Source organism: Burkholderia dolosa (assembly GCF_902499135.1).
GTDB lineage: Bacteria > Pseudomonadota > Gammaproteobacteria > Burkholderiales > Burkholderiaceae > Burkholderia > Burkholderia dolosa.
Window position 1 is genome coordinate 1 of record NZ_CABVPR010000037.1, and the last position, 56,659, is coordinate 56,659.

General features: G+C 68.9%; 51 protein-coding genes and 1 pseudogene (1 of these 52 cut by a window edge). 18 read left to right on the plus strand and 34 right to left on the minus strand.

All coding sequences use genetic code 11. From position 1 onward, the window contains the following. From BUB20358_RS17295 to BUB20358_RS17315, 5 genes and pseudogenes are all read left to right on the plus strand, one after another. A pseudogene (locus tag BUB20358_RS17295) lies at positions 1–188 on the plus strand (LysR family transcriptional regulator); the annotation flags it as partial. 45 nt (positions 189–233) lie between these two features. Then, on the plus strand, positions 234–1,157 hold the full coding sequence (locus BUB20358_RS17300) for a DMT family transporter (RefSeq protein ID WP_006765471.1): 924 nt from the start codon (positions 234–236) through the stop codon (positions 1,155–1,157). A gap of 70 nt (positions 1,158–1,227) precedes the next feature. Next, a complete protein-coding gene (locus BUB20358_RS17305) occupies positions 1,228–2,007 on the plus strand; it encodes a sensor histidine kinase (protein WP_006765470.1) in 780 nt (259 codons plus the stop codon). An 80-nt stretch (positions 2,008–2,087) separates the two neighbouring features. After that, entirely contained in the window at positions 2,088–3,431 is a 1,344-nt protein-coding gene (locus BUB20358_RS17310; protein ID WP_035973634.1) for a hemolysin family protein, read from the plus strand. Positions 3,432–3,453: 22 nt separating this feature from the next. Beyond that, a complete protein-coding gene (locus tag BUB20358_RS17315; protein WP_035973632.1) occupies positions 3,454–4,038 on the plus strand; it encodes a thiamine phosphate synthase in 585 nt (194 codons plus the stop codon). A gap of 86 nt (positions 4,039–4,124) precedes the next feature. Here the strand turns inward: BUB20358_RS17315 and BUB20358_RS17320 are convergent, their stop codons facing one another. Then, positions 4,125–5,798: a DUF3459 domain-containing protein gene (locus BUB20358_RS17320; protein ID WP_006765468.1), complete on the minus strand. Its 1,674-nt coding sequence runs from the start codon at positions 5,796–5,798 to the stop codon at positions 4,125–4,127. Between the two features lie 486 nt (positions 5,799–6,284). Between BUB20358_RS17320 and BUB20358_RS17325 the strand changes: the two genes are divergently transcribed. Next, entirely contained in the window at positions 6,285–6,992 is a 708-nt protein-coding gene (locus BUB20358_RS17325) for an SAM-dependent methyltransferase (RefSeq protein ID WP_035973630.1), read from the plus strand. A gap of 55 nt (positions 6,993–7,047) precedes the next feature. Next, positions 7,048–7,716 carry a glutathione S-transferase gene (locus tag BUB20358_RS17330; RefSeq protein WP_035975112.1) on the plus strand — a complete coding sequence of 223 codons (669 nt, stop codon included), beginning with the start codon at positions 7,048–7,050 and terminating at the stop codon, positions 7,714–7,716. A gap of 34 nt (positions 7,717–7,750) precedes the next feature. Here the strand turns inward: BUB20358_RS17330 and BUB20358_RS17335 are convergent, their stop codons facing one another. Further along, the gene (locus BUB20358_RS17335; RefSeq protein ID WP_006765465.1) at positions 7,751–8,404 is read right to left on the minus strand and encodes a DUF1345 domain-containing protein; all 654 of its coding nucleotides are present in this window, start codon (positions 8,402–8,404) and stop codon (positions 7,751–7,753) included. 134 nt (positions 8,405–8,538) lie between these two features. Here BUB20358_RS17335 and BUB20358_RS17340 point away from each other — a divergent pair, with 134 nt between their 5' ends. Then, positions 8,539–9,270 (plus strand): metallophosphoesterase, encoded by a 732-nt coding sequence (locus BUB20358_RS17340; protein ID WP_006765464.1) that lies wholly within the window; start codon positions 8,539–8,541, stop codon positions 9,268–9,270. 51 nt (positions 9,271–9,321) lie between these two features. On the opposite strand, the gene BUB20358_RS17345 is transcribed toward BUB20358_RS17340, so the two are convergent. Further along, positions 9,322–10,020, minus strand: coding sequence for an RES family NAD+ phosphorylase (locus BUB20358_RS17345; RefSeq protein WP_094190637.1), 699 nt, complete (start codon positions 10,018–10,020; stop codon positions 9,322–9,324). Between the two features lie 2 nt (positions 10,021–10,022). Beyond that, positions 10,023–10,442, minus strand: coding sequence for an MbcA/ParS/Xre antitoxin family protein (locus tag BUB20358_RS17350; RefSeq protein WP_006765463.1), 420 nt, complete (start codon positions 10,440–10,442; stop codon positions 10,023–10,025). Positions 10,443–10,676: 234 nt separating this feature from the next. Here BUB20358_RS17350 and BUB20358_RS17355 point away from each other — a divergent pair, with 234 nt between their 5' ends. Continuing rightward, positions 10,677–11,459: an ABC transporter substrate-binding protein gene (locus BUB20358_RS17355; protein ID WP_035973625.1), complete on the plus strand. Its 783-nt coding sequence runs from the start codon at positions 10,677–10,679 to the stop codon at positions 11,457–11,459. Between the two features lie 811 nt (positions 11,460–12,270). Here the strand turns inward: BUB20358_RS17355 and BUB20358_RS17360 are convergent. Together BUB20358_RS17360 and BUB20358_RS17365 are read right to left on the minus strand one after the other, a co-directional pair. Beyond that, positions 12,271–13,743 carry a sigma-54 dependent transcriptional regulator gene (locus tag BUB20358_RS17360; protein ID WP_035973621.1) on the minus strand — a complete coding sequence of 491 codons (1,473 nt, stop codon included), beginning with the start codon at positions 13,741–13,743 and terminating at the stop codon, positions 12,271–12,273. A gap of 269 nt (positions 13,744–14,012) precedes the next feature. After that, positions 14,013–14,930: a metal-dependent hydrolase gene (locus BUB20358_RS17365; protein ID WP_006765460.1), complete on the minus strand. Its 918-nt coding sequence runs from the start codon at positions 14,928–14,930 to the stop codon at positions 14,013–14,015. A 565-nt stretch (positions 14,931–15,495) separates the two neighbouring features. On the opposite strand from BUB20358_RS17365, the gene BUB20358_RS17370 reads away from it, so the two are divergent. Both BUB20358_RS17370 and BUB20358_RS17375 read left to right on the plus strand, forming a co-directional pair. Continuing rightward, positions 15,496–15,837 (plus strand): FKBP-type peptidyl-prolyl cis-trans isomerase, encoded by a 342-nt coding sequence (locus BUB20358_RS17370; protein WP_006765459.1) that lies wholly within the window; start codon positions 15,496–15,498, stop codon positions 15,835–15,837. A 26-nt stretch (positions 15,838–15,863) separates the two neighbouring features. Beyond that, complete coding sequence (locus tag BUB20358_RS17375) at positions 15,864–16,631, plus strand: helix-turn-helix transcriptional regulator (RefSeq protein WP_006765458.1); 768 nt, start codon at positions 15,864–15,866, stop codon at positions 16,629–16,631. Between the two features lie 222 nt (positions 16,632–16,853). Here BUB20358_RS17375 and BUB20358_RS17380 read toward each other — a convergent pair whose 3' ends face one another. From BUB20358_RS17380 to BUB20358_RS17430, 11 genes are all read right to left on the minus strand, one after another. Continuing rightward, complete coding sequence (locus BUB20358_RS17380; RefSeq protein WP_035975110.1) at positions 16,854–18,020, minus strand: glycosyltransferase family 4 protein; 1,167 nt, start codon at positions 18,018–18,020, stop codon at positions 16,854–16,856. Next, positions 18,020–19,204: a glycosyltransferase family 4 protein gene (locus tag BUB20358_RS17385; RefSeq protein WP_006765457.1), complete on the minus strand. Its 1,185-nt coding sequence runs from the start codon at positions 19,202–19,204 to the stop codon at positions 18,020–18,022. The genes BUB20358_RS17380 and BUB20358_RS17385 overlap by 1 nt, the downstream gene beginning before the upstream one ends. Beyond that, positions 19,201–20,667, minus strand: coding sequence for an O-antigen ligase family protein (locus BUB20358_RS17390; RefSeq protein ID WP_006765456.1), 1,467 nt, complete (start codon positions 20,665–20,667; stop codon positions 19,201–19,203). Before BUB20358_RS17390 ends, BUB20358_RS17385 begins: the two co-directional genes overlap by 4 nt. Before the next feature lie 11 nt (positions 20,668–20,678). Continuing rightward, the gene (locus BUB20358_RS17395; RefSeq protein ID WP_035973617.1) at positions 20,679–21,815 is read right to left on the minus strand and encodes a glycosyltransferase family 4 protein; all 1,137 of its coding nucleotides are present in this window, start codon (positions 21,813–21,815) and stop codon (positions 20,679–20,681) included. Between the two features lie 44 nt (positions 21,816–21,859). After that, on the minus strand, positions 21,860–22,819 hold the full coding sequence (locus BUB20358_RS17400; protein WP_035973614.1) for a glycosyltransferase family 2 protein: 960 nt from the start codon (positions 22,817–22,819) through the stop codon (positions 21,860–21,862). 62 nt (positions 22,820–22,881) lie between these two features. Further along, positions 22,882–25,107: a polysaccharide biosynthesis tyrosine autokinase gene (locus tag BUB20358_RS17405; protein WP_006765453.1), complete on the minus strand. Its 2,226-nt coding sequence runs from the start codon at positions 25,105–25,107 to the stop codon at positions 22,882–22,884. A gap of 50 nt (positions 25,108–25,157) precedes the next feature. Continuing rightward, positions 25,158–26,336, minus strand: coding sequence for a polysaccharide biosynthesis/export family protein (locus BUB20358_RS17410; protein WP_035973612.1), 1,179 nt, complete (start codon positions 26,334–26,336; stop codon positions 25,158–25,160). Then, a complete protein-coding gene (locus BUB20358_RS17415; protein WP_006765451.1) occupies positions 26,330–26,773 on the minus strand; it encodes a low molecular weight protein-tyrosine-phosphatase in 444 nt (147 codons plus the stop codon). The genes BUB20358_RS17410 and BUB20358_RS17415 overlap by 7 nt, the downstream gene beginning before the upstream one ends. 37 nt (positions 26,774–26,810) lie before the next feature. Continuing rightward, on the minus strand, positions 26,811–28,223 hold the full coding sequence (locus BUB20358_RS17420; protein WP_006765450.1) for a UDP-glucose dehydrogenase family protein: 1,413 nt from the start codon (positions 28,221–28,223) through the stop codon (positions 26,811–26,813). Positions 28,224–28,293: 70 nt separating this feature from the next. After that, complete coding sequence (locus BUB20358_RS17425) at positions 28,294–29,667, minus strand: undecaprenyl-phosphate glucose phosphotransferase (protein ID WP_035975108.1); 1,374 nt, start codon at positions 29,665–29,667, stop codon at positions 28,294–28,296. A gap of 222 nt (positions 29,668–29,889) precedes the next feature. Continuing rightward, a complete protein-coding gene (locus BUB20358_RS17430; protein ID WP_158380445.1) occupies positions 29,890–30,093 on the minus strand; it encodes a hypothetical protein in 204 nt (67 codons plus the stop codon). On the opposite strand from BUB20358_RS17430, the gene BUB20358_RS17435 reads away from it, so the two are divergent. After that, positions 30,092–31,618 (plus strand): mannose-1-phosphate guanylyltransferase/mannose-6-phosphate isomerase, encoded by a 1,527-nt coding sequence (locus BUB20358_RS17435; protein ID WP_035973610.1) that lies wholly within the window; start codon positions 30,092–30,094, stop codon positions 31,616–31,618. The genes BUB20358_RS17430 and BUB20358_RS17435 overlap by 2 nt on opposite strands. Positions 31,619–31,746: 128 nt before the next feature. Here BUB20358_RS17435 and BUB20358_RS17445 read toward each other — a convergent pair whose 3' ends face one another. The 8 genes from BUB20358_RS17445 to BUB20358_RS17480 form a co-directional block, all read right to left on the minus strand. Further along, positions 31,747–32,712: a DUF6566 family protein gene (locus tag BUB20358_RS17445; protein WP_035973608.1), complete on the minus strand. Its 966-nt coding sequence runs from the start codon at positions 32,710–32,712 to the stop codon at positions 31,747–31,749. 653 nt (positions 32,713–33,365) lie between these two features. Next, positions 33,366–33,947, minus strand: coding sequence for a DUF3501 family protein (locus BUB20358_RS17450; RefSeq protein WP_006765446.1), 582 nt, complete (start codon positions 33,945–33,947; stop codon positions 33,366–33,368). A gap of 26 nt (positions 33,948–33,973) precedes the next feature. Continuing rightward, entirely contained in the window at positions 33,974–35,311 is a 1,338-nt protein-coding gene (locus BUB20358_RS17455; RefSeq protein WP_035973606.1) for a heterodisulfide reductase-related iron-sulfur binding cluster, read from the minus strand. Between the two features lie 187 nt (positions 35,312–35,498). After that, entirely contained in the window at positions 35,499–35,921 is a 423-nt protein-coding gene (locus tag BUB20358_RS17460; RefSeq protein WP_006765444.1) for a rubrerythrin family protein, read from the minus strand. Positions 35,922–36,152: 231 nt separating this feature from the next. Continuing rightward, positions 36,153–37,421, minus strand: coding sequence for an RNA polymerase sigma factor (locus BUB20358_RS17465; protein ID WP_035973603.1), 1,269 nt, complete (start codon positions 37,419–37,421; stop codon positions 36,153–36,155). Beyond that, positions 37,418–37,837, minus strand: a complete 420-nt coding sequence (locus BUB20358_RS17470; protein WP_006765442.1) for a VOC family protein — start codon at positions 37,835–37,837, stop codon at positions 37,418–37,420. Before BUB20358_RS17470 ends, BUB20358_RS17465 begins: the two co-directional genes overlap by 4 nt. An 18-nt stretch (positions 37,838–37,855) precedes the next feature. After that, on the minus strand, positions 37,856–38,275 hold the full coding sequence (locus BUB20358_RS17475; RefSeq protein WP_006765441.1) for a YciI family protein: 420 nt from the start codon (positions 38,273–38,275) through the stop codon (positions 37,856–37,858). Positions 38,276–38,437: 162 nt separating this feature from the next. Continuing rightward, a complete protein-coding gene (locus tag BUB20358_RS17480; RefSeq protein ID WP_035973601.1) occupies positions 38,438–38,791 on the minus strand; it encodes a YciI family protein in 354 nt (117 codons plus the stop codon). Positions 38,792–39,590: 799 nt separating this feature from the next. On the opposite strand from BUB20358_RS17480, the gene BUB20358_RS17485 reads away from it, so the two are divergent. The 3 genes from BUB20358_RS17485 to BUB20358_RS17495 all read left to right on the plus strand — a co-directional run bounded on the left by BUB20358_RS17485 (position 39,591) and on the right by BUB20358_RS17495 (position 41,922). Continuing rightward, a complete protein-coding gene (locus BUB20358_RS17485; protein ID WP_035973597.1) occupies positions 39,591–39,977 on the plus strand; it encodes an ElaB/YgaM/YqjD family protein in 387 nt (128 codons plus the stop codon). Positions 39,978–40,047: 70 nt separating this feature from the next. Then, positions 40,048–40,632, plus strand: coding sequence for a BPSL1445 family SYLF domain-containing lipoprotein (locus tag BUB20358_RS17490; RefSeq protein ID WP_006765438.1), 585 nt, complete (start codon positions 40,048–40,050; stop codon positions 40,630–40,632). Between the two features lie 237 nt (positions 40,633–40,869). Further along, positions 40,870–41,922, plus strand: a complete 1,053-nt coding sequence (locus tag BUB20358_RS17495) for an AI-2E family transporter (protein ID WP_006765437.1) — start codon at positions 40,870–40,872, stop codon at positions 41,920–41,922. 61 nt (positions 41,923–41,983) lie between these two features. Here BUB20358_RS17495 and BUB20358_RS17500 read toward each other — a convergent pair whose 3' ends face one another. The 5 genes from BUB20358_RS17500 to BUB20358_RS17520 all read right to left on the minus strand — a co-directional run bounded on the left by BUB20358_RS17500 (position 41,984) and on the right by BUB20358_RS17520 (position 47,197). Beyond that, positions 41,984–43,000, minus strand: a complete 1,017-nt coding sequence (locus BUB20358_RS17500; RefSeq protein ID WP_006765436.1) for an NADP-dependent oxidoreductase — start codon at positions 42,998–43,000, stop codon at positions 41,984–41,986. A gap of 45 nt (positions 43,001–43,045) precedes the next feature. Then, a complete protein-coding gene (locus tag BUB20358_RS17505) occupies positions 43,046–43,834 on the minus strand; it encodes an SDR family oxidoreductase (RefSeq protein ID WP_035973595.1) in 789 nt (262 codons plus the stop codon). 368 nt (positions 43,835–44,202) lie between these two features. After that, entirely contained in the window at positions 44,203–44,793 is a 591-nt protein-coding gene (locus tag BUB20358_RS17510; RefSeq protein WP_006765434.1) for a phosphatase PAP2 family protein, read from the minus strand. 80 nt (positions 44,794–44,873) lie between these two features. Next, positions 44,874–46,190, minus strand: coding sequence for an Nramp family divalent metal transporter (locus BUB20358_RS17515; protein ID WP_035973593.1), 1,317 nt, complete (start codon positions 46,188–46,190; stop codon positions 44,874–44,876). Then, a complete protein-coding gene (locus BUB20358_RS17520) occupies positions 46,139–47,197 on the minus strand; it encodes a helix-turn-helix domain-containing protein (RefSeq protein WP_035975098.1) in 1,059 nt (352 codons plus the stop codon). The genes BUB20358_RS17515 and BUB20358_RS17520 overlap by 52 nt, the downstream gene beginning before the upstream one ends. Before the next feature lie 580 nt (positions 47,198–47,777). On the opposite strand from BUB20358_RS17520, the gene BUB20358_RS17525 reads away from it, so the two are divergent. Further along, on the plus strand, positions 47,778–48,695 hold the full coding sequence (locus BUB20358_RS17525; RefSeq protein WP_035973590.1) for a LysR family transcriptional regulator: 918 nt from the start codon (positions 47,778–47,780) through the stop codon (positions 48,693–48,695). 106 nt (positions 48,696–48,801) lie between these two features. Next, positions 48,802–49,203, plus strand: a complete 402-nt coding sequence (locus BUB20358_RS17530; protein WP_006765430.1) for an OsmC family protein — start codon at positions 48,802–48,804, stop codon at positions 49,201–49,203. A gap of 137 nt (positions 49,204–49,340) precedes the next feature. Here the strand turns inward: BUB20358_RS17530 and BUB20358_RS17535 are convergent, their stop codons facing one another. Further along, complete coding sequence (locus tag BUB20358_RS17535; protein WP_035973588.1) at positions 49,341–50,222, minus strand: Dyp-type peroxidase; 882 nt, start codon at positions 50,220–50,222, stop codon at positions 49,341–49,343. A 448-nt stretch (positions 50,223–50,670) separates the two neighbouring features. Here BUB20358_RS17535 and BUB20358_RS17540 point away from each other — a divergent pair, with 448 nt between their 5' ends. Then, a complete protein-coding gene (locus tag BUB20358_RS17540; RefSeq protein WP_035973586.1) occupies positions 50,671–52,533 on the plus strand; it encodes an ABC transporter ATP-binding protein in 1,863 nt (620 codons plus the stop codon). 359 nt (positions 52,534–52,892) lie between these two features. On the opposite strand, the gene BUB20358_RS17545 is transcribed toward BUB20358_RS17540, so the two are convergent. The 3 genes from BUB20358_RS17545 to BUB20358_RS17555 form a co-directional block, all read right to left on the minus strand. Next, on the minus strand, positions 52,893–54,332 hold the full coding sequence (locus BUB20358_RS17545) for an MFS transporter (RefSeq protein ID WP_035973583.1): 1,440 nt from the start codon (positions 54,330–54,332) through the stop codon (positions 52,893–52,895). A gap of 235 nt (positions 54,333–54,567) precedes the next feature. After that, entirely contained in the window at positions 54,568–55,719 is a 1,152-nt protein-coding gene (locus BUB20358_RS17550; protein WP_035973581.1) for a CaiB/BaiF CoA transferase family protein, read from the minus strand. An 11-nt stretch (positions 55,720–55,730) separates the two neighbouring features. Then, positions 55,731–56,659 carry the 3' portion of a hydroxymethylglutaryl-CoA lyase gene (locus BUB20358_RS17555; RefSeq protein ID WP_035975095.1) on the minus strand. The gene runs 22 nt beyond the window's last position, so the window shows 929 of its 951 coding nt (coding positions 23–951); the start codon falls outside the window, past its right edge; its stop codon occupies positions 55,731–55,733.

A 56,659-nucleotide genomic window follows, 5' to 3' on the forward strand; every position in this document is an offset into this window, starting at 1 on the left:
CGGCCGCCGGGCTCGCGGTCTGCCCGCTGGCGCGCCGCGTCGCGCCGCGCACGCTGGTCGACGTCGGCGCGAAGTTCGGCCTGCCGCCGCTGCCGCGGTCGCAGGTCGTGCTGTACTCGCGCGTGCGCGACGCGCGCGCGGCCGCCGCGCTGCGCAGGTTCGCCGACAGTCTTGCAATCCCGGCGTAAACTGTCGGGTTTCGCCTGCCGCCCGCCCTCTCCCGACGCACTCCGATGAAGCCCGACACCCGCAAACATCTCCGCGCCAACCTGCTGATGCTCGCCGCCGCCGCGATCTGGGGGTCGGCGTTCGTCGCGCAGCGACTGAGCCTCGACGTGATCGGGCCGTTCCTGTTCACGGGGCTGCGCTTCCTGCTCGGCGCGCTCGTGCTGGTCCCGCTGCTGGCGATCAACGCGGCGTCGCGCGCGCAGCTCGCGGCGATCCGCCGCCGGCCGGCGCTGCTCGTGCCGGGCGTCGCGCTCGGCGCGCTGCTCGCGGTGTCGATCTCGCTGCAGCAGGTCGGCCTGCAGTACACGCGGATCGCGAACGCCGGCTTCATCAGCTCGCTGTACGTCGTGATCGTGCCGCTGATGGGCGCGTTCGCGCGTCACCGGATCGGCGCCGGCACATGGTTCGGCGCGCTGCTCGCCGCGATCGGCCTGTATTTCCTCAGCATCGACGAGCATTTCTCGGTGCTCTACGGCGACTGGTTCCAGCTCGCCGGCGCCGTGATCATCGCCGCGCACGTGATGGCCGTCGGCCACCTCGCCAGGCGCCACGATCCGCTCGTGCTCGCGTTCCTGCAGTTCGTCGTGTGCGGCGCGCTGTGCCTGGTCGCCGGCGTCGCCGTCGAGCCGATCGGCATCGCGATGCTGCGCGGCGCGCTGCCGACGCTGCTGTACGGCGGGCTGCTGTCGGTCGGCGTCGGCTATACGCTGCAGGTCGTCGCGCAGCGCGACGCGGCGCCCGCGCACGCGGCCGTGATCTTCAGCATGGAAGGCGTGTTCGCGGCGGTCGCCGGCTGGGCCGCGCTTGGCGAAACGCTGACGCTGCGCGCGCTCGTCGGCTGCGCGCTGATGCTCGCCGGCCTGCTCGCGTGCCAGCTGCTGCCGAACGGCGACGCACGGAAAAAGGACGAGGACGCACTGCCGGCCTGACGCGCGCCGTCCCTATAATGATGGCGATTCGCGTGTGTTCCACGCTCACCGCTTTCGACAGGCCCGTTCCGTGACGTCCACCACCGTCGTCCCCACCACCGATCTGCTGCGCGAACGCGCAGCGCACTACGCGGCACAAGCCGCACTGTTCCTGCGCGACCAGGCGCTCTCGACCGCGTCGCACGATTTGCGCAGTCCGCTCAACGCGATGCAGAGCTGGGCGTACGTGCTCGAGCGCCAGCTCGCCGGCGCCGACCCGAACCTGCAGCGCGCGCTCGCCGGGATCCGTACCGGGATCGAGCAGCAAGTGACGCTGATCGACGGCGTGCTCGACGCGCCGCGCGAGGAAAGCCGCACGCCCGCGATCGTGCGGCAGCCGTTCGCGCTGCGCGCGGTGCTCGACGACACGGTCGCGCTCGTACGTTTCGCGCTCGCCGACGCACGGCACGTCGCGATCGACGCGGCGCTGCCCGACGGCGACCCGGTGCTGTCCGCCGATCGCGAACGCGTCGCGCAGGCGCTGTGGACGATGCTGACGACGGCCGTCGAAGCGAGCGCCGCCGGCAGCCGCGTGACGCTCGCGTGCACGCGCGACGGCGCGCGGATCGTTGCGCGCGCCACCTGCTGCGTGCAGGCCGCCGCACTCGCCGATCCGACGCTGCCGCACGCATTCGAATCGTTCGCGCGCCGCGAGATGCTGCGCGAACGCGATGCGAAGCGCGTCGCCTGGACGCTCGCGCTCTGCCAGCGCGTCGCGATCGCGCACGGCGGCACGTTCGTGCACGACGCGTTCACGGACGGCGCGACGGTCGCGCTGACGCTTGCGCTGCCGGGCGACGCATCCGTATAGGCCGTTCGGACAGCCGAAACATTACGTTTGCCTTTCCGGCCCTATACTGATGGGCCTCGTCATTCCCTGGAGCGATTCTTTTGTTACAGATCTTCGCGCTCATCGGCGCGTTGTTGCTGGTGGCCCTGAACGGGTTTTTCGTCGCAGCCGAGTTCGGCCTCGTCAAACTGCGCACGACGCGCGTCAAGACGCTTGCCCGCAAGCACGGGCTGCGCGGCCGCATCCTCGGCGTCGTGCACGGCAGGCTCGATGCGTATCTGTCCGCGTGCCAGCTCGGCATCACGCTCGCGTCGCTCGGCCTCGGCTGGATCGGCGAGCCGGCGTTCGCGGAACTGATCGGCCCGCTGCTCGATCTGCTCGGCGTGGAGTCCGAACGCGTCGTGCACCTGATCTCGCTCGTATTCGCGTTCTCGCTGATCTCGTTCCTGCACATCGTCGTCGGCGAACTCGCGCCGAAATCGATGGCGATCCGCCAGCCCGAAAAGGTCGGCCTGTGGGTCGCGCTGCCGCTCTACGCGTTCTACTGGGCGATGTATCCGGCGATCTGGCTGCTCAACACCAGTGCGAACGCGGTGCTGAGGCTCGCCGGCCTGTCCGCCGATCACGGCAGCGACGCGCACTACTCGACCGACGAGCTGAAGCTGATCCTGCGCAGCCGCCGCAGCACGGCCGGCGGCGCCGCGCAGCCGACGCGCGGCTCGTACAGCAACGACGAGTGGAACACGCTCGCGCACTCGCTCGACTTCTCGTCGATGACCGTGTCGGACCTGATGCGGCCCGCGCACGAAATGATCGGGCTGCGCCGCGACCTGCCGCTGCCCGACAACATGGAGATCGTCGCGCGGCACCGGTTCAGCCGTTATCCGCTGTTCGCCGACGCGTCGCGCGAACGCGTGTTCGGGCTGATCCATCTGAAGGACCTGCTGCTCGCGCGTCACGCGGGCGCGGCGCTCGACGATCTGTCCGATTACGTGCGCCCGGTGCAGTACGTGAAGCCCGACATGCCGGCGCTCGATCTGTTCCGCCGTTTCCGCAAGGGCGCGCCGCACTTCGCGCTCGTCGGCAACAAGCGCGAGAAGCCGATCGGCTTCCTGACGCTCGACAATCTGCTCGGCGCGCTCGTCGGCCAGATTCACGACGAGTTCCACCAGGGCGATGCGGACTGGAGCCGCCTCGACGACGGCACGCTGATGGGCAAGGGCAGCCTGCCCGTCGTGTCGCTCGAGCAGGCGCTCGGCATCGACATCGACGAAGGGCGCGCGGAGTCCGTCGGCGGGCTGGTGATCCAGGCGCTGAACGATCTGCCGTCCGAAGGGCAGCGCGTGTCGTTCGATCGCTTCGACGTCGTCGTGAAGAAGATGAATGGGCCTCGGATCGTGCTCGTGCGCGTCTATCCGAAGACGATGAAGGAAGCCGACGAATGACGGCCTCGTCACGGCGCGCGCGATGAACGCGACGTTGCCGCGCTGCTGCGTGATCACGCCGGAACCGGCGTCCGCGTCGGCGGCCGATTGCCGCGCATTCGTCGATCGTCTGGAAGCCGTGCTCGCGCGCGGCGACACGCTCGTCCAGCTACGCGCCAAATCGCTGGATGCCGCCGCGTTCGCGCGGCTCGCCGCAGACGCGCTCGCCCGCTGCGACGCGGCCGGCGCGCAGCTGATGCTCAACGGGCCGATCGATGCGGCCGGCGTGATGCGGCTCGACGGGGCCGGCTGGCATCTCGACGGCGCCGCGTTGCGGACGGTCGCGCAGCGGCCGTTGCCTGCGGACACACCGGTGTCCGCCGCGTGCCACACGGCGGACGATCTTCTTCTGGCCGCGCGGGCCGGCGCCGACTTCGTCACGCTGTCGCCCGTGCTGCCGACGCTCAGTCACCCCGGCGCACCGACGCTCGGCTGGGAGAAATTCGACGCGCTGGCCGCGCAGGCCGCGATGCCCGTCTACGCGCTCGGCGGGATGACGCGCGCGCATCTCGACGTCGCGCGTCGGCATCGCGCATACGGAATCGCGGGTATTCGCGGGTTCTGGTAAGCCGCGGTGCAGCCGCGCGCGGCTGAGCGCACGACGCTTCAGGCGCTTGCGCGTTCAGGCGTTCAGGCGCTCACGTGCTCACGTGCTCACGCATTCAGGTTGCGCCGGATGCCGCGCCATCCGCCGTCGTCGATGCGACGCACGTCGTGCGTCAGCGCGTACTGATTGACGTTCCCGGTCAGCCACGCAACGAGCGAATACGGCGGCAACTCGCCTTCGTCGATCCGGTCGCGCGCGCGGGCCGGCGTCTGGAACACGACGCGTCCGGCCGGTGCATCGAACGGCACCGCATCGGGCGACAGGTTCAATGCGATCGTCAGCGTCTCGTCGTCGGCGAGCCGCCATGACGCGACGAGCGCGTCGGCCTCGCCTTCGCCGCCCGCCTTCAGCGTATGCGCATCCTGCGGCCGGCAATCGGACAGCCGCGGCGAGATCAGCTTCGCGCGCACCGCGAGCGCGGACTGCACGAAATGCGCACGATCGGCGTCGCGAGCGGTCTCGTCGAACACGAGCGGAATCTGCGGCGTCAGCAGCGACAGCGCGAGCGCGGCGAGATGCGCTTCGTGCGCGCGCGCGCTCGCGTCGGGATCGCCGCAGTCGCTGTCGCGCCACACGCCGTCGGATAGCACGAGCGACGTCAACGGCAAGCCGCCGTCGGCGAACGGGGCGTCGGCGGACGCGACCGGCTGGAACGCCGCGCCGGACGCCGTCAGCGCGCGCGCGAGCGTGTGGATCGACTGATGCGTCGAGATGCCTTCATGCGCGAGCGTGCCGTGCGCGGTCAGCCGGTGCAGCGCGCGTTCGCCGCAGCCGTTCCACTGCGCGTCGAAATGCGTGGCGGCAAGATGCGCAGGATGCCGTTCGCTGCCGAGCACGAGATGAATGAGCCGGTCGGCCGGCACCGCCGCGCGCACGCGATCGGCGATCTCGCGCAACCACGACACGCCGATCCGGTCCGCCTCGCGCAGCCGCAGCCCGTCGCAGCGGTATTCGTCGATCCAGTACAGCGCGTTGTCGCAGAAGAAATCGCAGACTTCCGGATGATCGAGTGCGAGCGGCGACGCCTGCAGCGGATCGTCGCGCGTATGGAAGAACGGCGCCGCGTAGTGACGCAGCGCGTCGGTGCCGCTGCCGAAGCGCGCGTAATCGAGTTCCAGCAGCACCGCGAGACCGTAGCCGTGCGCGGCGTCGATCAGCGCCTTCAGCGCGTCGGGGCCGCCTTCGGACGCGAGCGGCGCGAACGGCAGACTGTCGTGCGGCGACGCGAGCAGCTCCAGCGCGGTCACGCCGAGACGTGCGAGCTGCGGCAACCGGCGGCGCACGCCGTCGAAGCCGCCCACCGCGTGCGGGCGAATCGCATAGAGCGCGACGTCCTCCCACGGGCGTCCGCGCCAGAACGTGTTGTGCCATGTGAACGCGCGCGGATCGACGACTTCGCTCGGGCCGTCGAGCCCTTCCGGCTGCGAGCGCGACGCCGGATCGGGAATCGATACCGAATCGTCGAGCCGATAGCGGTAGCGCGCGCCCGCACCGCATTCGACGAACACTTCGAACCAGTTCGGCCCGGCCGCCGTCATCGGCACGAGCGTCGGGCCGTTGCCGTCGCGGACGTCGAGTTCGAGCTGGACCTGCGTGCTGCCGGGCGCCCACACGCGAAAGTGCATGCGCGGCGTCGCGCAAAGCGCGCCGCACGGCTGCGCGCCGAACGGCAGACAGTGGATATAGTGCTGCGCATACGGATCGTGCGGACAATCGGACATCATGCGCTCCTCGTGCGTGCCGAGCGGCATGGCCGCGCCTTCGTGCGGCGCATCGCGGCCCGGCATACGGTGGCCAGGCGGAAGGGAGGAAAAAAGTATGCGCCGGTTTCGCCGCGGCGACGCATTCGTACGCAGATTTTTAAATTCGTATCGACCCTCGGCGTTCGCGGAGGCGGGTTCGCGGAGGCGGGTTCGCGGAGGCGGGTTCGCGGAGGCGGGTTCGCGGAAGCGGGTTCGCCCAAGCGGGTTCGCCCAAGCGGGTTCGCCTAAGCGGGTTCGCCGAAGCAGGTTCGCCGAAGCGGGTTCGCCGATCGATGCAGGTTCGCCGAAGCAAGTTCGCCACAGCCCCCCACACCGCAGTCGGGTAGTCCGCATACCGGAATGACGGCTCGCCTTGTTGCACCGTTCGCACGCGCTTATGCTCTGCGGCAATGCTCGCGGGCCGTGCCGTCCGCGCCCGTCGCTCCCTGCCAAAAGGAACCTGCCATGTCGCTCCCCGCCAGCGCCGCGAAATTCGATCCGGCCCGCGCGCACGAATACGCGGAACAATCGCGCATCGCGCTCGCCGGCTACGATGCGTGCCACGAACTCGCCGCATGCATGCTGGCCGCGTCGATCGGCGTGCCGGACGCGCGCATTCTCGTCGCCGGCGCCGGCGGCACCGGTCAGGAAATCCGCGTGTCGGCGGCGCTCGAGCCGGGCTGGCGGTTCACGGCAGTCGATCCGTCCGCGCCGATGCTCGCGCTGGCGCGCGCGAACGTCGAAGCCGCGGGCTTCGGCCCGCGCACGACGTTCGTCGAGGCCGGCGTCGACGCGCTGCCGGACGTGCGCGCGTTCGACGGCGCGACGCTGATCGGCGTGCTGCATCACGTGCGCGGCGACGATGCGAAGGCGGCACTGCTCGACGCGATCGCGCGCCGGATGAAACCCGGCGCGCCGCTCGTGATCGCGGGAAACTACCGCCGCTACGCCGATCATCGCCGGCTGCTCGATGCGTGGCAGCAGCGCTGGCGGATGAAGGGCGCGACGCCGGACGCGGTGCGCGCGCAGCTCGCGAAAATCCTGCAAGGCGCCGATCCGCCGGCGTCCGAGGAAGCGGTCGCCGCGCTGCTGCACGGTGCGGGCTTCGACACGCCGCTGCGCTTTTTCGCGAGTCTGTTCTGGGGCGCGTGGATCGCGCTGCGGCGCGCGTAACGGGTCCGCTATCGCGCCCGGTATGATGTCGTTCCCGCCCTCTTTCGGCCCCGACATGCTGACCGTCCATCACCTGAACAACTCGCGCTCGCAGCGCGTGCTGTGGCTGCTCGAAGAACTGGATGTGCCGTACGAGATCGTGCGCTACGAGCGCGATCCGAAGACGATGCTCGCGCCGCCCGCGCTGCGGGCGATCCATCCGCTCGGCAAGTCGCCCGTCGTGACCGACGACGGCCGCACGTTCGCCGAATCGGGCGCGATCGTCGAATACCTGGTCGAACGCTACGGCAACGGCCGCCTCGCGCCGCGGCCGGGCACGCCGGAGCGGCACGACTACACGTACTGGCTGCACTATGCGGAAGGTTCGGCGATGCCGCCGCTGCTGCTCAAGCTCGTCGCACTGCGGATCGCGCACGCGCCGATGCCGTTCTTCGCTCGACCGATCGCGCGCAAGATCGCGGCGACGCTGCAGTCGGGTTTCGTCGATCCGCAGATCGCGCTGCATCTGCGCCATATCGACGACGCGCTCGCGCGCACGGGCTGGTTCGTCGGCGACGACTTCAGTGCAGCCGACATCCAGATGAGCTTTCCGCTCGAAGCCGCGACGGCGCGCGGCGACGGCGGCCGGCATCCGGCGATCGCCCGCTTTCTCGCCGCGATCCACGCGCGCCCCGCGTATCGGCGGGCGCTCGAGCGCGGCGGTCCGTACGAACTGCTCAAATAGCCGGCGTCACGCGTCGAGCATCGGGCATCGGGCGTCAGCTCAGCAATCCCGCCGCGACGTTGATCGACAGCCCGAGCACGGCCATGTTGAAGTAGAACGAAAGGATCGACTGCGCGAGCACCGCGCGTCGCGCGGAGCGGTTCGCGAGCGATACGTCGGCGGTCTGCGACGCGACCGCGATCGTGAACGCGAAATACAGGAAGTCCCAGTAATCGGGCTCCGGGTGCGCATCGGGAAACCGCAGCGCGCGCTCGCCGGACGGCGACCCGTAGTAGAGCCGCGCGTAGTGCAGCGTGAAGATGGTCGGAATCAGGAACCACGCGCCGAACAGCGTCGCGCCGGTGATCGCGTAATGGCCGAGCCCCGCGCGAAAACCGACACTCTTCGCGGTCGCGAGCTCGATCGCGATCGCCGCCACGCTCGCGACGGTCGCGAGGCAGACGACGGTCAGTACGATCGTCGCGTTCTCGTCCTCGCGAATCGCGATCTCGCGCACGTTGTGATGATGCGCGGTCACCATGCGCACCCACATCAACGCCAGATACAGCCAGACCGCGCAATCCCAGCCGATCAGCGCGCGCACGGTCGGCCGCAGCGGCGACGGCAGCAGCAGCGCGCACAGCACGCCCGCGACGAACGCCGTGACCATGCGCGGCCGGTTGCGTAATACCTGCGGATAAGGCGTCATCGAAAGCTTCCGAAGCGGATGAAAAAATCGGCCGGCGCGGCGAACCGCAAGCGGCGCGACGCCGGCCGGTGCTGCCCCGATTATCGCGATTCCGCGCTCACGTGGCGACGGTCGCGAGCGCCTAAGATGACAGGATGACTGCCTTCGCCTCCCTCTGCCGCCATCCGGCGAACACGCTCGGCCGCGACTTCGTCGTCGGCGATCTGCACGGCTGCGTCGACGTGCTGCGCGCGCTGCTGCACGACGTCCGGTTCGACCCGGCCCGCGATCGGCTGTTCTCGGTCGGCGATCTGGTGGATCGCGGTCCGGCGTCCGAGGCTGCGCTCGAACTGCTCGACCGGCCGTGGTGCCACGTGGTGCGCGGCAATCACGAGGAAGTACTGAGCCTCGTATCTCGCGGCAAGCTGCCGGCCGACGCGTGGCGCGGGATCGGCGGCGACTGGGGCGCCGACCTGCCGCCGCAGCGGCTGCACGCGCATGCGGCGCGCGTCGACGCGCTGCCGCTCGTGCGCGTCGTCGGCGACGGCACTGAGCGCTTCAACGTGCTGCATGCGGAATTCTTCGGCTCCGATGCCGATCTCGATACGGGCAGCTATTCGTACGACGTGCGCGAGCGGCTGATCTGGGGCCGCGATCTCGTTCAGGGGCTCGCCGATCCGGCCGTGCAGGCCGGACTGTCGCTGACCTGTACCGGCCATACGCCGGTGCGCACGCCGCAACGCATCGGCGCGCAATGGTTCATCGACACCGGCGCGTTCGCGCCGTCCGGGCGGCTGACGCTCGCCGAGCCGCGCACCGGCCGGACCTGGTCGATGACGCAGGCCGCCGCGCGCGAGCGCCACGCGGGCGACTTGCCGCTGCCGTGACGCGGCCGCGTCGCGGCGTCGCAAGCCCGTGACGCGCGGCCGCGCGCCGCGTCAGCCGACCTGACTCAGCTCGAACACCGCATCGATCGCCGAGCCGTTCCAGTTGTACTCGAGATAAGCCGCGTGGCGGCAGTCGCGCAGCAGCGTCGTGCGAAACGCCGCGAGGCATTCGCCGCCCGGATCGCGCACCGACGGATAGACGATGCCCGCGCCGCCCGCGTTGCGCACCGCGCGGCCGAGCGCCTGCCCGGCGCTGTAGTCGAGCGGATCGAGCAGCGCCGGATCGCGTTGCCGCCACGTGCGCACGTCGGCCACGTCGCCGCCGTGCGCGAATACCGTGTAGAGCCGCATCTGCTGACGCATCGGCGGCTCCTTCGTCGCGGCGAGAAACAGCCCGCTGTGATAGCGCGTCTCGGCAATCGCGGTGTCGCGCGAGCGGGCGCAGTAGAACACACCGTACGTGCCGTCGGAAAAGCGGCTGCCCTGCGGATTCAGGTGCGTGAACGCGGCCATGATCGGCCCCCAGCCGGGCCCGTAGCGACGCTCGGCCGGCGGCACGAGATCGAGCGTGCCGATTTCGTTGCGGATGCGGTCGTTCGTCAGCGATTCGAGCGCGTACAGCGCGTCGAAATCGTCGGCCGACGCGACGCGGTCGAACAGGTTGATCGCCGGGAAACGGGTAGGTATGACGCGATAGGCAGGCGCCCAGTCGACGGTCGTCGTCGGCCAGCGTGTCGCTTCGGTCGGCATCGTCACGCCCAGCCACCTCGCATCGCGTCGAGATATTGACGGACCGCGACCAGATCGCCGACGTTGCCGGCCAGCATCCGGTCGAGCGCGCGCTTGCCGCCGAACGGCGCCGCGTCGTTGGGCCGCTTGATCCAGCCGTCGGCCGCGGCCGGCTGCGGCAGCAGGATCTGCAGCGCCTTGTAGATGCCGAGCAGCAGCGATAGCCGCTCGAGCGTGTCGCGCGGCACGCGCGCCGATTCGGGCGCCGCCTTCCATTTGAAGAACGTCGAACGGCCGGGCGAGCCGAGCAGCACGATCTGCTCGTCGACCGTCAGATCCCAGTCGCGCGCGATGTTGAAGAACGCGCGCAGGCCGGCCGCCGACATCTGCGCGACCGAGGCCTGACGCGGGGCGGGGTGCGGATGGTACGCGGGCTGTGACATGATTGTTAGTCTCTAAACGAATTCACTAACAAGACTAGTCCATTTTCGTATTTTTGCAAGGGTCGTCACCCGTCATTTCGCGATTGGGCCCGCAGAATCGATATTTTCTGTCCATTATGGACTCATATTTTATTTTCTGCGTTAATGGCCGCGCGGACCTCGCGTCGATACGCGGGTCGTCCGCTGGAACCGTGTCCCACCGAACCGGATCGACCCCGCCCAAGGAACACCACCATGAAGAGACTGATTGCCGTCGTTTCGATCGCCCTGCTCGCGGTATCGGCAGGCCCCGCCATCGCGAAGGACTGGACCACGATCCGCTTCGGCACCGACGCGAGCTACGCGCCGTTCGAGTCGAAGGCGCCCGACGGCAAGCTCGTCGGCTTCGACATCGATCTCGGCAACGAGATCTGCGCGCGCCTGAAGGCGAAATGCGTGTGGCTCGAAAACGACTTCGACGGGATGATTCCGGCGCTGAAGGCGAAGAAGTTCGACGCGGTGCTGTCGTCGATGTCGATCACGCCGCAGCGCGCGGAGCAGATCGGCTTCACGACGAAGATCTACAACCAGCCGACGCGCCTCGTCGTGAAGAAGGGTTCGCCGCTGCTGCCGACGGCCGAGTCGCTGAAGGGCAAGTCGATCGGCGTCGAACAGGGCACGACGCAGGAAGCGTACGCGAAGGCGTACTGGGCGAAGCAAGGCGCGAACGTCGTCGCGTACCAGAACCAGGACGGCGTGTACGCGGACCTGATCGCCGGCCGTCTCGACGCCGCGCTGCAGGACGAAGTGCAGGCCGCGATCGGCTTTCTGAAGTCGCCGCGCGGCGCCGGCTTCCAGTTCGTCGGCCCGGAACTGGTCGATGAAAAGGTGCTAGGCGTCGGCGCGGGCATCGGGCTGCGCAAGGAAGACACCGACCTGAAGGCGAAAATCGACCGCGCGATCCTCGACATGGTCAAGGACGGCACATACAAGCGGCTCGCGTCGAAGTACTTCGACTTCGACATCTACGGCGGCTGAAGCGGCCGCGCATGCAGGCCGGCGTGATGCCGGCCGCACGCGAACGCCGCGCAGCGTCAGTACGTGAAGATCGGGCGCCGGGGAACCGGCGCCCGTGCGCACATGCCCTTGCGGATCGGGCCGGCGAGCGAGAACGCAGCGACCCGGCGCGGATGACCGGCGATGAGCCGGATCCGCCTCGCGCCGGGCGTGCACAGATGGCCTGTCGAGGCATGCCGGCCGGCGGCCACGTGCACGGCCGGCCGCCGGTGCGCCGAATCGCTGCGATCGCGGCTGGCCGGCCGCGGCGTGTGACGATCGATCATTTTTCTACCCCGTTTTCGGTCTGTCGATTGTTCCGGCCGCCGGACGATGCCGGTGCCCCGACGATTCGACGACGCCGGCCCGTGCCGGCCGGAACATGACCGTGTCGGCCCGTCCGTCCGGTGCATCCCCGCGGGCCGTCCTTGCCGGATCCGACGTCGTCTAGTTTCGTATGTCCATCGTCGCAAGGAGCGGGCCAGCGGCGTGCGCGCCCGGCCGCGCAACGGTTCGGTCCGACGAACCCGCGGCGGGCACCGCGCGACCGTGCCGGAAGTTTCGAAACTGATACATGCGCCGCGCGGCCCGGCTTCGGCCGCGCGGCGGCGAAGTCTCGCCGCGCAAGCCCGCCGGACGGTGCGGGAAATCTTGCCGGCCGACGCGGCACGCAGCCGCGCGCGCCGGCAGCGCGATTTCGCGACGCCGTCGGCCGGAAATGTTTCAGGTGCTTTACATGCGGAATGCGGACGTCCGCGCGGGCCCGCATCGGCCCGCCGCGCGCAGCCGGCGCTCAGCCGACCCGCTGATGATCGGCGTCGTCGGACGGCGAGCCGTCCTTGCCGCCGTTGCCGTCGTGGCTGTCGTGATCGTTCAGCCCGTGCTCGATCATCATCCGATAGAGCGTCACGCGCGAGATGCCGAGTTCCGCGGCCGCCTTGTTGATCCGGTGATCGTTGCGCAGCAGCGCGTTCTCGATCGCGGTGCGCTCGGCCAGCGAGCGCGCCTGTTCGAGCGTCACGGGTTCGGTTTCGCCCGGCGTGTCGAGTCCGAGATCGTGCGGCGTCAGCAGCCGGCTCTCGGCCATCACGATCGCGCGCCGCACGCGGTTGATCAGTTCGCGCACGTTGCCCGGCCATTCGTAGCGGCGCATCGCGTCGAGCGCGGCCGACGTGAAGCCGCTGATCTTGCGGCCGCTGTCGGCCTTGTATTTCTGCAGCACGTAGTGCGCGAGGATTTCGATGTCCTTGCCGCGCGCGCGCAGCGGCGGCTCGTGAATGCGCAGCACGCACAGTCGATGATAGAGGTCCGCGCGAAAGCGCCCGGCCTCGACCGCACCGTCGAGATCGACGTGCGTCGCCGAGATGATCCGCACGTCGACCGCGATCGACTCGTGACCGCCGAGCCGCTCGATCTTCCCTTCCTGCAGAAAGCGCAGCAGGCTCGCCTGGCTCTCGACCGGCATGTCGCCGATTTCGTCGAGAAACAGCGTGCCGCCGTTGGCCGACTCGATCCGGCCCGCGCGCCGCTGGTTCGCGCCGGTAAACGCGCCGCGCTCGTAGCCGAACAGCTCGGACTGCAGCAGATGATGCGGAATCGCGCCGCAGTTGATCGCGACGAACGGCCCCTTGCCGCGCGCGGAACGCTCGTGGATCGCGAGCGCGGTCAGCTCCTTGCCGGTGCCCGATTCGCCGGAGATGAACACGCTCGCATCGGTCTTCGCGACCTTGCGGATCGTGCTGAACAGCTGCTGCATCGCTTCGCAGCTGCCGATCATCCCGTACTCGCCGATCGATGCCGCATACGCGGCGCCGTCGACGCGATCGAGCGCGGCCATTCCGCGCGCATGGCCGAGCACGTGCGAGATCCACTCGTACGGCAGCGGCAGCGTCACGTAGTCGAAACAGTAGCTGCGGATCAGCTCGCGCACCGCAGGGCCGATCGTGACGCCGGCCTGCGCGATCGAAATCCAGCCGATCGCCGGCTGGCTCAGGCAGGCCTTCAATGCCGGGTAATCGCGCGACGTGAATCCGGTGAAATCGATGAGCCCGGCGGCAAGCCGCACGCCGGACGTCATGTTCTGCGCGGCGCCGGCCGTCTTCGCGACGGTCACCTCCCAGCCGAGCCCGCGCAATTGTGCAAGAAGCGACTCGTCGGGCGAACGCATGATCACGAACAGCTTGCGTCCGGCCTCGGGAGCGGTGACGGATACGGACGGCTTCTCGGGCGCCGCTCCCCCGTTTGCGTCGGGTGACCTTGCAACCATCGTTATTCCCCGCTTGGCGTTGGTATCGCGCGCCGGCTCGCGGCCGCGTACGACGGACCTCGATCGAACCGACATATTGGCCGCATTTCCGTCCGAATAAAATCCCCCGGCGCAATAAACTCGATCCGCGCGCCGCGGCAGCCCCTTTCCTGAACGGTATATCGATGCGGCCGCCGCGCGGCTAGATGGGTGTTATCCCGGTAGCACGGGATGCGGAAGGCGGGCGGGAAGCGCGCGAGCGGCGGATTCGGGGGATGAGGCGGTAGACGTCAGCGCGCGGACGACAGCGGCGCCGGCACGTTCGCGCGACCGCGGCCGGCCGGCGTGCCGCCGCGTTCGCCGTACGCGGCAACGAGCGCGTCGACGCGCGCGAGATGATGGCGGTTGTCGTGATCCCACGGATGGAAGCCGGGCCGGAAAAAGCTCAGCCATTCGCGCGCGATGCACGGGAACAGTCCGCGACGCGGCCCGTACAGGTACGCGATCATCCGCAACATCCCGCGCACGCGGCGCGTGACGTCGCGATCGCGCGACAGCAGCGTCGTGTGGATCAGGAACACGGTCGGCCAGAACGTCAGCGTCGTGATCAGATACACGCCGATCCGGATCAGATAGCGGCGCAGGCCGGGTTTCGTCACGGCGTTCCACACGTCGAACGACACGGCCTTGTGCTCGGTTTCCTCGAGCGCGTGCCACAGCCACATCTGCCGATAGCCGTCGACCGACCCTTCGAAGCGTGTCGGATCGCGCAGCACCCAGTCCGCGAGCATCGCGGTGTAATGTTCGGCCGCGACCGTATGCGCGAGCTGCATCGAATGCGGCAGCTTGCGCTTCAGGTAGCCGAGCACCGCCCACACACGCCGGTCGAGCTTGCGCGCGGGCAGCCGGCGCGCCTGCATCAGTTCGTTGTATTCGACGTGTTCGCGCGTATGCATCGCTTCCTGGCCGATGAAGCCGAGCACCTGCCGCTTCAGCACCGGATCGTCGATCCGGTCGCGATAGTTGCGCACCGAATCCATGAAGAAACGCTCGCCGGCCGGAAACAGCAGCGACAGCGCGTTGAAGAAATGCGTGACGTGCGGCCCGTGGCCGTGCCAGTCCTTCACGCGTTCGACCGGCAGCTCGAAGCGCAGGTCGCGGCGCACCGGCATCGGTTCGGCAGCGGTCGCGCAAGCGGCTGACTTCATGTTCGTCGTTCTCCTCGTTGCTGGGCGGCCCGGCGCGCTCGTGGCGGCCTGCCGCATGCTGTCGGCGCGTTGCAGCGCGCCGGAATCCTGACATCGACAGCTGTAAAGATAGGCTGCGGCCGTCTGCGCGTGCAAGCCGCGCGGTAGATGCGCGCTTCCAAACGGCGCACGGTCGAAAACGCGGAGAAAAATACGCGTCGACGGCGTGTGCCGACGTGCCGATTCGAACGCGCACGGCCGATCGTGCGCGCGTCCGCAGGTGCGGGCCGCGGCGATCGCGATCGCCGCCGCCGCCCCGCGCGACGGGCGTGTTGCGGCATCCGGCAGCAGCGGCGCCGCGCGCCGTCGATCGCCGTGAGCGCCGCGCTTCGCACGCGCGGCGCACCCGAATCGAGCGACTGCTTCCGCATCGCTCGCGACAGATTCAAACGCGCGTTCCATCGCCGTCTCCGGCGCTACGCGGCCGCGGTCGCGACGCGGACGCGCGGCGCGCCGGCCGCGCGCCACGACCGTCAGCCCGCTCGCCTACAATAGCGGCTTTACCGAACCCTTTTCAGGAGAAGTCATGTCTGCCACCACGACCGCATCGGGCCTCAAAATCGAAGACCTGACCGAAGGCACCGGCGCGGAAGCGCAAGCGGGCCAGACGGTCAGCGTTCACTACACGGGCTGGCTGACCGACGGCCAGAAGTTCGATTCGAGCAAGGACCGCAACGACCCGTTCGCGTTCGTGCTCGGCGGCGGCATGGTCATCAAGGGCTGGGACGAAGGCGTGCAGGGCATGAAGGTCGGCGGCGTGCGGCGCCTGACGATTCCGCCGCAACTCGGCTACGGCGTGCGCGGCGCGGGCGGCGTGATTCCGCCGAATGCGACGCTCGTGTTCGAAGTCGAACTGCTCGCCGTCTGACGCCGCACCCGGCCGACGCGCCGTCGATGGCACGCATCCCGTCCCCCGCGATCGCGCTGCGCCGCTACGATGCGCGCGAAGCGTCCGACGTGCACGACTTCCATCAGGTCGTGCTCGGCGTCGACGGCGCGATGGTGATGGCCGTCGACGGCGTCGGCCAGCGCATCGACCGGCACGCGGCGTGGCTGATTCCGGCCGGCGCGCGGCACGACTACGCGGGCCTCGGCGACAATCGCCAGCTCGTGATCGATCTGCCGGCCGCGTCGCTCGCAGTGCCGCAGCGGCTGTTCGACCGCGCGCGCGCCGTCGCGATCGATCCGTCGCTGACCGCGCTCGTCGCGCAGATCGCCGCCGCCGTGCGGCTCGACGACGAGCACGCCGGCGACGCGCAGCACCCGCGTCGCTTTCAGTGGCAGGCGGCCGCGCGGCTGTGCGACGCGCTGCTCGACGATGCCGGCGTCGCCGCGCCCGCATCGGGCCTCGACTTCGCGCGCATCGACCGCTGGCTGCGCGCGCGTCTCGCGGAGCCGCTGCGCATCGCCGATCTCGCCGCGCATTGCGGCTACGGGATGCGCCGGTTTCATCAACTGTTCGTCGACGCATTCGGCGAAACGCCGCATCGCTACCTGCAGCGGCTGCGGCTCGATACCGCGGTCGTGCTGCTCGCGGACGGCCGCCATTCGCTCGTCGATATCGCCGGCCTCGTCGGCTTCGCGGATCAAAGCACGTTCACGCACGCGTTCACGAAACGCTTCGGCGTCGCGCCAGGCCGTTGGCGCGGTGAGCGGCACTGATGCGCTGACGCATTGACGGGCTGACGCATCGACCGCGCGGCCAGTTCGTCGCGATCGCGATGCAGCGCCCACGCCGCGCCGCCGGACGACGAAAAAAAGCCGGCTCGCCCGGATCGGGCGGCCGGCTCGCGAACCGGCCGCGCCACGCCCGCCGGTTCGCGCTTCGCATCGGCGCACACGCGGGCGCCGACGCAACACGCAACATCGAACACGCCGCGACGCTCAGCCCGCCGCCTGGATCGCCTCCTCGTACACGCCGGCGACGCGTCGCGCGATCACCGCGTTGTCGAAATGCTCGCGCGCATAGCGCTTGCACGCCGCTTCGTCGGGCAGCTTGATCGCGCCCGACAGCGCCGCGCCGAGCCCTTCGGCGATCGCGTCGGCACCGGTCGACGGCAGCACGAGATCGTTCGACAGCCCGGCGACCGCCTCCGGCAGCCCGCCGACCGGCGTCACGAGCACCGGCGTGCCGGACGCGAGCGATTCGACGGTGATCAGCCCGAAGCCCTCGAGCGCGACGGTCGGCACGACGCTGACCGTCGCCGCGCGGTACAGCGCGGCCAGATGCTGGTCGGGCACGAAGCCGAGCAGCTTCACGTTGTCCTGCAGCCCCGCGGCGTCGATGCGCTGCTGCAGTTCGTCGGCGAGCTTGCCCTTGCCGGCGATCAGCAGCAGCACGTCCGGATGGCGCTGCTTGACGATACCGATCGCGTCGACGAGATCCTCCAGCCCCATGCGCCGCACGAGCCGGCGCACGGCGAGCACGATCGGCCGGTCCTGCGGCAACTGCAGCCGCTGCCGCGCTTCGCCCGGCGTGAGCGGCGTGTCGAACTGCGCGGTGTCGACGCAGCCCGGAATCACGCGCACGCGCGACGGATCGATCCCGTAGCGCTGCGTGAGGATCTGCCCGAACGCCTGCGACAGCACGATCAGCCGCGACGAGCGCGCATAGACCGCCTGCTCCAGATAGCGCTTCGCGCGCTGACCGAGCGACGCGGCACCCTCGACCTGGCTCTCGTCGGCCCACGGCCCCTGGAAATGCGACACCTGCGGAATCCCGCGCGTCACGTCGAGGCCGGGGAACGTGTACAGCGCGAAGTGCGACGAGATCACGTCCGGCCGTGCGCTGCGGACCGCATCGCGCAGCGCGCGCCGTGCGGCGAGCATCCGCCGCGCGAGCGGCTCGGATGCGGGACCGAAGCCCTGGATCGCACCGCCCGTGTCGTCGGCGACCTTCGGCGAGCCGGCGACGAGCCCGCGCACTTCGACGCCCGCGCCCGGCAGCGCGCCGACGAGCGAGTAGTACATCCGGTCGAGGCCGCCCGCACGTTCGGGAAACCAGTGCATGCCGATCTGCAACGACTTGATCGGCCGGGAAGAAAGGGACATCACGATTGCTCCTGCGTGAGCGCAGGCTCGACCCGCTCGAAAGCGGACGGCTGCGAGGGTTGGCCGATGCGCCGGTAGAGCGCAACGTACTGGGCGCCCATGTGCGCCCAGCCGAAACGGGTCATCAGTTCGCGTGCCGCGGCGCCCATCGCGCGGCACGTGTCGCGCGACGCGGCGAGCGAGCCGATCGCGTCCGCGAGCGCGGCCGGATCGTCCGGGTCCTCCAGCACGATGCCGCATTCGCGCGTGATGATTTCCGCGCCGCCCGCGGTGCGCGCGGTGACGACCGGCAGCCCGGCCGCCATCGCCTCCAGCAGCGACAGGCTCATCGCTTCGTAGCGCGACGGAAACACGTACGCGTCGACCGAGCGCATCAGCGTCGGCATGTTCTTCACGAGCCCGAGAAAATGCACGCGCGCGCCGAGGCCCAGCGCGCGCGCCTCGTCCGGGTACGGGCTGCCGGGCAGATAGCCGGCCACCGCCAGATGAACGTTCGCGGGCAGCTTCGTCAGCGCCTTCAGCACGGTGCCGAGGTTCTTGCGCGGCGTGCGCAGATCGCCGACGAACAGCAGCAGGAACGCGTCGTCCGGCAGCTTGAACGCCGCGCGATCGGCCTGCGCGCCCGCGAACGCGCTGCCGTCGACGCCGTTGTAGATCACGCTGATCTTGCCGCCGTCGATGCCGAGCCCGCGGATCTCGTCGGCGACCTTCTGCGACACCGCCGTGATCGCGCGCGAGCGCCGGTATGCCCAGCGCTCGAGCGCGGTGTTCACGCGCGTGTACACGTACTGATAGGCCGACCACAGCCCCTTCGTGAGCCCGAACGGGTAATACGGGCTCTTGAACCAGCCGCCGTGCACGAAGTGCGCGGTGTTCACGTCGGCGCGGATCCAAGAGATGAAGCCGTTCACGTGCAGCACGTCGTACGCGTCGCGATGCGCGCGCAGCCACCACGCGCTCTTCAGCGCGAACACCTGCTGCCTGACGAGGTTCGACGGCCAGAAGCGGCCGACCTGCACCGGCACCCAGCGCACGCGCGGATGCTCGAGCAGCTCCGGCGCGACGTGCGACGCGACGAGCGTGACCTCGTAGTTCTCGGCCAGCGCCGCGCGCGCGATTTCGTAATTGACGCGGCCCTGGCCGTCGTTATGACGCACGACGTGCGTGACGATCGCGATTCTCAATGGTCGCCTCCCCGTAAACGCGCGACGGCCGGCAGACGGCGAGCCTTCTGCCAGTGCGCCGCGGAAAGAATCGAAAAAATGGCGGTAAACAGCAGCAGGCCGCCCGTGCCGATCAGCGAGTTCGTGAACACGAGCATCGCGAACACCGACAGGCACAGGCTCAGGCAAGCGCCGACGAACTTGTCGTCGCGCAGCTTGAACGCCGCGCGCACGGTGCGGCCGAGCAGCATCACGACGCCGGCCAGATACAGCAGCGTGCCGGGCCAGCCGAGCACGAACGGCACGTTCATCACGCCGCTGTCGAAGCTGCCGTACTTGCCGAGCTCGCCGCTGTCGCTCGACAGCTTCGTCGACGCGCCGGTCGCGCCCATCCCTTCGCCGGCGACGTCGGTGAACGCCGTTTCCGCGAAGGTCGCGTAGAACTTGTTGCGGTCGTCGTAGCTGCGATCGTCCTTCAGGTTCACGATCGACTGCAGCCGCTGGCCGAGACGATCGGCCACCGGGCCGACCGTGAGCAGCGGCACGCACAGGCCGACCAGCACGACGCCGCTGATCAGGATCCGCATCCGCACGCGATTGCTCGACTGCACGAGCTGGATCGCGAGCGCGATTACCCATCCGCCCCACGTCGAACGCACGAGGCACAGCGCGAACGACACGAAGCCGGCGGCGCCCGCGAACCAGCGGATCTTCTGCGGCGCGACCAGCACGAACACCAGCGCGCCCATCATCGCGAACGCGAACGGCCCCGACGAGTTCATCGTGCTGAACACGCGCACGCCGTAAGGCACCGGCTCGCCCTGCGAACCCATCTGCGAGCCGACCATCCACAGCACGTCCCACTGCGGCATCACGAAGTACTGGACGATCCCGTACAGCCCCATCACGAGCATCCCCCAGATGAACGTCGACAGCAGCACGTCGCGGTACTCGGGATAGTTGCGCGCGTTGACCATGATGTGAAAGCCGATCAGCACCGGATACAGCCAGTTCGCGAGGTCGTAGGTCGCGGCCATCACGCCGCTCGACACGATCCCGACGAGGTACGCATACGTGAGCCCGAACAGGATCAGCAGCACCGGAATCCCGCGCCGCTGCGACAGCACGCGGTAATGCCGCAGCAGCCCGAGGCCGGCGATCATCGTGACCGCGAGCGGCGCGACCTGGATCAGGCTCGTCGGCGTGAACGCGCCCTTCGACCAGTCGGCGAGGCGCCGCACTTCGGGGCTCAGGAACCACACCCACCACATGAAGCCGACGTAGCGCGCGGGGCTCTTGAAGTACAGCCACAGGCCGACCGCGATCGCGAGCACCGGAAACGCCAGCGTCAGCACCTTGCCCTGGTGGATCGCGATCAGCGCCGCCGTGAACGTCCACAGCCCGGCCTGGCCGGCCCAGTGCCTGGGCTCGGCGAACCACTTGCGGCGGCGCGACGGCGCGCGTTCGGCAGCGATCGTGCTCATCGATCCGGCGCTCACCGCGACGAAGGCGTCGAATCGGCCAGCGGCATCGCGACGTCGGCGGCCGCCGGCGTGCGGCGCCGGCGCAGCATGTCGCGCGTGATCCGCACGTGCTGCTCGGCGAACGCCCGCGTGGTCAGGTTGCGCTCGCGCAGGCACGCGGCCGCCGCGCGCGCGCATGCGAGCGCGGCGGCCGGATCGTTCGCGAAGCGGTCGGCGGCCTCGCGCAGCGCGTGCGAATCGAACGGCGGCACGTACGCGGCCGTGTCGTGCGGGAAATAGTCGCGCAGCCCGCCGACGTCGGACACGATCATCGGCTTGCCGAGCGCCGCCGCCTCGAGCATCACGGTAATGCCCGACGCGTGGAAGTTCGGGCGCAGCGGCACGACGATCACGTCGGCCCACGCATAGAGTTCATGCTGCTTCGCGAGCCCCGACGCCGAGCCGATCTTCACGTTCGGCGCATGCCAGTCGCGCGGCACGCGGCGCCGCGTCGCGAGCCGCACGTCGTAGCGCGCGTCGCCGCCGAACGCGGCGAGAAACGTGCGCCAGTCGCGGTCGCGGTCGTTGCCGATCGCCGCGATCCGCAGCGGCCGGTTCGGCTGCCACTGCTGCGGGTCGCCGATCGGGAAATCCTGCGTGTTCAGCCCGTAATAGACGAACTCCGCGTCGCGCCCGAGATAGCGGCGGCACAGCTCGGCGTTCTCGCGTGCGAGCGTGGTCAGCGCATCGGCGCGCGCGAGCAGCTTGCGGTACAGCCAGCGGCGCGGGCCGCCGAAGCTTTCCCACTTGTCGAACAGCCACACGCTCTGCGCGAGCAGCAGCGGACGCTTGCCGCGCGCGCCGGCGAGCTTCAGGACCAGCGCGGCCGCGAGGTGCTCCTGCTCGGTGTGCGTCCAGATCACGTCGGTGTCCAGCAGCGCGGCGCGATTGCGCCACGCATGCACGAGATCGAAGCCGAGCGCCGCCTTCAGCGCGCGGCGCGCGATGCTCGTCGCGCGGTTCTCGCGCCCGTCCTGCGAATAGGTGAGCCGGAATTCGTCGGATTCGGCATGGTGATAACCGTACAGGCAGCCGATGTTCTCGCCTTTCCGGTAGGTACGCGGATCGGCGCCGTGAAACAGGTGGACGTGTACCTTGGTTGCAGTCATTCGGACCCTCGGAGTTCGGCCGCGCGCTCGGTCGCGCAGCCCGTTCAGGACGTCACCGTCGGCATCGCCGCACGGTGCGGCGCGACGGTGGCACGGCGCGCGTCGCGCGCGCCGCGGCGCACCGCGCGCCAGTGCGCGAGCACGCGGCCGCGCCGCGCGGTCGGCAGCGCCAGCAGCAGATGCGCGAGACCCGGATAGACGCGCGTGCCGACGAGCGTCCACCACCACCACGCGATCTCGCGCCGCAGCGGCGGCAGATGCTCGCGCAACGTCAGCTGCAGGTTGTACGCGCCGTTGCTGATCGCGTTCAGCGACGCCGCGTCGCGACGATCGTCGTCGAAGCGCTCGGCCGGAAAATGGTCGACCGCGATCGCCGGGTCGTAGACGAGCTTCCAGCCGTCGCGCTGCACGCGCATGCTGAACGCCATATCGTTGTGCACCTGTGCGCCCGCGCCGCGCAGCCGTGTATCGAAACGCACGCGCTCGATCGCCGCGCGCCGATAGCTCATGTTCGCGCCCTTCAGCATGTCGACTTCGCGCGCGCCGCCGACGCCGAGGTGATGATTGCCGACGAGCCGGCCCCACGGCGTGATCCGGCCGACCTCTTCGCGCGACTCGTCGAGCACGCGGCCTTTCTCGTGCACCCAGTCGCGGCCGCCGACCGCGCCGACGCGCGGGTCGGCCGCGAACGTGGATTCGACGCGCGCGAGCCAGTCGGCGCGCGGCGCGGCATCGTCGTCGGTGATCGCGACGATGTCGCCGGCCGCGACGTCGAGCCCCTTGTTCAGCGCGGCGACCTGCCCCGGCACGTCGACCGCGACGACGCGCAGCGGCAGCGCGCCGCCGACCGCCGGGTCGGCGAGCCGTTCGTGCGTCGCGTCGTCCTCCGGACGCGCGACCACGATCACCTCGTCCGGCAGCCGCTGCTGCCGCTGCAGCGCGAGCAGGCAGCGCGCGAGATCGGCGGGACGCCGATAGGTCGGAACGAGCACGGAAATTTTCATCGATGGTTCTCCATTCGGCCGCGCCGGCGCGATGCGCGCCGGCCCGGTTTCGTGCGACGCGGTCACGCGCTCAGGTATTCGTGCACGGCCGCATAGCCGCGGCCGTAGCCGCGCGCCTTCGGCGGCACGCCGTTGAAGATGCCGCCTTCCAGATCGACGCCGGCGGTGCGCAGACGCTTGATCGCGTCGGCGATCTCGCCTTCGGTGTGCATGCCGGAGCGCAGCACGAGGAACGTCGCGCCCGCCATGCGGCCGATGATCGTCGCGTCGGTCACCGCGAGCACCGGCGGCGAGTCGACCAGCACGACGTCGTAGCGCTTGCCGAGCCCTTCCAGGTATTGCGGCAGACGCGACGACATCAGCAGCTCCGACGGGTTCGGCGGGCGCGTGCCGGCCGCGATGAACGACAGCCCCTGCACCGGCGTCTCGCGGATCGCTTCCTCGAGCGACGACTGGTCGCTCAGCAGTTCCGACAGGCCGGGCTGCGACGTGAGTCCGAAGTAGCGGTCGAGCAGCCCGCGGCGCATGTCGGCGTCGACCAGCAGCACGCGCTTGCCCGAATGCGCGAGCAGCACCGCGAGGTTCACCGCGAGAAAGCTCTTGCCGATGCCGGGCGTCGGGCCGGTGAGGACGATCACGCGGTTCTTCGCGTCCATCATCGCGAACTGCAGCGCGGTGCGCAGGCTGCGCAGGCTCTCGACGCTGAGGTCCTTCGGCCGCAGGCTCGCGAGGATCGGCCGCGCACGGCCGCCGCTCTTCTCGGCCGCCGCATCGAGCTTCGTCTGCTCGGCGCTCAGCGGCACGAGGCCGTACAGCGGCAGGTTGAACGTGCGCTCGATGCGGTCCGGATCCTCGATGCCCTGGAACAGGTTGCGGCGCAGGAACACGACGCCCGTGCCGAGGATCAGCCCGAGGAACACCGCGGCCGACAGGATCAGCACCTTCTTCGGCTTGACCGGGTCGCCCGGACGCAGCGCCGAATCGACCAGATGGATGTTGCCGCCCGTGCCGGCCTTCTGCACCGACAGCTCCTGCACGCGGTTCAGCAGCAGCACGTAGATGTCCTCGGCGACCTTCGCGTCGCGCTGCAGCTGCACGGCCTTCACTTCGGTCGCCGGCAGGCTGCGGAAGCGGTTGCTGAACTTGTCCTTCTCGGCCTGCAGCTCCGACAGCTGCTGCTTCGCGGCGATCACGAGCGGATGCGAATCGGTGAAGCGCTGCGCGAGCGACGCGAGCTGCAGCCGCTGCGCGGCGATCTGCTGCTCGTACTGCACGCTGCCTTCCAGATAGACCTTCGCTTCGTCGCTCGCGTTGATCGAGCCGGACGTGCGCTGATACTGCGTCAGCGCGGCTTCCGCGCGTTCGAGGTCGGCCTTCAGCCGCGGCTCCTCGCCCTTCAGGAACTCGAGCATCTTGGTCGCTTCCGCCTGCTTCGCGATCACGTGCTGGTTCAGGTACGACTGCGCGAGCGCGTTCGCGATCGCCGCGGTCTGCTCGGGGTTCTTGCCTTCGAGCGAAATCTGCACGACGCCGGTCTGCTTGCCCTGCTCGGTCACCTGGAGGCCGGCCTGGAAACCGGTGATCGCGTCGAGATCGTTGTAGCGGACCACCGTGAACTGCGTGCCGGGACGCGCGACGAGCTTCGACACGAGCAGCGTCACGCCGCCGCCCTGCGCCGCTTCGCCGACGCGTCCGGTCAGCAGGCGGCCGCCGTTCTCGTCGGCGAGCGTGTACGTGCCGTTCGGGCCGGCCGTCAGCGTCATCTTCTTGCCTTCGAGCGCGGGCACGACGCTGACCGAATCGACGTCCGCGATCTCGCCGCCCCACGCGTACGACTTCAGCCCGAGCCACGGCCGCGCCGGCTCGCCGGGCGTCGCGATGCGCGCGGCGAGGCTGCCGAGCAGCGGCAGCGTCTTCGGCACGACGGAGAAGTTCAGCTTGAACTGCTCGACGACCGGCGCGACCACGCCGCGGCTCTTGATGATCTCGATTTCCGCATCGGTCGGCGCCTGCTGCGGGCCGCTGTTGATCATCGCGCCCGTCTGCGTCTGCGTGAGCGCCTGCGTCGTGTTGTCGTTGCCTTCGACGCGCACGTGCACGTCGGCCTGATACACGGGCTTCGCGACGTAGCAGTACAGGCCGGCGAGCGCGACCACCGTCACCGCGATGCCGAGCAGCAGCCAGATGTCGTCGAGGATCACCTGCAGCAGCTGACCGAGGACGACGTCCTCTTCGTCCGTTTTCGCGCCGAGGTCCGCGTAGGAGTGTTTCGCTTGCGTGTTCACCATTCGTTCCCGCTTCAGTGGTGCCGGGGCGGGCATGCCGCCCCGGCGGGCTATCAGCGCGTGATTTGCCGCATGTAGAAGATCGTCTGGATCGTCGGCAGCACCTGCTGCAGCACGCGGTTGAACTGCACCGAGCTCGCGGTGCTCACGTAGACGACGTCGAGCGGCTGAAGCGGGAAGCGGCTCGACAGCATCAGCGCGTCGGGCTGCGTCATGTCGAGACGGAACACTTCGGGCTTCGTCGGGTTGTCGCGCATCCCGCGCATCACGTAGATCTTGCGCGGGTTCGCGTCGGTGTCGAGGATCCCGCCGCCGGCGGTCAGCGCGTCGGCGATGGTCAGCCGGCCCTTGAGCATCGGCACCGTGACCGGCGTCTTGACCTCGCCCATGATGAACACGCGGCTGTCGCTGCGGTCCGGCACGTTGATGATGTCGCCCGGCTGCAGCATCACGTTCTGCTGCACTTCGCCGCGATCGAGCAGGCCGTTCGCGTCGAGCGTGTACAGCTTGCCGTCGCGCGTGAGACGCACGCGCTGCAGGTCGGCTTCGGCCGTCGAGCCGCCGGAGCGCGAGATCGCGTCGACGAGCGTGAGCGGCACGTCGCTGATCGCGAGCGGCCCCGGCTGCTTGACCTCGCCGGTCACCTGTACCTTCTGGCTGCGGAACGACAGCACGCGCACGTCGATCTGCGGGTTCTTCACGTAGCGCGCGAGGCTCGACGTCAGTTCGTCGCGGATCTGCCCGACCGTCTTGCCGGCCGCGCGTATGCGACCGACGAACGGGAAATAGATCGTCCCGTCGGCGGCGACCGTCTGTCCGTACGGATCGGCCTGGCCGGGCAGCGCGGTCGTATACGGCTGCTGCAGCGCGCCGGCGACCGACTGCGTCGTGTTGCCGCCGCTCGAGAACGACTGCCCCTGCGGCGTCGTCAGCTCCGGGTGATCCCACACCGTGACGCCGAGGATGTCCTGCGCGCCGACGCGGTACACGTACTGCGACGGATCGGCGTAGCGCGACGGCGGCAGCGGATGCGACACCTGCAGCTTCTGCAGCTGGTCCATCACGAGCTTCGCGTCGATGTAATGAACCGGATAGGTTTCGGCCTCGCCCTGCCGGCCGTCGTCCTTCAGGTTCGACGAGTCGAGATAGTTGCCGGGCGCGGTCGCGCACGCCGACAGGAACGTCGTCAGCGCGACGGCAAGCGCCACCGGGCGCATCGAGCGTTTCAGCATAGTTTTTGCAGCCATCCTTGAACCAGACGTTCGATCAATGAGCAGCTCTCCCGATAGTCGGCCTCGGGGCCGCCATGCGGGTCGGCAATCTCGGCGTCCTCCCACTTGCCCAGCAGGTGCACCTTGCCGCGCGCGAACGGATCGACCGATTCGACGGCCTTGATCTGGTCGCGCTCGCTGACGAGAATCAGGTCGGCGTCGCGCACGATCCGGCGCGACAGCCGCCGCGAGCGATGCGTCGTCGCATCGACGCCGCGCTCCGCGAGCAGCTTGCGCATCACCGGATCGATGCCGTCGCCGTCGTTCGCACGCACGCCCGCCGAGTGGAACGTGACGCGCGGGCCGCCGCGCGACGCGGCATGCGACTTGAACAGCGCTTCGGCCACCGGACTGCGGCAGACGTTCGCATGGCAGACGATCAGGATGTTCCGGAACATGGCGTGTCGTATCGGGTAACGGGTAACGGTGCGGGGCTTACGCGCTCGCGCGTGCGACACCCGGCGCGCGCGCCGCGACGGCCTGACGCGAGCCCGGACGGCCGATCGGGTGGTATTCGATCCCCTGCTCGCTCATCGCGTCCGGCTCGTACAGGTTGCGGCCGTCGAAGATCACCGGCGCCTTCCACAGGCGGCCGAGCGCGACGAAGTCGGGGCTCTTGAACGCCTTCCATTCGGTGACGATCACGAGCGCGTCCGCGTCGCGCGCGGCCTGCGCTTCGTCGTCGACGAACGTGAGCCGCTCGAGCCAGCTCGGATGGCTCGCGAGATCGAGCGCGAGCACGCGGCGCGCCTCCTGCTGCGCGACCGGGTCGTACGCGGCGACGCGCGCGCCGCGCGACAGCAGCTCCGCGATCAGCTCGCGGCTCGGCGCTTCGCGCATGTCGTCGGTGTTCGGCTTGAACGCGAGGCCCCAGATCGCGAACGTGCGGCCGGTCAGATCCTCGCCGAAGCGCGCGACGATCTTGTCGGCGAGCACGCGCTTTTGTGCGGCGTTGACCGACGACACGGCCTTCAGGATCTGCAGCGATTGCCCGTGCTCGTCGGCGGTACGGATCAGCGCCTCGACGTCCTTCGGGAAGCATGAGCCGCCGTAGCCGCAGCCCGCATACAGGAAGTGATAGCCGATGCGCGGATCGGAGCCGATCCCGCGACGCACGGATTCGATGTCCGCGCCGAAGCGGTCCGCGAGATTCGCGAGCTCGTTCATGAACGAGATGCGCGTCGCGAGCATCGCGTTCGCCGCGTATTTCGTGAATTCGGCGGAGCGCACGTCCATGTACAGCGTGCGCTCGTGGTTGCGGTTGAACGGCGCATACAGCTTCTTCATCAGCTCGCGCGCGCGCTCGCCCGGCACGTCGTCGTCGCAGCCGATCACGATGCGGTCCGGCCGCGTGAAGTCGTCGACCGCCGCGCCTTCCTTCAGGAACTCCGGATTCGACACGACCGAGAACATCGCGTCTTCGCCGCGCTTCGCGAGCTCCTCGGCCACCGCCGCGCGCACGCGCTCGGCGGTGCCGACCGGCACCGTCGACTTGTCGACGATCACCTTGAAGCCGGTCATGTAGCGGCCGATGTTGCGCGCGGCCGCGAGCACGTATTGAAGATCGGCCGAGCCGTCCTCGTCGGGCGGCGTGCCGACGGCGATGAACTGCACGTCGCCGTGCGCGACCGCCGCCTCGACGTCGGTCGAGAAGCGCAGGCGGCCCGCCGAGCGGTTGCGCGCGATCACTTCCTTCAGGCCCGGCTCGTGGATCGGCACGCCGCCGCCGTTCAGCACGTCGATCTTCGCCTGATCGACGTCGAGACAGAACACGTCGTGCCCGATGTCGGCGAGACAGGCGCCGGTGACGAGACCTACGTAACCGCTGCCGATGATAGTCAGATTCATGATGTGTCGGACCTCTTGACCAATGATTCGAAATTCGTAAATCCAGATCGGCGCACGCGCGCGACGGGAATCAGTACGCGTTGCTGCCGGTGAAGCCTTTCCACAGCGTCAGCACGACGATCTTGATGTCGAGCCAGAACGACCAGTTCTGCATGTAGTACAGATCGAGCTTCACGCGTCCCATCATCTTCTCGATCTGGTCGGTCTCGCCGCGAAAGCCGTTGATCTGCGCCCAGCCGGTGATGCCCGGCTTGATCCGGTAGCGGAACATGTAGCCCTTGACCAGATCCTTGTAGATGTCGTCGTGCGCGAGCGCATGCGGGCGCGGCCCGACGACCGACATCTCGCCCTTCAGCACGTTGATGAACTGCGGCAGCTCGTCGAGGCTCGTGCGCCGCAGGAACCGGCCGACCGGCGTCACGCGCGAGTCGTTGCGCGTCGCCTGCGTGACGGTGCCCGACGCTTCCTGATGCACCTTCATCGAGCGGAACTTGTAGATCTCGAACTCGTGCCCGTCGATCCCCTTGCGCTTCTGGCGGAAAAACACCGGCCCCGGCGACGTCAGCTTGATCAGGCACGCGATCGCCAGCATCAGCGGCGCGAGCATCGTCAGCGCGACCAGCGCGAACAGCCGGTCGAACACGAACTTCGGCAGGATCCGCACGTCGGTGATCGGCGACGCCGCGAGGTTGATCGCCGGCACGCCGAGCACCTCGACCACTTCCTGGTTGAAGAACGACAGGCTGCGCACGTCCGGAATGAAGCGGATGTTCACGAAGTCGTCGCGAAACACCGTGACGATCTGGTGAATGCGTCGCTCCTCCGAGATCGGCAGCGTGAGCCACAGCTCGCGGATCGCGCGACTGCGCACGAGCCACACGAGCGATTCGAACTGCCGCTCGATGCGCACGTCGTCGAGCGCCACTTCGCTCGGCGCCGCGTTCTCGTCGTAGACGCATACCGGATTGAAGCCCGCCTCCGGCCGCGCGCGCATCTGCGCGATCAGCCGCCGCGCGGCCGGCGTGCCGCCGACGATCGCGACCGCCTTCAGGTTGTAGCCGCCGCGGCGCAGCTGCCGCAGCACCGCGTGCACGCATGCTTTCGAGCCGGCGAGCAGCCCCATCGTCGCGAGCGCCCAGTAGCCGAGCCACAGTCGCGACAGCTCGCCCGACTGGTGAAAGCTGAAACTCATCAGGATCCCGGCGAGCTCGACCGCGAGCCACGCGGATGCAACGCGGCCCATCAGCGCGACGAGACGCTTGCCGCGCCACGACTGATAGATGCCGAATGCCGGAAAACACACGACGACGAGCAGGCAGTCGAACAGCACCATCGTGCGCTGCAGGTCGCTGAGCGCGATGCTGCCGCGGTGCAGCGCCGCGGCGATCATTGCGCCGGTCACCACCATCGCGATGTCGATGACTCTCGCCAGCACGCTCAACATGTTCGCTTCCTCTTTGAACAGGCGTTTGCCGAACAGCTCCTCGTGCAGCCGGTGCCGCACTTTCGATTCAAACGTTGCATGACGCTATTGAACCGGCAAGAAAATCGCCTCTCAAGCGCACAAGTATTTCGAAAAATAATCGGAAATTATTGCCGCGATCCGGCCAATTCAAATCGGCAGGTTTTCCCGGTCCGATCGTCGCGCGCGACATTTTCGAACGCTTTACGATTTGCCGGAATCCTTGTGCGGCGGCCGCATCCAGCCGATTCCCGGAATTATTTTTGATTTTTTTATTTGCATCCGATACGAACTCGTCAATTTTTCACGAACGGCGATTTCGCGAATATCCGGCGAGCGGGCCGGTTTTATTGTCGATTTACTTCGTGCTACAACGGCAACACTGACTTCAATCGAGGAGAGTGTCATGAATGCTCCGGCCGTCGCAGCCGATACGCGCCCTTCTTCTTCCGCCGCGACCGCCGCCGGTGCGCGCGTCGCCGTGCAGCCGGTGATCCTCGCGGGCGGCTCCGGCACGCGCCTGTGGCCGATGTCGCGCGAGCACTATCCGAAACAGCTGATCGGCCTGCTCGGCGAGCATTCGCTGCTGCAGTCGACCGCGCTGCGTCTCGACGGGCTCGCTGCCGGCCTGCCGGTGAACGACGACGTACTGATCGTGTGCGGCGAGGATCACCGCTTCACGACCGCCGAGCAGCTGCGCGTGACCGGCAAGCGCGCGACGATCATGCTCGAGCCGCTCGGCCGCGACACCGCGCCCGCGCTGACGCTCGCCGCGATGAAGATCGCCGCCGACGGCCGCGATGCGGTGATGACCGTGATGCCGGCCGATCATGCGGTCGCCGACCTGCCGCGCTTTCATGCGGCCGTCGCCGCCGGCGTGCATTGCGCGGCGCAAGGCCGGATCGCGACGATGGGCATCGTGCCGACGCGCGCGGAAACCGGCTACGGCTACATCCGCGTCGGCACGCCGCTCGGCGATGCCGGCACGGGCGACCTCGACGTGCGCCGCCTCGACCGCTTCGTCGAGAAGCCGCATCTCGAACTCGCGCAGCAATACGTCGCGTCCGGCGAATACTGGTGGAACAGCGGGATCTTCATCGTGCGCGCGTCGGTGTGGCTGAACGCGATCCGCGAACTCGAACCGGAAATCCACGCGGCGTGCGAGCGCGCCGTCGCGCAAGGCAAGGCCGACGGCGACTTCTTCCGCGTCGATCGCGACGCATTCGCCGCGTCGCCGTCGAACTCGATCGACTACGCGGTGATGGAGCCGCTCGCGAGCCGCCCCGACCTGTGCGAAAGCGTCGTCGTGCCGCTCGATGCGGGCTGGTCGGACGTCGGCTCGTGGGACGCGATCTGGCAGATCCTGCCGAAGGACGATGCGGCGAACGTCGGCCGCGGCCACGTGCTGTTCGAAAACGCCGCATCGACGTTCGCGCATGCGGAAAGCCGGCTCGTCGCGTGCGTCGGCACGCAGAACCTGGTCGTCGTCGAGACGCCCGACGCGGTGCTCGTCGCGGACAAGTCGTGCGTGCAGGACGTGAAGAAGATCGTCGGACGCATCAAGGCCGAGCACGGCGCCGAGGCGACCGATCATCGCAAGGTGCATCGTCCGTGGGGCCACTACGACTCGGTCGACATGGGCGAGCGCTTTCAGGTGAAGCGCATCGTCGTGAAGCCGGGCGCGCGGCTGTCGCTGCAGATGCATCATCACCGCGCGGAGCACTGGATCGTCGTGCGCGGCACCGCGCGCATCACGCGCGGCGACGAAACGTTCCTGCTGTCCGAGAACGAATCGACGTACATCCCGCTCGGCGTGTCGCATCGTCTCGAGAACCCCGGCAAGATGCCGCTCGAGCTGATCGAGGTGCAGTCGGGCGCGTATCTCGGCGAGGACGACATCGTCCGCTTCGACGATACGTACGGCCGGCAGTGATGTGATCCAATGCGAGACGGGCGCACCGCTTCGAAGGCGGTGCGCCCGTCTCGTCGTCGAGCACATCGAAGAACCGCGGCGCGGCGCCGGCATCGCATCGTGCGACCGCGCGCCGTGCGGCGAAACGATCAGCCGACGCGGTACGCGTACTCGTGGCGATCGGCCTGAACCGGATCGTTGCGGCTCTCGGACAGCGCACCTGCGCGACGCTCGGCGATGAAGCGCTTGATGTCCGACTCCGCACGCGCGAGCGCCGACAACCCGGCGAGCACTTCGCTTTGCGGCGCACGTGCGGGCGCATCGCTCGCGCCGTGGCGATCGATCCACTGGCGCGCCCATTCGAGCGCGTACTGCTCGGCCGCGTCGGGATCGGTGAAGCGCGGGCCGATCAGGCCCGAGCGCTCGACGCGCCGATCGTCCTGCACGATCTCGGCCCACGCGCGATACATCAGGTTCTGCACCGGCCGCGCGATGCCGTAGATCGTATAGCCGCGATATTCGTCGACCTGCGGCTCCGCCGACCCGAAGCTCGCCGCCGATGGCCGCGCATGACGCATCGCCGCGGCCGGCGTACCGGGCACCACGAACGACGAGCGGCAGGTTTCGTCATGCGATTCGTCGCGCAGTTCGTCGGTGTCGTCGCGCGATACGGACGACAGCGACGCACGCGGCGCACCCCAAACGTTTGCGTGTGCAACCGGCAATTGCCACGACTCGGGGTTTTGCCAGAACACGCCTCGCAGACGGTCGTTGTCGGGCGCGGGTTCCGCGCGGCGCGCGGGCGCGACCGGTTCCGGCGGCGGCGGAATATAGGCGAACGTGCGGCCGCTGAACTGGGTGAGCACGTCGATCATCTTCAGCAGCGTGCCGTTCGCGAGCCACTCTTCATAGCGGCGGCGGCACGTCGGCCCGGACGGATAGCGGCCGGGCAGCTTGGACCACGCTTCGCCGGTCGTGAGGATCCAGAGCACCGCGTTCGCAACGACGCGGGGTTCGGCGCGTGGACGGCCTCGCCGGTTCAGCCGGATGGGTTCATCGGCGATCAGCGGTGAAAGACGAAACCACTCTTCATCGGTAAGCTCATCGAAGAACATAGATCTCTCCACGCAGCCAGGCCGGGGCTGCGATTGGCGGTGCCGTCGCGACGCGTCGCATCGCGGGGCAGCCAGGTTGCACATTATGGTTTATCCGGTTTGTCGTGCATGCCGGCTCGGAACCGCACTTTCACGGTGCCTCAATTCCCGGCAATGGCGCACAAATCACGGTCTCACTCCAATGTGGGAATTTTTGTGCACGAAGCATACCATCGCTAGGGTTTATCTCAATATGACAATGACTTAATGTTACGTACTGAAACAACCTGCCAGGAATGCGCAATCCATTTACGCTTGAATTTTTTTACGCGATCGTTATGCGCGGCGCTGCAAAGCCCCGTCCGGCGGGGCTCTCCGGGGAGCGTGCGAAGCCCGCTGCTGGCGGCGCGCCGAGCGTTCCGACCCCGCACGGTAACAATCTCCGGAATTGCAGCCGTGAATCGGTAAATTCGGCAGAAATTCGTAACAAGATATTTATGGATCGGTAAATCGTTCAAATACCGGCCGGTGGCATTATCTCGATGCACAATCTTTTAATTGTTTCTCTTCGGGTAATGAAAGCGACGTGACGCGGAACGTGCGCGGTTGCCCGTCATGCAACCGCGCAGGCGGCGGCGAGCGCTTCGCGCAGTGCCCCGCGCACGCTGGTTGCTTCAGCGCAAATCGCCGGTCAGCGACGCGGCGACGTCCGCGTCGATCCGCTGCGCGGGCAGCGCGTACGCCGGATGATCGCAGCCGATCGACAGCGCGGCGCCGCGCTTGAGCGCCGCGCGCATCGGCTCGCTCAGCTCGAAGCGCACGAAGTGGACGGCCGACGTCTTCTCCGCGTTGTCGCGGTCGAGATCCTCGTCGGCGATCGCGAACACCGGCGGATGGCCGTCGACCTGCAGATACACGCGATCCTCGATGCCGATCAGCCGCGCGAGCGCCGCACGCCGCTCGGCTTCGTGCTCGTACTCGATCTGCATCGTCGCCTTCAGGTTCGTGCCGTCCGGCACGAGCGGCAGATACGCGTCCAGCTCGCCTTCGATGCCCGCCTCGTCGAAGATCTTCTCGATGTGCAGCATCTCCTGGATCTGATAGCGGATCGTCGTCTCGTCCTCGAACAGGAAACGCAGATGGTTGCCGAGCGCGACCGCGCGGCGGCGCTTGTACGCGACGAGCCGCGCGTGTTCGGCCTTGCGGATCTTCGCGTACGCTTCGAGCGTGAGCAGCGAGTCTCGGGTCAGCGTCATCGGAGGTGCCTCGTTCGTCGGTCGCGTCAGATGCCGTATGCACGGCGCAGCAGCGTGAGCGGATGCGCGAGCGGCGCGCCCGGCAGTCCTTTCTCGTCGATGCCCTGCGCGATGTGATGGCCGGCGAGCGCGCAGTCCGACGCGATGAAGTCGGGTTCCGGCTGCGCCATCGCGTTGAACACCGGCGTGCCGATACGCATCGCGTCCGCGTGAAACTCCTTCTTCACGCCGAACGTGCCCGCGTGGCCCGAGCAGCGCTCGACGACGTTCACGCGCGTATCGGGCACGAGCGACAGCGTGTCGGCCGTCTTGCGGCCGATGTTCTGCACGCGCGCATGACACGGCACGTGATACGACACGGTGCCGAGCCCCGTCCTGAAATCGGTCTTCAGCAGCCCGTCGCGGTGCCGCGCGATCACGTATTCGAACGGATCCCAGAACGCGTCGGCGACCGCGCGCACCGCTTCGTCGTCCGGAAACATCAGCGGCAGCTCGCTCTTGTACATCAGCACGCAGCTCGGAATCGCGGCGATCAGCGCATAGCCGTCGCGCGCATAACGCTCGAGCACCGCGATGTTCGCGGCCTTCTTCGCGGCGACGCCGTCGAGATTGCCCTGTTCGAGCAGCGGCATCCCGCAGCACGCTTCGCGCGCGACGAGCTCGTAGCGAATGTCGTTGTGCGCGAGGATCGCGAGCAGGTCGTGGCCGATGCCCGGCTCGTTGAAGTTCACGTAGCAGGTCGCGTAGATCGCGACCTTGCCCGGCGTGCGCTCGCCGTCGCGCACGGCCGGGCCGTCCGACGGCCGCGCGGCGCGCCGGAACTTGCGCGGTGCGAATTCCGGCAGCCACGCGCGGCGATCGACGCCGAGCGCCGCTTCGAGCGCGTGACGCGCGGGCGGCGTGCGGTTCACCGCGTTGACGGCGTGCGTGACCACCGGAATGCCGGCGAGACGGCCGAGCGCATCGGTATTCGACAGCAGCTTGTCGCGCAACGCCGCTTCGCCGCGCTTGTAGCGCGCCGCCTTGCCGCGCAGCATCAGGTGCGGGAAGTCGACGTTCCACGCGTGCGGCGGCACGTACGGGCATTTCGTCATGTAGCAGAGGTCGCACAGGTAGCACTGGTCGACGACCTTGCCGAACGCGGCTTTCGGCACGTCGGCGACGTCGCCGCTCGGCGTGTCGTCGACGAGATCGAACAGCGCGGGAAACGCGCCGCACAGCGACACGCAGCGTCGGCATCCCGCGCAGATGTCGAACACGCGCGTCATTTCCGCATCGATCGCCGACTGGTCGTAGAACCCGTCCGACTGCCAGTCGAGCGGATGCCGGGTCGGGGCTTCGAGGCTGCCTTCCTTGTGTGGCATGGGACGCTCCAGCATGACGCGCATGCGCGCGCGAACGCGCCGCCCGCCGCGCAGCGGGCAGCATCGGGACGAATGGTTGCCGGTTGCCTGCCGGTTGCCTGCCGGTTGCCGCTTGCCTGCCGGTTGCCGGTTGCCGGTTGCCGCTTGCGCGACGCGCGGCCGCGGCCGTGCAGCCTGCGGCGGCCCGTCAGTCGACGAGGCTTTCCAGCGCCTTCGTATAGCGGTTCGCGTGACTGCGCTCGGCCTTCGCGAGCGTCTCGAACCAGTTCGCGATTTCGTCGAAGCCTTCTTCGCGGGCCGTCTTCGCCATGCCGGGATACATGTCGGTGTATTCGTGCGTCTCGCCGGCGATCGCCGATTCGAGATTCAGCCGCGAGGAGCCGAACGGCAGACCAGTCGCCGGATCGCCGACCGCTTCCAGATATTCGAGGTGGCCGTGCGCGTGACCGGTCTCGCCTTCTGCGGTCGAGCGGAACAGCGCGGCGACGTCGTTCTGTCCTTCGACGTCGGCCTTCGATGCGAAATACAGATAGCGCCGGTTCGCCTGCGATTCGCCCGCGAATGCGGCCTTCAGGTTCGCTTCGGTGTTGCTGCCCTTGAGTTGAGCCATGTGCGCCTCCGTTCGAGTCGGCGCGGCCGCGTGCGAAGCCGGGCCGGTGATGGATGTGGGGAGCGATGCGGGCGCGGAGCGCGCACGTATCGTGCTCTTTAATCTAGGCGTTCGCGTTCGCATCCCCCAATAGGCTTTTTCAATGCGGCCGATAGTGCGGCGGCGCGCTCGCGGGCGGCGTGGAAATGCGACGCGTTTCGCGCAAGGCGCCGAGCCGGCGGCGGCGATCGGCTACGCGTCCGTCGCGCGCCGCAGCAGCAGTTCGCGCTCGCGCTCGTTGCGCGTCAGTTCCGCCGCGCGGCGGAATTCGGCCTTCGCTTCGTCGGTGCGGCCGAGCTTCGCGAGCAGGTCGCCGCGCACGCTCGGCAGCCAGTGATAGCGGACCAGCGCCGGATCGTCGCGCAGCGCATCGACGAGTTCGAGCGCCGCGGCCGGCCCGAACGCCATCCCGACCGCCACCGCGCGATTCAGTTCGACGACCGGCGACGGCGCGACTTCGGCCAGCGCGTCGTACAGCGCGACGATCTGCGCCCAGTCGGTTTCCGACGCGTGCCGCGCACGCGCATGGCACGCGGCGAGCGCGGCCTGCAGCGCGTACGGGCCACGCACGCCGCCGAGCTTCGTCGCGCGGTCGAGCGCCGCGAGCCCGCGCCGGATCAGCAGCGGATCCCAGCGGCTGCGGTCCTGGTCGAGCAGCAGCACCGGGCGGCCCTGCGCGTCGGTGCGCGCGTGGATCCGCGATGCCTGCAGCTCCATCAGCGCGACGAGCCCGAGCACTTCGCTCTCGTTCGGCGCGAGCCCCGCGAGCACGCGGCCGAGCCGCAATGCCTCGTCGCACAGCGCGGGGCGCGTCCAGTCGTCGCCGGCGGTCGCCGCGTAGCCTTCGTTGAAGATCAGGTAGATCACTTCGAGCACCGACGCGAGCCGCGCGGGTCGCGCGTCCGCCGACGGCACTTCGAACGGCACACGCGCGGCCGCGAGCGTGCGCTTCGCGCGCACGATCCGCTGCGCGATCGTCGGCTCCGGCGTGAGGAACGCGCGCGCGATCTCGCCTGTCGTCAGCCCGCCGAGCAGCCGCAGCGTCAGCGCGACGCGCGCGTCGGTCGACAGCACCGGGTGGCACGACGTGAAGATCAGCCGCAGCAGGTCGTCGCCGATGTCGTCGTCGCGCGCGTCGGCCAGCGCGTCCGCGATGTCGGGTACGACGTGCGCGTCGAGCGCATCCATTTCGTGGCCGAGCTGGTCGCGCTTCGCCGCATGCAGCGATTCCTGCCGGACCCGGTCGAGCGCGCGACGCTTCACGGCCGTCATCAGCCACGCGGCCGGGTTGTCGGGCACGCCGTCCACCGGCCAGTGCTCGAGCGCGGCGACGAGCGTGTCCTGCGCGAGCTCTTCCGCCACGCCGACGTCGCGCACCACGCGGGCCGCGCGCGCGATGATCTTCGGCGCCTCGATTCGCCAGACCGCTTCGATCGCACGATGGGTCGCCTCGCGCGTCACGACGCGTGCCCCTGCGCGGTCGCGTCCTGCTCGACGAATATCAACTCCCATTCGTGGCCGTCCGGATCCGCGAAACTGTGGCCGTACATGCCCGGATACGTCTGCGGCTCGCGCACGACCGCGCCGCCGGCCGCCCGCGCCTTCGCGACGACGTCGTCGACCTCCGCGCGGCTGTCGCACGACAGGCACGGCAGCATCTGCACATGCGTCGCGGGTTCGACGATCGTCTTGCCGGTGAAGGTCTGGAAGAACGGCCGCACGAGCAGCATCGCGAAGATCGTGTCGCCGATCCGGATGCAGGCCGCCTGCTCGTTCGTATACGCCGCGACGACGTCGAAGCCGAGCCCGTCGTGATAGAACGCCTTCGCGCGCGGCAGGTCCGCCACCGGCAGATTGATGAAGACCATCTTGTGCATCGCTTTCTCCTGGTGGCTTCAGACCGCGCGACGGCCGATCTCGAGTTCGCGGAACCGCTCGACCGCATCGCTCGGCGTCAGATCGTCGAGCTCGAACAGCGGGCGCACTTCGATCTCGCAGTCCATCCCGGCGCCGAACGGTGCGGGGAACCGGCGCGTCCATTCGAGCGCCTCGTCGCGCGAGCGCACCTGGATCAGCGTGTAGCCGGCGATCAGCTCCTTCGTCTCGGCGAACGGGCCGTCGACGACGCGCCCCTTGCCGCCCGTATAGCGCACGCGCCAGCCGTGCGAGCTCGGCCGCAGGCCGTTCGCGTCGAGCAGCACGCCTGCCTTCGCCAGTTCCTCGTGATAGGTCGTCATCGCGTCGACCAACCGGTCGTCCGGCAATGCGTCGGATTCGCTGACGGCGTTCGCCCGAATCATGATCATGAATCGCATCGCGCTCTCCTTGTCGTCGGTAGAAGAAGACGGCGCCGTTTTCGACGCCTTGTCCTGACGACGGGCGAAACGCGGCCGGATCGACGCGCCGCGCGACGAATCAGGGTAAATACCTAGAAGTCGTTCACGCTAGCGGCGTGAACGGGCGCGACATCGCGGCATTCACTGATAGCACGGGGCGACCGCCCGAACTTCGACCGTGCACCATTGCGCGGCCGGACACTCGAGCGCGAGCCGGATCGCGTCCTCGCGCGTGTCGACGTCGACGATGAAGAAGCCGCCGACCATTTCCTTCGCCTCGGCGAACGGCCCGTCGATCAGCCGCGTCTGGCCGTCGCGCACCTGCACGCGCGTCGCGCGATCCGAGCGCTCGAGCGATTCGACGCCGCGCAGCACGCCGCGCGCCTTCAGCGTGTCCGCGAATTCGACCATTCGCGCATAGAGCGCCTGCCCTTCCTCGAGCGTGCGTTCGGCGCGCTGGCCGGCCGGCTCGACAATCAACAGCATGTACGACATGAAGATCTCCTGGAGGCGCGGTGCGTTCGATTCCGTCCGCCCGCGGTTTGACGACGATGCAAGCGTAGCAGCCGAAACGCCGTCTGACTGCATCGTCGGCCATCCGGCCAAGGGTCGAACGATCGTTACGGCCGCTTCCCGACGTGTTGCCGCCAGGACGCGATGCCGATGTCGGCACCTGCACGGACGCCGACCCATGCGCGATTACAAAACGCCGGCGCCATAGTCGGCGTATTACGCACTGCCGCTTTCGGTTCACCGCGTCGCGAGCCGTCGATTATCGATCGCCCGTGCGCGAAAACGGCCGCGTGGGCCGCCGCTTTCGACGCGCGCACCGGCCGGAGCGCGCGTTCCGCTGCCGGCACGCAGGAAGCGGCTGCGCGCCGGATTGCAAGCGGACGGAGCGCGGCCGCAACACACGCATCGCGATGCGGGGACGCCGCCGCGCACGCCGCCAGCCGCATGTCGTGCACGTATCGGGCACGAACGCTGCTCCATCGTCGAACGCCGCCTAGTGCATTTGCATCAACGTGAAACCTGCAACGGCACTATTTACCGACTCGCAGGGGCGACGCCATATTGGCGGGACCTTCACTTCGTGCAACTGCCTGCGACGCGGCACGGTTTCGTCGCGAAATTTTTTTCAACCGCCGCGCGTCACCGCGCAACAACGGATGCCGGCGACCCGGCCGACGAATTGAAAATTTGTCCCGAAACTCAGTGGGGTCATTGGAATCACATCAGTTGCAGGGAGCCTTGTCATCTTCAATTTGCCTGGAATCGAAGGAGGATAAACACCATGGCGCTCACCGACTCGATCGAACACAAGCTGGATCGCGGGCTGTCCGATATCCGTCGCACCGGACGCCGCGTGGGCCGCACGACGCGCTCGGCCGCGCGCGATCTGCATGAAGACGTGACCGACGATCTGCGCGGGCTCGTCGACGAACTCGAAGCTCTGCTGAAAAACGACGGCGACGGCGATATCGCGGCGCTGCGCAAGCGCGTGCAGGCGCGGCTCGACGAAGCGCGCAGCACGCTCGACTACGCATCCGGCAACGCCGCCGCACGGCTGCGCGACTCGGCCGAACGCGTCGCGCAAGTCGTGCACGACAACCCGTGGCAGACCGCGGGCGTCGTCGCCGGCCTCGCGTTCGCCGCAGGGCTGCTGCTTGCCCGCCGTTGAACGGGGCGGCCGCACCGCTGTCCGCCCCGCGCCCCGTCCATCCTCAATCAGAGAACGAAGGAGAACCGCCATGCAGAAATCCCTCGCGATGAAAGCCGCCGCCGCCGTGATGCTCGGCAGCCTCGCCCTCGCCGGCTGCACGACCACGCCGAACAAACCCGATAACGCGGCAGCGAGCGCGTCCAAGCGCCAGTCGATCGACGCGAGCGTGAACGCGACGCTGTCGCGCCTCTATTCGACCGTGCCGGGCTCGCGCGACCTCGTGTCGAAGGCGCGCGGCGTGCTCGTGTTCCCGAACGTGCTGCAGGCCGGCTTCATCGTCGGCGCGCAGTCCGGCAACGGCGCACTGCGTGTCGGCGGCAGCACCGTCGGCTACTACAACACGTCGTCGCTGTCGGTCGGCCTGCAGGCCGGCGCGCAATCGAAGGCGGTCGTGTTCCTGTTCATGACGCAGGAAGCGCTCGACCAGTTCCGCCGCTCCGACGGCTGGTCGGCCGGCGCCGATGCGTCGGTCGCCGTCGTGAAGGTCGGCGCGAACGGCGCGGTCGACACGAACACGGCGAGCGCGCCGGTGCAGGTGCTGGTGCTGACCAACGCCGGCCTGATGGGCGACCTGTCGGTCAACGGCACCAAGGTCACCAAGCTCAACATCTGACGTTCCGGCGCGGCGCACGCGCCGCGTCCGACGTCCGTCCCGCAGCGCCGCGGCTCCGCCCGCGGCGTTTTCGCATGCGCGGCGCGCAGCGGCTATGATCGCGGCACCTTTGCGGGCATACTCCCGTTCGGGCCGCCCCGCCGCGCGCTTTGCCGCGAACCCGACGTTCGCGAGCGGATCGCGCGCGAGGCAACGAGATTCGATCAAACCAAGCACCAATCTGCGCGAACGCCACTCATGGATAGCGGACACGATCACGAAAAATTCTTTTATTTCCTGCTGTTTGCGGTCACCGTCGGGCTGTGCTGGATTCTCGCGCCGTTCTCCGGGGCCGTGTTCTGGGGGACGATTCTCGCGATCCTGTTCCAGCCGGTGCAGCGCTGGTTCGCGGCGCGCTTCGGCAAGCGGCGCAACGTCGCCGCGCTGCTGACGTTGACGCTGATCGTGCTGATCGTGATCCTGCCGCTCGTGTTCGTCACCGCGACGCTCGTGCAGGAAATCGCGTACGTGTATCAGGAGCTGAAGGACGCGCAGCCGAACTATTCGAAGTATTTCCAGGACATCATTCACGCGCTGCCGACGTCGATCCAGCATCTGCTCGCGAAATACGGGCTGACCAACATCCCCGGCATCCAGAAGAAGCTGACCGAAGGCGCCGCGCAGATCAGCCAGTTCGCGGCCGCGCAGGCGCTGAGCATCGGGCAGAACACGTTCCAGTTCATCGTCAGCTTCGGCGTGATGCTCTACATGGTGTTCTTCCTGCTGCGCGACGGCGGCGAGATCGGCCGCCGCGTGCGCCGCGCGCTGCCGCTCGACGAAGAGCACAAGAACCTGCTGCTCGCGAAATTCACGACGGTCGTACGTGCGACCGTCAAAGGCAACATCGCGGTCGCGCTCGTGCAGGGCATCCTCGGCGGGCTGATCTTCTGGATTCTCGGCATTCAGGGCGTCGTGCTGTGGGGCGCGCTGATGGCATTCCTGTCGCTGCTGCCGGCAATCGGCGCGAGCCTCGTCTGGGTGCCGGCCGCGCTCTACTTCCTCGCGACCGGCGCGATCTGGAAGTGCGTGATCCTCGTTGCGTTCTGCGTCGGCGTGATCGGCCTCGTCGACAACCTGCTGCGGCCGATTCTCGTCGGCAAGGACACGAAGATGCCCGACTGGGTCGTGCTGATCTCGACGCTCGGCGGGATGGCGCTGTTCGGCATCAACGGCTTCGTGATCGGGCCGCTCGTCGCCGCGCTGTTCATGGCGAGCTGGGACATCTACGCGCGTTCCGAGCAGTCGGAATGAGCTCGCACGCGGGATGCGGTGCCGCGCGGACGTTCACCGCGCGGCGCGCACGCCGCACCGTTCACGCAGCCGGATCGACGCGCAGCACGAGCTTGCCGCGATGGTCGCCGTCGAACAGGCGGTTCAGCACGTCCGGCGCGTTCTCGAGACCGTCGGCCACCGTCTCCTCCGCCTTCAGCCGACCGTCGCGCAGCCAGCCGGCGAGCGTCTGCACCGCTTCGCGGCTCTTGCGGTAATCGAGGATCAGAAAGCCGCGCATCGTCAGCCGTTTCGAGATCAGCACGCCGACGTCGTCGGCCGCGCGGCCGCTGTTGTAGTTCGAGATCACGCCGCACAGCGCGATGCGTCCGCCGATCACCATTCGCGACAGCACCGCGCGCATCACGTCGCCGCCGACGTTCTCGAAGTTCACGTGCACGCCGTCCGGCGTCGCGGCCTTCAGCTGCTCACGAAAATCGTCGGCCTTGTAGTCGACGGCCGCGTCGAACCCGAGCGTGTCGGTCAGGTAGCGGCACTTGTCCGCGCCGCCCGCGATGCCGACCACGCGCGCACCGTGGATCTTGCCGATCTGCCCGGCGATCGAGCCGACCGAGCCGGCCGCCGCCGATACCACCAGCGTCTCGCCCGGCTGCACCGGCGCGATCTCCGTGAGCCCGTAGTACGCGGTCAGGCCGCTCATCCCGCATGCGCCGAGCAACGTCGGCAACGGCAAGCCCGACTGCGCGGGCAGCTTCACGAGCTGCGCGGCCTGCTCGGCCGGCACGCGCGCATAGTCCTGCCAGCCGACGAGCCCCTGCACGAGATCGCCTTCCGCGAAACCCGCATGCCGCGACGCGACCACGCGGCCGATGCCGAGCGCGCGCATCACGTCGCCGATCGCGACCGGCGGCAGGTACTGCGGCACGTCGCTCATCCATACGCGGTTGGTCGGGTCCATCGACAGATACAGCACGCGAACGAGCACGTCGCCATCCGCGAGCGCGGGCACCGGCGTCTCGACGAGCGAGAAGTGTTCGCGGCCGACGCGGCCTTCCGGACGCGTTTTCAGCAGCAGTTGGCGATTGACGAGTGTCGACACGATGGGCTCCTCCGGAGATAGGCGACGGAATCGGCGAAATGTGCGTCAGACCGCGCACATCCCGCCGTCGATCACGAGTTCGGCAGCGGTCACGAAGCGGCTTTCGTCGGACGCCAGATAGACGGCCGCATGCGCGACGTCGTCCGGCTCGCCGAGCCGGCGCAGCGGAATGCCGCGCGCGAGCTTGCGCGTCGCGTCGCGCTCGCCGAGCGTGCGGAACAGCGGCTCGACGATGCCCGTGCGGATGAACGCCGGATGAATCGAGTTGCAGCGCACGTCGAGTTCGCGACGCGCGCAATCGATCGCGACCGACTTCGTCAGCGACGCGACGGCCGCCTTCGACGCGTTGTATGCGGTGAAATCCGGCTCGACCTTGAAGGCCGCCACCGACGAGATATTGATGATCGACGCGGGACGGCTCGCGCTCAGATACGGCAGCGCATGCTTGCAGCCGAGCACGATGCTCTCGACGTTGATCGCCATCACGCGCCGCCATTCGTCGAGGTCGATCTGTTCGGGCGCGCCGATCGATCCGACGCCCGCGTTGTTGACGAGCACCGACAGCCCGCCCATCGCTTCGTTCGCCTGCGCGAGCAGCGTCTGCCAGCGCGCCGCGTCGCGCACGTCCTGCGTCGCCGCGAACGCGACCGGCGCCGCTTGGCCGGCATTGAGTTCCTGCGCAAACGCGTCGAGCACCGCGGAATCGGCGATGTCGGTGACGAATACGCGCGCGCCCTGCTCGACCATCCGCCGCGCGATCGCGCGGCCGAGGCCGCCGGCCGCACCGGTGATGTACGCGCACTTGCCCGCGAGGCGCGGAGAAACGACTGTCATCTGAGCTGCTCCTGTCGTGAATCGTCGTCGCGGCTCGGCGCCGCGACGGTCGTGGCCGCGCGTACGTCGGTCGACTCGCCCGCGGTCTCGCGAGTATATCGAGACGGCGGTGCGGTCTCGCCCGCAGCATGCGCGGCCGGCACCGAACGACGGCCAGCGTACGCGAATGCGGCCCGGCAATGAAATGAATATTCGTGATGGCCGGTCATACGCGCAGTTCATGACCGGCGGTGCGTCGTTGCCGAGCGGCGCCGGGCCGCGGCAGCGCTTCGGCAAGAGCGGACGGAGAACGAATCGACGGGCAATATGGCGGCCGGCCGCGCGGCACGCGGGGGCCTCCGCATGCCGGAACGCAGCGAACCAACGGCTCAGAACCGGTCGCCCGGCGACCCGCGCATGAACGCGCAGAGCTGAGGAGAATGCGCGTCGATCATCTGCTGGAACGGCGCGCGATGCCCGTACGCGATGCCGGACACGAGCAGCAGGCAGACGGCCGCGACGCGCGGCGAGAACGCGCGCTTTTGCGCGCGATCGTAAGCGTGCAGGAACACCAGCGCGACGGCCGCACCGAGCAGCCAGCCGGCGACGACTTCCGGCACCGTGTGCGAATGATCGAACACGCGCGCGACGGCCGTCGTCGCGCCGATCGCGAGCCCGGCCGCGACGCCCGGCGCCTTGCCGGGCCGGAACGCCTGCCACAGCATCGACAGCGCGACCGTCCATACGGACGTCGACAGCATCGTGTGGCCGCTGATCACGCGGAAATCGAATTGCGGGATCTCGACGCCGCAGCCCGCATAGAGGATCTTCGTCGCGCCGACCACGATCATGCCGGCCGCGAGCAGCGCGACCCAGCGCACGGCCAGCGTCCAGTTCGACAGCGCGAGCCATGCCGCGCACGTGAGCGCGATCGGCAGCGTCAGCGCGGCATCGCCTATGTTGCTGATTTCACTCCACATCATCGACTTCGAACGGCCAGGGAAGGCGGCAGTTTAGCGCATGCGCGAGCCGCGTCTGTGTCAGCGTGTGACAGGCTGTATCAGCCCGCGACGCCGGTGATCAGCAGCAGGTTCGTGCCGGTGATCACGACGAACAGCACCCACGCGACGGCCTGCATTGCGCGGCCGATCGTATGCTCGCCCATCGTCCGGCGATCGCTGACCGAGCGGATCAGCGGCCACATCGCGAACGGCAGCTGCAGGCTCAGCAGCACCTGGCTCCATACCAGCAGCTGCCCGACCGAGTTGTCGCCGAGCCACAGCACGCCGATCAGCGCCGGCGCGAGCGCGAGCCCGCGCGTGATCAGCCGGCGCTGGTAGCACGGAATCTTCGTGTGCAGGAAGCCGTCCATGATCACCTGGCCGGCGATCGTGCCGGTCAGCGTCGAACTTTGCCCCGACGCGAGCAGCGCGATGCCGAACAGCAGCGCGGCCGCGCCGCCGGCGATCGGCACGATCAGCCGGTACGCCTGTTCGATGTCGGCGACGTCGGTCTTGCCGGTCGCATGAAACGCGGCGCCCGCGACGATCAGGATCGCCGCGTTGACGAGCATCGCGACGAACAGCGACACGCAGGTGTCGACGCGCACGAGCGCGAGCGTGTCGCGGATCACGCCGCGCGTGCCGCCGACGACGTGCCGCGTCTGCACGACCGACGAATGCAGATACAGGTTGTGCGGCATGATCGTCGCGCCGACGATGCCGAGCGCGAGCACGATCGCGTCCTTGCGGTCGTGCCCCGGATCGCCGGGCACGAGCCCGGCCGCGACCGCATGCCAGTTCGGCGGCGTGATCGCGACCTGTGCGACGAAGCAGAACGCCATCGTCGCGATCAGCCCGAGCACGATCGCCTCGATCTGCCGAAAGCCCTTGCCCTGCAGGCCGAGGACGATCAGCGTGTCGAGCGCGGTCAGCACGATGCCCCACGCGAGCGGCACGCCGAGCAGCAGCTTGAACGCGAGCGCGCAGCCGAGCACCTCCGCGATGTCGCACGCGATGATCGACACTTCCGCGGTCACCCACTGCACGATGCGCCCGAAGCGGCCGTAGCGCTCGTAGCTCGCCTGCGCGAGATCCTTGCCGGCGACGAGGCCGAGCCGCGCAGCGAGCATCTGCAGAAAGATCGCGGCGACGCTCGAGAACGCGACGACCCACAGCAGCGCGTAGCCGAACTGCGAGCCGGCCTGGATGTCGGTCGCCCAGTTGCCGGGATCCATGTAGCCGATCGCGACGAGCAGCCCGGGGCCGAAGAAGCGCTTGAGCTTCAGCCAGCGCGATGCGCGCGCGTCGATCGTGATGCTGCCCTTTACTTCCGACGGGCAGAAGGGGGCGGTGGCGGTGGTGGGCAGGAAGGACATGAAAGCCGGGGGTCGAGATCGCGATACGGCGATTTTACGGTGATCCGCGCCGCGGCCTCTCGTGCGTCGGCCCGCGCGCCGCCGCGCAGCGGGCGTTCGCGGCCGGCCGCGCCGTTCGCGGACCCGGCATCCGCGTGCGGCGACGCACCCGCATCGGTCAGCATCCGCTCGCGTTCGGCGATGCGGAACTCGGTCGGCGACATCAGCATGCGCTGTCGAAACAGCTTCGCGAGACGCTCGCCGCTGCCGAATCCGGTGCGGCGCGCGACCTTGTCGGCCGGCAGCATCGTGTGGACGAGCATGTGGCATGCGCGTTCGAGCCGCACGTGCTGCACGAACTCGGTCGGCGTCACGCCGATCTCCTTCTTGAAGCGCCGCAGGAAATTGCGCTCGCTCATCGCGGCGGCGCGCGCGGCTTCCGCGATCGACACGCGGTTCACGCTGCGCGCGCGCAGCCACTGCGCGGACATCCGGATCGACGGGCTCGCGCTCAGTTCGCGAAACGCCCACATCGACTGCACGTAGCGCTGCTCGATCGGCCGCAGCATGTTCGACGCGATTTCCTGCGCGGCGCCGTCGCCGAAATCGGCGCGGAACATGTCGAGGACGGCGGCGAACACGTCGGTCTCGCGCGGCGGCCGCTCGAGCGTCGCCGCAGCGTCGTGCGGCGCGCCATTCGGCGGCCGGTGCGCAGGCGGCTGCGCTGCGGCCAGCGCCGGCAGGTCGGCCGCATCGACGATCCAGCGCGCATGCCGGCGAACGTCCGCGAGACGCCGCCGCAATGCGTCGTTCCAGCTCACCGTCACGCGCTCGCCGTGAAGATGGAGAAACGCGTATGCGCAGCGGCCGTGATCGTCGTCCAGCGGATCGGCGGCGATCTGCACGCCCGACGACGACTGCACGAGCCCGCCGCGCTCGGATACGTATTTCAGCTGGTAATCCGCGCCGAGCGCATGCAGGCGGTTCGCCAGATTGAAGGCCTCGCCGACACGCGCGGCCTGGGCCAGCGAAAACCCCGTACTCAGATAGATCACGACCCACCGCTGCTGTGCTGCATTCACTGGCCAAGCCCCCGACTCTCGTTTCGACTTCTTCTAATACCGTCGAACTGTCCGGCTTGTAGTTGGATTTTTGATCGCGTGCGACAGGACGGCCATCTTGAAATATGAAGCGTCGGCATCTTAGCCGAACGCCCCCGCGGCCGGCGCGAAATGGCCGACGCGGACAGCATCATGGCGGATTACTACAGACTGCCGGGCGCCCGCGGTATGCCGATGCAGAATCGCGCAGCGCGGCCGGCGCGCATTCGCCGTGCGCGTCGAGACGCGTACGTTTGCGCGGTGCGGTGCGGTGCGGTGCGGTGCGGTGCGGTGCGGTGCGGTGCGGTGCGGTGCGGTGCGGTGCGGTGCGGTGCGTGCGGTGCGGTGCGTGCGGTGCGGTGCGGTGCGTGCGGTGCGTGCGGTACGAGCGGTGCAAGCGGTAAACGGAGTAAAAGGACCACAAGCGGCGCGAACGAACCACGCGGTTGCTTCGCGTGCGCATCCCTTAGAATCGGTCGTCCCCGACCACGCCGCCGCCGCCCGTCCCGTGCCTGCCGACCACCGCCTCGATCTGAACCTGTTCCGCGTGCTCGACGCGATCTACGTGCACGGCGGCATCGGCGCGGCTGCCCGCCAGCTGCATCTGACGCAGCCGGCCGTCACGCACGCGCTGAACCGGCTGCGCGCACATTTCGACGATCCGCTGTTCGTCCGCCAGGGCAACCGCGTCGTACCGACCGAGCGCACGCGTTCGATCATCGCGGACGTGCAGCTGCATCTGAAAGGTCTGCAGCGCACCGCGCGCGACCCGGCCGCATTCGATCCCGCGACGCTCGAGCTCGACGTCGCGGTCGGCATCCGCGACGTGCTCGAGTCGATCGCGCTGCCGCGCATCGTCGCTGCGCTCGCGGCCGAAGCGCCCGGCGTGCGGCTCGTGAGCCGCCGCGTCGCGGTGCGCGACATCGAGCGCGAGCTCGCATCGGGCAATCTCGATCTCGCGATCGATCGCCGCGTGCAGACCGGCGCGCGGATCGCGACCGAGCGTCTGCTCGACGACGCGCTCGTCGTCGCGATGCGGCGCGATCATCCGCTCGCGTGCGAACCGCTGCGGCGCGCCGACTATCTCGCCGCGCGGCATATCGCGGTGTCGTCGCTCGGCGAGCCGCAGTCGCTCGACGTGCTGCTCGGCAACGATGGCCGCCTGCGCCATATCCAGCTCGTGTGCCAGCACTACTTCGCCGCGTGCCAGATCGCGGCGGCCGGCGATCTGCTCGTCACGCTGCCGCGCACCTACGCGCTGCGCATGACCGCGCTGCTGCCGATCGCCGTGCAGCCGCTGCCGTTGCAGCTGAAGCCGTTTCCGCTGCTCGCGTACTGGCACGAGTCCCGCGATGCCGATCGCGCGCATCGGTGGGTGCGCAAGCGCATCGCCGCGCTGGTGCGCAGCAGCGCGGGCCACGGATGACGGCCGGCGCACGCGTGCGCGTGCGGCCGCGTGCGGCACGGTATGCTGGCGCCAGCCGCGCGGCTACGCTGCCGCGCGTTCCTGTCCCGCTTACCGGAGCCCTCCCATGTCGCTGATCCACGCTACCGCCACGCTCGAAGCCGACGCGCCCGATTACGTCGTCCAGTTGCAGGCCGGCACGCACGCGCTGACCGGCGACGAAGCGCCGCGCGAAGGCGGCGGGAACCTCGGGCCCGCCCCGTACGAATTCGTGCTCGCCGGTCTCGCGCAGTGCACGGCCGCGACGCTGCGTATGTACATGCAGCGCAAGCAGTGGCCGGCCGTGCGTATCGGCGTGCGTACCGAGCTGCATGCCGATCGCGAAGGGCAGCAATACGTGCGCCGCGTCGTGACGCTGGACGGCCCGCTCGACGACACGCAGCGCCGGCGCGCGGCGGAGATCTGCGAGAAGACGCCGGTCACGCTGTTCATCAAGCGCGGCACGCGGATCGAAACGACGCTGAACTGACGCGCGCGGCGTCGGCACCGGCACCGCGTCGACGATTCGAGCGCCGAAACGCACGACGGGCGGGCCGCGCACGCCGCGCGACCCGCCCGTTCGTCGATGCCGGCACGCGTCTCGCGACGCGTTCGGCTGCGCGCTGCTTACAGCCCGAGCGCGGACAGATCGAGCCTGCCCGCCTTCATCGGCGGGCACCAGAAATACGCGCCGGTCAGCGGCTGCGTGAAGCGGAACAGTCCGTCGACGATTCCGTCGTCCGCGCCGCTCATCCGGCGCATCTGCACGTCGAACGCGCGGAACGACCGGCCGAACGCGACGAAGTACAGCCCCGCGCGGCGCGCATCGGCCCACGGCGACGAGCGGCGCAGCATGAACGCGTCGGGCTCGAAGCTCTCCTGTGCGGTGCGCTTCACGTGCGAGAACGCGGGTGCATCGTCGAGCTCCTCGTTGTCCGAGCGGCGTCGGCCGATGATGTCGTCCATGTCGGCCGACGCGATGCGCTCCATCCGGTCGAAATCGTGCACCCACTGCTGGACTGCGACGAAGCTCGACCCGTCGAGCCCCGCGCCCTGCCCCGCGACGATCGCGGCGGCCAGCGCGTCGTCGCCGGTCGGATTCTCGGTGCCGTCCTCGTAGCCGGACAGATCGCGGTCGTTCGAATAGCGGAACCCGTCGACGACGTCCTGCAGCACGAACGCCGGCGCGAGCGCACGCTCGATCGCCCGCGCGCGCAGCACGATTTCGCCGCGATCGTCGCCGCGCAGCCACACCCACACGTCGGCCGGCGTGATCGGCAGCGTGCGGTCGTTCACCGCGAACGCCGGATAGTCGACGAGCCCCGGCACCGGACGGCCGACGTACGCGGCCAGCGCACGTCCGAATCCGACCACCGTATCGCGTCCGTCGACGATCCCGCGCAGCGCGGCGAGCGCAGCCGGCACGCTGCCGTCGTTCGACATCGTGAAAGTGAGGTATCGGGCCGCCGTGTCGATCGGAGCCAGAATGCCTTGCTGAACGTCGCTCATCGTTTCCTCGGGAATGTATCGAAGTGAAGCTGCGGGCCGATGTCGGCTGGGCGCGGGCGCGGCGCGCGACGCCCGCGAAAGAAGGGCCAAAACCCTGAATACTAACCGTATCGACGCGGCAACGCGGCATTCGTCCGACGTTGCGGCCGCGCGAGCACTGCTGATAGAATCGCTGCACGTCTTTTTTCGACGTCCTTTCAACGTTCACTTCAGGGAGGTGCAGATGTTCCGAATGCCAGCAGCCTTCCCGAACGTGGTCTCGCGACGCGGCTGATCCAGCCCGTCGCCCGCGCCGGCTCCCGAGCAGTGCTTCATTAACGAGCCCGCCAGCGCGTTTTCCCGACAGCCCGTTTCATTCGCCCGCGTCATGCGCGCGGCTCCGGCTGTTGCGTTTTCGACGTTCTCCGAACCGGAAAGTCCCGTCGCGCGATGCGCCGGGCAACGATACATGACCAGAAAAACCACCCATCTGGGCGGCCACGCTTTCCAGGCCGTCTTCGGCTTCACGTTCCGTTACTGGCGCCGGCAGCCGGTGCGCATTGCAGCGGTCGCGATCCTCGCGCTGCTCGCGGCGCTCGCCGACGTGCTCACGCCGCTGTTCGCCGGCCGCCTCGTCGACGCGCTGTCGACCGGCCTCACCGACCGCGCCGCGGCGTGGCATGCGGCGCTCGCCGCGTTCAGCGCGCTCGCGGCGCTCGGCATCGGCGCGACGCTGCTGCGCCAGGGCGTCTACCTGAACATCATCACGCTGACGCTGAAGATGATGAGCGAGATCGCCGCCGCGTCGTTTCACCGCGTGCAGCGCTTCTCGACCGACTGGCACGCGAACAGCTTCGCGGGCTCGACCGTGCGCAAGATCACGCGCGGCATCTGGGCGCTCGACCTGCTGAACGACACCGTGCTGATCGCGCTGCTGCCGTCGGTCACGATGCTCGTCGGCGCGACCGTGCTGCTCGGCACGCACTGGCCCGTGATGGGGCTCGTCGTCGGCGCGGGCTCGCTGCTGTACGTGTCGGTGACGGTCGCGGTGTCGCTCGGCATCGTCGCGCCGGCCGCGCGGCTCGGCAACCTGTGGGACACGCGCATGGGCGGCGCGCTCGCGGACGCGGTGAGCTGCAACGCCGTCGTCAAGGCGTTCGGCGCGGAAGCGCGCGAAGAAGCGCGGCTCGCACGCGTGATCGCGAAGTGGCGGCAGCGCACGCGCCGCACGTGGGTGCGCGGCACGTTCAACGGCGGGCTGCAAGGCGCGATGCTCGTCGCGATGCAGGCCGCGATGATCGGCGTCGCGCTGCGGCTGTGGGCGCGCGACGAGGCGAGCGTCGGCGACATCGCGTTCGCGCTGACGATGTTCTTCATGCTGCAGGGCTATCTGCGCGACGTCGGGATGCACATCCGCAACCTGCAGCGCTCGGTCAACGACATGGAAGAACTCGTCGCGCTCGAGCGGCAGCCGCTCGGGATCGACGATCGCCCGAACGCGCCCGCGATCCGGATCACCGACGGCGACATCCGCTTCGAGCACGTGACGTTCCGCTACGGCAACCATCCGGTGCCGCTGTACGACGACTTCTCGATGCGGATCGCGCCCGGCGAGCGCGTGGGCCTCGTCGGCCATTCGGGATCGGGCAAGACGACGTTCATCAAGCTGATCCAGCGCCTGTACGACGTGTCGGGCGGCCGCATCACGATCGACGGGCAGGACATCGCGCACGTACGGCAGGACTCGCTGCGCAGCCAGATCGCGATCGTCCAGCAGGAACCGGTGCTGTTCCACCGCACGCTCGCGGAGAACATCGCGTATGCGCGCCCCGACGCGAGCCGCGCCGACATCGAGCGCGCCGCGCGGCTCGCGAGCGCGCACGACTTCATCGCCGCGCTGCCGGACGGCTACGACACGCTCGTCGGCGAACGCGGGATCAAGCTGTCCGGCGGCGAGCGTCAGCGTGTCGCGATCGCGCGCGCGTTCCTCGCCGACGCGCCGATCCTGATCCTCGACGAAGCGACGTCGAGCCTCGACAGCGAAAGCGAAGTGCTGATCCAGCAGGCGATGGAGCGGCTGATGATCGGCCGCACGACGCTGGTCGTCGCACACCGGCTGTCGACGGTGCGCGCGCTCGACCGGCTGCTCGTGCTCGATCGCGGCCGCGTGATCGAGGAGGGCAGTCACGACGAGCTGATCCGCATCGACGGCGGCATCTACCGCCGGCTGTTCGAGCGGCAGGCGCTGGAGCTCGCGAAGGGGCTGGCCGATCCGCCGCGGCGTACGGTCGGCGGCGATGCGGGGCCGCTCGGCGAGCCTGCGGAGGCGTGAGCGAAGAAGCGGCTACGCAGCCGCTTCTTGCGACGGCGCGGCGCGGCGGCGTCGCAACTCACGCCGCCCGCTGTCGAAACGCCGATCGCCCCCGTTGAACTCGGGCCGTGCGCACCGCACGGCCTTTTTTTCATTCGCGGCTGGCTGTGGCTGTCGCGCGCTGCGCCGCTTGCTGCTTGCTGCTTGCTGCTTGCTGCTTGCTGCTTGCTGCTTGCTGCTTGTTGCTCGCTGCTCGCCCCTTGCTGCTCGCCGCTCGCCGCTCGCTGCTCGCTGCTCGCCCCTTGCCGCTCGCCGCTGGCCGCTTGCCGCGCGCCCCTTGCCGCTCGCGGCATACATGCGCCTGCCGTACGCACGCGCTTTCAGCGACACAGCTCCTCGAGCCGCTTGCCGTTCGTGCGCGGCCCGAAAATCCCGATCGACAGCACGACCACCAGCATGCATCCGGTAATCCCGGCGAACACGCCGACCACGCCGAAATCCCGCAGCAGCGCGGCGATGATGAAGCCCGACATCATCGCGCCGATACGGCTTGCCGAATAGACGAGCCCGTTCGCGCGGCAGCGGATCGCGGTCGGAAACAGTTCGGCCTGATACGCGTGGTAGCACACGGAGATCGTCTGGCCGGCGAGACTGATCAGCACGCCGAGCGCGATCAGCAGCCCGACCGAGCGCGCGTACGCGAACGCGATGCCGGCCGCGATCACCACCAGCGCGCCGCCGACGATCAGCCATTTGCGCTGAACGCGGTCCGCATACAGCATCGCGAGCAGCGGCCCGACCGGCAGCGCGAACGCGATGACGAACGAATACAGCAGGCTCTTCGTCACGGTGATGCCCTGCCCGATCAGCAGCGTCGGCACCCAGTTCGCGAAGCCGTAGTAGCCGATCGCCTGACACAGATTGAACACGACGAGCAGCACGAAGCGCGACCGATACGGCGGCTGCAGCAGCTCCGCGAACGACGCGCGCCGATGCCGCGGCTGCTCGACGATCGGCAGCGGCGCCCGCAACGGCGCGCCCGCCTGCCGCGCGACGATCGCTTCGATGTCGCGCACGATCGCGTCGGCCTGCGCGGGATGCCCGTGCGACGCGAGCCAGCGCGGGCTTTCCGGCACCGCGCGCCGGATGAACCACACCAGCACCGCGCCGGCGGACCCGGCGAGCACGACGATGCGCCAGCCGTCGAGCCCGAATACGGTCGTCGGCACGAGCCAGTACGACAGGATCGCGGCGACCGGCGCCGCGGCGAACATCACCGTCTGGTTGAACGCCATCGCGCGGCCGCGCATGTGCTGCGGGACGATTTCGGTCACATAGCTGTCGATCGTGATGATCTCGACGCCGACGCCGATGCCCGTGACGAAGCGCCACAGGATCAGCATTTCCGGCGTGGTCTGAAACGCCATGATCGCGGAGCCGGCCGAATACCACAGCAGCGATATCGTGAACACCGCGCGGCGGCCGAAGCGGTCGGGCAGCCAGCCGAGGCAGAAGGTGCCGACGAACAGCCCCGCGAACGTGGCCGCGATGAAGCCCGCGATCCCGGTGAAGCCGAAGAACGCATGCGTGGTCGTCGCGAGCAGCCCGCTTTTCGCGATGCCCGGCGCGATATAGCCGGTGAAGATCAGATCGTAGATTTCGAAGAAGCCGCCGAGCGAGATCAGGAACACGAGCATCCACAGATGCCGCGTGACCGGCAGGCGATCCATGCGCGCGGATATGTCGGCGCCGGGCTGAATGCCGACGCGTACGTTCGGCGTGGCGAGCGGAGGGCCGCCCGCGGTGACGGTCTGCTGCATGTCCTTCGTCTCCTTGTAGATATCGTGTTCTGCGGCGGCGCCGCGCCGTGCGGGGCGCCGCCGATCCGCCGTCGCGCACGCGCACGGTCGCGCGATGCGGCGGGCGTCTCGCGCCGTCGCTACGTCGGCCCGACGCAGGCCGCGCCGGGCATGCGCCGCATCTGCGCGGCATGCTTCGTTCGCGCGACGACCGCGCGCACGCCCGCGCGTGCCGGCATGCCGATCGCCGCGCCGCTCATGCGACCGCCTTGTTCCGCAGGCGTCCGAGCACCTCGTGCGTATGCTCGCCGATCCGCGCGAGCGCGTGCCGCACGCCGGGGCGGCGGCCGCCGAGCGTGATCGGCAGCAGCACCACGTCGGTCATGCTGCCGTCGTCGGCCTGCATCGGCGCGAGGCCGCCGCTGGCGCGCAGATGCGGATCGTCGAGCAGCTGCTCGGGCCGCACGATCGGCGCATAAGGAATGCCGGCCGCTTCCAGCTTCGGCGCGAGCTCGTCCGCGCGACGGTCTTTCAGCACCGCGCCAAGACACGCGAGCAGCTCGGGCCGCACGTCGACCCGCATCGCGTTGGTCGCGAAGCGCGGGTTCGCGGCGATGTCCGGACGTTCGAGCACGTCGCACAGCGTGACGAACTGCTTGTCGCTGACCGCGCCGATGAACAGCTGCTCGCCGTCCGCCAGCGTGAACACGTCGTACACGCTCCACGCGGATACGCGCGCGGGCATCGGCGGCGGCGCCTCGCGCGTCATCGCGTACTGCTGCATGTGCTGCGCGGACAGGAACACGCAGTTTTCGAACAGCGCGCTCTGCACTTCCTGGCCGCGCCCGGTGACGTCGCGCTCGCGCAGCGCCGCGAGCACGCCGATCGCGCCGAACATCCCGCCCATGATGTCGTTGACCGACGTTCCCGCACGCAACGGCCGGCCGACCGGGCCCGTCATGTACGACAGCCCGCCCATCATCTGGACGACCTCGTCGAGCGCGAGACGCTTCTCGTACGGGCCCGGCAGAAAGCCCTTGTGCGATACGTACACGAGCGCCGGATAACGCGCGGACAGCGTGTCGTAGTCGAGCCCGAACGACTTCATCAGGCCGGGCCGGAAGTTCTCGATCATCACGTCGCAGGTGCCGATCAGCTCGGTCGCGGTGTCCCTGCCCTGCGGCGTCGCGATGTCGATGACCACGCTCTTCTTGTTGCGGTTGAACGAGCGGAAGAAGCCGATGCCGAGCCCCGGCAGCTTGCGCGTGCGGTCGCCGCCGGGCGGCTCGACCTTGATCACTTCGGCGCCGAGGTCGGCGAGGATCATCCCGCACGTCGGCCCCATCACCATGTGCGTGAATTCGACGACGCGCACGCCGTCGAGCGGAAGTCTTGCGTTGACGGTCATGGTCGGCGACCTCAGGTGGCGCATGCGACGCCGGCCGCGTCGCATGCGGATGTTGCGGGCAGCCCGGCGCGCGCGAGCGCGCCATGCAGCGTTTCGCCGTCGAGCCAGCGCGCGAGCTTCGCGCGCAGCGCGAGCAGCGCCGGCACGTCGGCGCCGGTCGCGATGCGCATGCCGGCGAGCATGAACGCGAGGTCTTCGGTCGCCGCGTTGCCGCTCGCGCCCGGTGCGTGCGGGCAGCCGCCGATGCCGCCGAGCGACGCGTCGAAGCGCGCGACGCCGGTTTCGAGCGCCGCATAGACGTTCGCGAGCGCCAGGCCGCGCGTGTCGTGGAAATGACCGCACCACAGGCGTTCGCCGGCCAGTTCGCGGGCGCGCGCGAACAGCTCGCCGACCGCGCGCGGGCCCGCATAGCCGACCGTGTCCGCGATGCTCACGCGATCCGCGCCCGCATCGAGCAGCGCCTGCATGTAGCGCAGCACGTCGTCCGGCGCGACGCGGCCCTGGATCGTGCAGCCGAACGCGGTGCCGATGCCGCCTTCGATCAGCGTCTTCGCGCCGGATGCGTCTCGCGCGGCGCGAATGCGCGCGACGTCCGCGACGACTTCGTCGGGCGTCTTGCGCAGGTTCGCGATGCTGTGCGCGCGGCTCGCCGACAGCGGCACGAGCAGCAGATCGGCTTGCGCATGCAGCGCGGCATCGGCGCCCTTCAGGTTCGGCACGAGCACCGACACCGACAGCCCGGGCAGCGTCTTCGCGAACGCGACGAGCTCGGCCGTATCCGCAAGCTGCGGCAGCAGGCGCGCCGGTACGAACGATCCGACTTCGATTTCGCGCAGACCGGCTGCGTACGCGTCGCGAATCCATTCGATCTTGCGTTCCGTCGGAAGAATGCGGCGGATGCTCTGCAAGCCGTCGCGCAGGCCGACTTCGCGAATCGCGA

Bases quoted from the DNA above. Each gene is read 5' to 3' on its own strand.
- BUB20358_RS17300 (WP_006765471.1), top strand. From the start codon at position 234: ATGAAGCCCGACACCCGCAAACATCTCCGCGCCAACCTGCTGATGCTC.
- BUB20358_RS17315 (WP_035973632.1), top strand. From the start codon at position 3,454: ATGAACGCGACGTTGCCGCGCTGCTGCGTGATCACGCCGGAACCGGCG.
- BUB20358_RS17320 (WP_006765468.1), bottom strand. From the start codon at position 5,798: ATGTCCGATTGTCCGCACGATCCGTATGCGCAGCACTATATCCACTGT.
- BUB20358_RS17325 (WP_035973630.1), top strand. From the start codon at position 6,285: ATGTCGCTCCCCGCCAGCGCCGCGAAATTCGATCCGGCCCGCGCGCAC.
- BUB20358_RS17330 (WP_035975112.1), top strand. From the start codon at position 7,048: ATGCTGACCGTCCATCACCTGAACAACTCGCGCTCGCAGCGCGTGCTG.
- BUB20358_RS17335 (WP_006765465.1), bottom strand. From the start codon at position 8,404: ATGACGCCTTATCCGCAGGTATTACGCAACCGGCCGCGCATGGTCACG.
- BUB20358_RS17340 (WP_006765464.1), top strand. From the start codon at position 8,539: ATGACTGCCTTCGCCTCCCTCTGCCGCCATCCGGCGAACACGCTCGGC.
- BUB20358_RS17345 (WP_094190637.1), bottom strand. From the start codon at position 10,020: ATGCCGACCGAAGCGACACGCTGGCCGACGACGACCGTCGACTGGGCG.
- BUB20358_RS17350 (WP_006765463.1), bottom strand. From the start codon at position 10,442: ATGTCACAGCCCGCGTACCATCCGCACCCCGCCCCGCGTCAGGCCTCG.
- BUB20358_RS17355 (WP_035973625.1), top strand. From the start codon at position 10,677: ATGAAGAGACTGATTGCCGTCGTTTCGATCGCCCTGCTCGCGGTATCG.
- BUB20358_RS17360 (WP_035973621.1), bottom strand. From the start codon at position 13,743: ATGGTTGCAAGGTCACCCGACGCAAACGGGGGAGCGGCGCCCGAGAAG.
- BUB20358_RS17365 (WP_006765460.1), bottom strand. From the start codon at position 14,930: ATGAAGTCAGCCGCTTGCGCGACCGCTGCCGAACCGATGCCGGTGCGC.
- BUB20358_RS17370 (WP_006765459.1), top strand. From the start codon at position 15,496: ATGTCTGCCACCACGACCGCATCGGGCCTCAAAATCGAAGACCTGACC.
- BUB20358_RS17375 (WP_006765458.1), top strand. From the start codon at position 15,864: ATGGCACGCATCCCGTCCCCCGCGATCGCGCTGCGCCGCTACGATGCG.
- BUB20358_RS17380 (WP_035975110.1), bottom strand. From the start codon at position 18,020: ATGTCCCTTTCTTCCCGGCCGATCAAGTCGTTGCAGATCGGCATGCAC.
- BUB20358_RS17390 (WP_006765456.1), bottom strand. From the start codon at position 20,667: ATGAGCACGATCGCTGCCGAACGCGCGCCGTCGCGCCGCCGCAAGTGG.
- BUB20358_RS17395 (WP_035973617.1), bottom strand. From the start codon at position 21,815: ATGACTGCAACCAAGGTACACGTCCACCTGTTTCACGGCGCCGATCCG.
- BUB20358_RS17400 (WP_035973614.1), bottom strand. From the start codon at position 22,819: ATGAAAATTTCCGTGCTCGTTCCGACCTATCGGCGTCCCGCCGATCTC.
- BUB20358_RS17405 (WP_006765453.1), bottom strand. From the start codon at position 25,107: ATGGTGAACACGCAAGCGAAACACTCCTACGCGGACCTCGGCGCGAAA.
- BUB20358_RS17410 (WP_035973612.1), bottom strand. From the start codon at position 26,336: ATGCTGAAACGCTCGATGCGCCCGGTGGCGCTTGCCGTCGCGCTGACG.
- BUB20358_RS17415 (WP_006765451.1), bottom strand. From the start codon at position 26,773: ATGTTCCGGAACATCCTGATCGTCTGCCATGCGAACGTCTGCCGCAGT.
- BUB20358_RS17420 (WP_006765450.1), bottom strand. From the start codon at position 28,223: ATGAATCTGACTATCATCGGCAGCGGTTACGTAGGTCTCGTCACCGGC.
- BUB20358_RS17425 (WP_035975108.1), bottom strand. From the start codon at position 29,667: ATGTTGAGCGTGCTGGCGAGAGTCATCGACATCGCGATGGTGGTGACC.
- BUB20358_RS17435 (WP_035973610.1), top strand. From the start codon at position 30,092: ATGAATGCTCCGGCCGTCGCAGCCGATACGCGCCCTTCTTCTTCCGCC.
- BUB20358_RS17430 (WP_158380445.1), bottom strand. From the start codon at position 30,093: ATGACACTCTCCTCGATTGAAGTCAGTGTTGCCGTTGTAGCACGAAGT.
- BUB20358_RS17445 (WP_035973608.1), bottom strand. From the start codon at position 32,712: ATGTTCTTCGATGAGCTTACCGATGAAGAGTGGTTTCGTCTTTCACCG.
- BUB20358_RS17450 (WP_006765446.1), bottom strand. From the start codon at position 33,947: ATGACGCTGACCCGAGACTCGCTGCTCACGCTCGAAGCGTACGCGAAG.
- BUB20358_RS17455 (WP_035973606.1), bottom strand. From the start codon at position 35,311: ATGCCACACAAGGAAGGCAGCCTCGAAGCCCCGACCCGGCATCCGCTC.
- BUB20358_RS17460 (WP_006765444.1), bottom strand. From the start codon at position 35,921: ATGGCTCAACTCAAGGGCAGCAACACCGAAGCGAACCTGAAGGCCGCA.
- BUB20358_RS17470 (WP_006765442.1), bottom strand. From the start codon at position 37,837: ATGCACAAGATGGTCTTCATCAATCTGCCGGTGGCGGACCTGCCGCGC.
- BUB20358_RS17475 (WP_006765441.1), bottom strand. From the start codon at position 38,275: ATGCGATTCATGATCATGATTCGGGCGAACGCCGTCAGCGAATCCGAC.
- BUB20358_RS17480 (WP_035973601.1), bottom strand. From the start codon at position 38,791: ATGTCGTACATGCTGTTGATTGTCGAGCCGGCCGGCCAGCGCGCCGAA.
- BUB20358_RS17485 (WP_035973597.1), top strand. From the start codon at position 39,591: ATGGCGCTCACCGACTCGATCGAACACAAGCTGGATCGCGGGCTGTCC.
- BUB20358_RS17490 (WP_006765438.1), top strand. From the start codon at position 40,048: ATGCAGAAATCCCTCGCGATGAAAGCCGCCGCCGCCGTGATGCTCGGC.
- BUB20358_RS17495 (WP_006765437.1), top strand. From the start codon at position 40,870: ATGGATAGCGGACACGATCACGAAAAATTCTTTTATTTCCTGCTGTTT.
- BUB20358_RS17505 (WP_035973595.1), bottom strand. From the start codon at position 43,834: ATGACAGTCGTTTCTCCGCGCCTCGCGGGCAAGTGCGCGTACATCACC.
- BUB20358_RS17510 (WP_006765434.1), bottom strand. From the start codon at position 44,793: ATGTGGAGTGAAATCAGCAACATAGGCGATGCCGCGCTGACGCTGCCG.
- BUB20358_RS17515 (WP_035973593.1), bottom strand. From the start codon at position 46,190: ATGTCCTTCCTGCCCACCACCGCCACCGCCCCCTTCTGCCCGTCGGAA.
- BUB20358_RS17530 (WP_006765430.1), top strand. From the start codon at position 48,802: ATGTCGCTGATCCACGCTACCGCCACGCTCGAAGCCGACGCGCCCGAT.
- BUB20358_RS17535 (WP_035973588.1), bottom strand. From the start codon at position 50,222: ATGAGCGACGTTCAGCAAGGCATTCTGGCTCCGATCGACACGGCGGCC.
- BUB20358_RS17540 (WP_035973586.1), top strand. From the start codon at position 50,671: ATGACCAGAAAAACCACCCATCTGGGCGGCCACGCTTTCCAGGCCGTC.
- BUB20358_RS17545 (WP_035973583.1), bottom strand. From the start codon at position 54,332: ATGCAGCAGACCGTCACCGCGGGCGGCCCTCCGCTCGCCACGCCGAAC.
- BUB20358_RS17550 (WP_035973581.1), bottom strand. From the start codon at position 55,719: ATGACCGTCAACGCAAGACTTCCGCTCGACGGCGTGCGCGTCGTCGAA.